The organism is Corynebacterium sp. HMSC071F07 (genome assembly GCF_001810285.1).
Lineage (GTDB): Bacteria > Actinomycetota > Actinomycetes > Mycobacteriales > Mycobacteriaceae > Corynebacterium > Corynebacterium simulans.
Window position 1 is genome coordinate 42,194 of the sequence record NZ_KV800714.1, and the last position, 42,257, is coordinate 84,450.

Sequence of the window (42,257 nt, forward strand, 5' to 3'; positions counted from 1 at the left end):
AAAGACCGTCGAAGAGCTGATGAAGCGCGCAACGCCGGTGAACTCGGCGTCGGAAATCGCGCAGGTGGCAACCGTTTCCTCCCGTGACCCAGAGGTCGGCGAGATGGTCGCTGGCGCCATGGACAAGGTGGGCAAGGACGGTGTCGTAACCGTCGAGGAATCCCAATCCATCGAGTCCTCCGTGGACGTTACCGAGGGCATTTCCTTCGACAAGGGCTACCTTTCTCCGTATTTCGCTACGGAAGAAGAGACCTACAACGCAGTGCTTGACGACGCAGCCATCCTCCTCGTCCGCAACAAGATCTCCTCCCTGCCGGACTTCCTGCCGCTGCTGGAGAAGATTGCTGAGTCGTCGCGTCCTACCTTGATCATCGCGGAAGATGTGGAAGGCGAGCCGCTGCAGGCGCTCGTTGTTAACTCCATCCGCAAGGTGCTCAAGGTTGCCGCCGTGAAGGCCCCGTACTTCGGCGAGCGCCGCAAGGGCTTCATGGATGACCTGGCCGTTGTCACCGGCGCCACCGTTGTGGACCCGGAGGTAGGCATCAACTTGAACGAGGTTGGCCTCGAGGTACTGGGCTCTGCCCGCCGCGTGACGGTTTCCAAGGAAGACACCGTCATCGTTGACGGCGCTGGCGAAGCTAGCGCTGTGGAGGAGCGTCGCGAGCAGCTGCGCCGCGAAATCGAGCGCACCGATTCCACCTGGGATCGCGAGAAGCTCGAGGAGCGTCTGGCGAAGCTGTCCGGCGGCGTTGCCGTCATCCGCGTCGGCGCTGCTACCGAGACTGAGGTTAACGAGCGCAAGCTGCGCGTCGAGGACGCCATCAACGCTGCCCGCGCGGCCGTCGACGAGGGCGTCATCGCAGGCGGCGGTTCCGCACTCGTGCAGATCTCCAAGGAACTGGAAAGGTTTGCCGAGGAGTTCGAGGGCGAGGCTAAGACCGGCGTGCTCTCCGTATCCCGCGCGCTGACCCGCCCGGCTTACTGGATCGCGCAGAACGCTGGCCTGGACGGCTCCGTCATCGTTGACCACGTTTCCGCACTCGAGAATGGCCACGGTTTCAATGCCGCCACCCTGGAGTACGGCAACCTGCTGGAGCAGGGCATCATCGACCCTGTTAAGGTCACCCACTCCGCAGTGGTTAACGCCACCTCCGTTGCTCGCATGGTTCTGACCACCGAGGCATCCGTAGTGGAAAGCCGGCTGAGGAAGAAGCTCCCGCTGCTTCCCACGGCCATCACCACTAATTTTTAGCCGCGAATCACCCCGGGTCTCCCACGTGGAGGCCCGGGGTTTCGTCTTAGGATGGCTAGGTGCACAATCAAGAATTCATCCGCGTTGTCGGCGCGCGCGATAATGATCTCAAAGAGATAAGCGTCGATATCCCTAAGCGGAAACTCACCGTGTTCACCGGTGTCTCTGGTTCTGGCAAGTCCTCTCTCGTATTCGGAACCATCGCTGCAGAATCTCAGCGGCTTATCAACGAGACCTACCCGGGTTTCGTGCAGGGCTTTATGCAATCCCAGGCCCATCCCGACGTCGACGAGCTCAGTGGCCTTACCGCCGCCATTGTGGTGGGGCAGGAGCGGATGGCAGCCAACTCGCGTTCCACTTTCGGTACCGCAACGGATATCACCGGCGCTCTGCGCGTGCTTTTCTCGCGCATTGCCTCTCCGCGCGTGGGCGGCCCGGCGGCGTATTCCTTCAACGTTCCTTCCGCCAGCGGGCAGGGCACTATCGAGGTCAATGGCGTGAAAGAGGTTCGCCGTTTTGAGCGGACCGGTGGAATGTGCCCGACCTGCGAGGGCATGGGCCGCGCCTCGCAAATCGACCTGAAAGAAGTCGTGGACGAGTCCTTGAGCCTAAACGACGGCGCCATCTTGTACCCCGGCATGAAAGTCGGCTCCTGGCTGTGGAAGGCCTACGCAGAGTCAGGGTTGTACCCGGCAGATAAGCCGGTCGAGGATTTCACAGAGGAGCAAAAACACGCGCTGTATTACCTGAGCGACGTCAAGACCAAAATCAACGGCATCAACATGAGCTACCAAGGTCTTGTTGTGCGCTTGCAGGCCTCCGTGCTGTCGAAGGACAAAGATAGCCTCCAAAAACATATGAAGGCCTTCGTGGAACGCGCAGTGGTCTTCGCGGACTGTCCCGACTGCGGCGGCACACGTCTGGCGCAGCATGCCCGCGAATCTTTTATTGCAGGCAAGTCCATCGCCGATGTCTCCGACATGGAGCTTACTGAGCTCGACGAGTGGCTTTCTGCCATCGACGCCCCGTCCGCCGCGCCGCTGCTGGCCTCGATTAGGCGCTCGGTGGCTAATGCGGTGGAAATCGGTTTGGGCTACCTTACCTTGAGTCGTGCCACGGGCACGCTCTCAGGCGGCGAGGCGCAGCGCACCCGAATGGTACGTCACTTGGGCTCCGCGCTTACCGACGCCACCTATGTCTTCGACGAGCCCACCGCCGGCCTGCACCCGCATGATATCGCACGGATGAATAAACTCTTGCTGCAGCTGCGCGATAAGGGAAACACCGTTCTCGTGGTGGAGCATAAACCGGAGACCATCGCTATTGCCGATTACGTCGTCGACTTAGGGCCCCGCGCTGGCAGCCAGGGTGGGGAAGTGGTCTTTACCGGTTCCGTCGATAAACTGCGCGAGGCGGATACCTTAACCGGCCGCCACCTGGCGGACCGCGCCCAGTTCAAGGAAGAAACTCGCACTCCTTCGGGCGCCATCGAAATCCATAACGCCCAGCGCAACAACCTACGCGGCATCGACGTAGACATCCCGCTCGGGGTGCTCAGCGCGATTACCGGCGTGGCCGGTTCCGGTAAGTCCTCGCTTTTGGCGTGCCTGCCAGAAGAAGTCCAAGAACGCATCTTCTTCGTCGACCAAACCCCGATCAAAGGCTCGCGTCGCTCCAACCCCGCGACGTATACCGGCGCGTTGGACTCCATCCGCAAGGCGTTTGCGAAGGCGAACAGTTTTGAAAGCGACGTCGTCAAGCCTGCCCTGTTTTCTGCGAACTCCGAAGGCGCGTGCCCAAATTGCAATGGTGCGGGAGTCATCTACGTGGAATTCGGATTCATGGACGGCGCTGACGTGCCGTGTGAGGTCTGTGAAGGCAGGCGCTTTTCCGAAGACGTGCTGCGTTACGAGCTAGGCGGCAAAAACATCGCCGACGTATTGGAAACGCCAGCTGCTGAGGCTGCGGCTTACTTCGCGGAAAATAAAGTTGCCGCTGCGAAGAAGGTCTGTGAGATCCTGGTCGCCGTGGGGCTGGGATATATCACCTTGGGCCAACCACTCAACACCCTTTCCGGCGGTGAGCGTCAGCGCCTGAAATTGGCCGTCCACATGGCGGATAAGAAGGCGCAGGCTGATGTTTTGGTGTTGGATGAGCCATCGACGGGCTTGCACTTGGCGGACGTCGATAAGCTGCTCGAATTGCTCGACCACCTGGTCGAGGAAGGCAACACCGTGGTGTGCGTGGAACACCACCTAGCTGTGGTCGCACACGCGGACCACATCATTGATTTAGGCCCCGGGGCAGGCTCCGCAGGTGGCGGGTTGGTTGCCGCATGCAGCCCCCGTGAACTCGCCGGCAACGCCTCCTCTGTGACTGGGCGCTACCTCGCTGAATATGTGGCCTAAACGGTGACCGTAGCGCGGGTGCGCAAAGCAGCCACGCGCTCGGATTCGCTCATGCCGCCCCACACGCCGTACGGTTCCGCGGAACTTAGCGCATGCTCGCGGCATAGCTCGAGGACCGGGCAGGACTGACAAATTGCCTTAGCGCGGTTCTCACGCTGGGCGCGAGCGCGGCCACGCTCGCCGTCTGGGTGATAAAACACGTCCGAATTCTCTCCTCGGCATGCACCCTGCAGCTGCCAATCCCAAAAGTCAGCGTTAGGGCCGGGAAGTGAATGGGGCTGAGACATGTTCAAAACTCCTTTAGTAAATACCCTGCGCGCATGAATTCGCGCAATGGAGGAATAAGACGATTTAGAAGTTTCGACGCACGTGGTAAACGAATGGTTACCGGATTGTTTACGCTATATGGATTCTTTACGCGGAGGGCATTTTTAGCGGGTCTGAACTGCACGAACAGCAAAGGTAAACGGTGTATGAACTTTTGGCGCGCCGGGAGTAAAAGGATATAAATCCACCCGAACGGGCTAGGGTGTAAGGGCTAAGGCGAAAACTAAAGCAGCAAACCCCAAGGAAAACCCCAAGGAAAAACAGTGAGCGATACCGATAAAGAGCTAGCGGACCTCGTGCCGCTAGCTGCTGACGGCAACCGTCGCGCACTCCAGAAGATCATGCGGATTATCCACCCGCAGGTGCTGCGCTACTGCCGCGCACGCATCGGCGGCGGGCGCCAACCCACGCCAGAAGACGTCACTCAGGAAATCTGCCTCGCTGTTGCCACATCCATCGACTCCTATGAGGATAAGGGCCGCCCATTCATGGCCTACGTCTATGGCATTGCCTTCAACAAGGTCACCGATGCGCACCGCGCCATGGGTCGAGACCACTCCAACCCCGCCGAGGAAGTCCCGGAAAGCGCGGCCAAAGACGCAAATCCAGAGGAATCTGCGCTGGTCACGGATGGTAGTAACAGAGTGCGGGAGTTGCTCGATACATTAAGTGACAAAGCTCGAGACATAGTCATCTTGCGCGTGTTCGTGGGCCTTACAGCCGAGGAGACTGCGGAAATCGTGGAATCTACACCGGGTGCGGTACGCGTGGCGCAGCATCGAGCATTGGCACAACTGCGCAAGGCTATCGGCGCCTCTGGTCAATAGCGCAAGCGCGTATCTTCTCAAATCTCATATGTCCATATCTCATTCAAGGAAGGGGGGCCATCATGGCGAAGAAGGATGAGCCACAGCTCAATATCTCTGAGCAACTGCAGCCTTTGGTCGACGATGACGCATTCCTGACTAGCCTTTCTCAGGGCCAGGACCCTTCTGCTGGGGAAGACGAGTTGGCGGGCTTGCTTCTCGAGCTGCGTGACGACGTCGAAAAGCAAATGCCGCCAGCTCCGGTTATCGAAGGCGCCGACGAGGAAGCTGAGGTTATCTCTCTGGCCGCGGCCTCCAAGAGGCGTCGTTCGCGGCCTTTCGTCAACGGCCTAATTGGTGCAGCGGCGGCGACCTTGGTCATTGCCGGTACTGGTACTGCCGTCTACAACGCAGGCCCTGGTTCTCCGCTCTACGACGTGCACAAGTCCATGTTTGGCAGCTCGGATGCTTCCTCCGTGGAGCTTGCAGGCACGCTCGAGGAAATGGACCGTCGTTCCGCAAATGGCGACATGGCCGGCACTCGCGAATTGCTTAATGAAGCGCGCCGTATCATCGACGAATCACGCAACTCGCAGCCGGAGCCTACCTCCGCGGAAAAGCCCTCGGCCACGCCGGCTACCAAGCCATTCCCCGCAGCGCGTTCTACGGTAACTGCGACGGAGACCCTGGAAAAGGAAGTCCCAGCATCTAGCCCAGAGCCAGCGCCGGTAACCGTAACGGAATACCAGACCATCACCTCTACGGTTGTGGCTCCGGATACGCCCTCGCAGGAAACTGGCGAGCAGACCGAACCAACTTCAGTCGCCACGGACACCGCTGAGGGCCAAGGCCCTGATGGTTACCTCGGCGAAAACCAGCAGCAGTAAACCAGCAGTATTAAAAAATTCCCTGCCTCACAGCGAGGTAGGGAATTTCTTTTTAACGGGCGTCTAGGCCGTCCATGTAGCCGAGCGCATAATCCCACGGAACATAGCGCGTGGGGTCCGGCTGCGCGCCTGGCTCATGTACCGGGGCGAGTTCGCCGTCCAAAGTGGCGCGCATGTTTGCAGCCATGATGTCCCACTCGTAGAAGTGGTTTTCTTCGCAATCCTCGCACAGAAAGAAGATGCCGTCGATTCCGCGCGGGCCCAGCACGCGTGCGAATTCCTGCACCAAGGCGAGGTCGTGGATGATAGCCAAGCGTTCTTCCTCGGACAAAGGTATGACCTGCTCGTCTTCCTCCAGGAAGGAAGCGGGATCGTTGGGATCGTCTGCGAATGGGTCGCGTGGCATATTGGCGAAGAAGTTCACCTTTGCGAGCCTATAAACTTCTACCCCCTTTAGGCAATTCCTCATAGGGGCTTGCATACCTTTCTTACGGGGCGGCCCGGCTACCATTCGGGGTGCTTTAAGCACTACAGTTGTGGTTACCGCGAAACCATCTTGGCCTTATTTAAGGAGTGTCCTTAACCCATGAGCGATAATCACATTCTCACCGGCGGCGATGACCCAAACAAGGTAGCCCTGTACGGCTTGACTTTTGATGACGTTCTGCTGCTGCCGGCAGAATCCAACATCGTTCCGTCCGAGGTGGATACCTCGGCGCAGTTCACCCGCAACATTCGTCTCGGCGTTCCGCTGGCTTCTGCCGCCATGGATACCGTTACCGAGGCGCGCATGGCAATCGCCATGGCACGCCAGGGCGGTATCGGCGTCCTGCACCGCAACCTGTCCACTGAGGATCAGGCAACCCAGGTGGAAATCGTCAAGCGCTCTGAGTCAGGCATGGTGACGGACCCTGTTACCGCTAGCCCGGATATGACCATCCAGGAAGTCGACGAGCTGTGCGCACGCTTCCGCATTTCTGGCCTGCCGGTCGTCGATGACAAAGGCACCTTGCTGGGCATTTGCACCAACCGCGATATGCGTTTCGAGCCGGACTTCGGCCGCAAAGTCTCCGAGATCATGACCCCTATGCCGCTGGTTGTGGCCAAGGAGGGCGTGGCCAAGGAGGAGGCGCTGGCGCTGCTTTCTTCCAACAAGGTTGAGAAGCTTCCTATCGTCGATGATGACAACAAGCTGGTTGGCCTGATCACGGTCAAGGACTTCGTAAAGACCGAGCAGTTCCCGAACTCCTCCAAGGATTCCTCCGGACGACTGCTGGTGGCAGCGGGTATCGGCACGGGTGAGGAATCCTATGCTCGTGCAGGCGCGCTTGTCGACGCCGGCGTTGACGTCCTCGTCGTCGACTCCGCTCACGCGCACAACAACCGCGTGCTGGAGATGGTTTCCCGTGTACAGAAGGACTTCGGCTCCAAGGTCGACGTCGTAGGCGGCAACCTCGCTACCCGCGAGGCGGCGAAGGCCATGATTGAGGCCGGCGCGGACGCTATCAAGGTCGGCATCGGCCCAGGCTCCATCTGCACCACCCGCGTCGTCGCGGGCGTTGGCGCTCCGCAGATTACGGCCATCATGGAAGCTGCGGCAGTGGCTGGTCCAGCTGGCGTGCCGGTCATTGGCGATGGCGGCATGCAGTACTCCGGCGACGTCGCCAAGGCATTGGCTGCCGGTGCAGATACCGTCATGCTGGGCTCCATGTTTGCAGGCACCACCGAGGCGCCTGGCGATATCGTCGTGGTCCAGGGCAAGCAATACAAGCGCTACCGCGGCATGGGCTCCATGGGCGCTATGCAGGGCCGCGGCCTTACCGGCGAGAAGCGCTCCTACTCCAAGGACCGCTACTTCCAGGCCGACGTTAAGAGCGAGGACAAGCTGGTTCCGGAGGGCGTCGAGGGTCGCGTTCCTTTCCGCGGTGACATCGATGCCATTGTGCACCAGCTCATCGGCGGCTTGCGCGCTTCCATGGGCTACACCGGTTCGGCCACCATCGAGGAGCTGAAGACCAAGCGCTTCGTCCAGATCACCGCGGCGGGCCTGAAGGAATCTCACCCGCACCACCTGCAGCAGATCATCGAAGCTCCGAACTACCGCTAAACGAATCTTTCGAGGAAAGAGAACATGCGCGATTACGTTGAAATCGGTATCGGCCGTGAGGCACGCCGTACTTACGATCTTGATCAGATCTCCTTGGTCCCTACCCGCCGTACCCGTTCTTCTAAAGACGTCGACACCACTTGGAACATCGACGCCTATACCTTCGATACCCCGCTGGTTTCCCACCCAACCGACGCGTTGGCTACGCCCGAGTTCGTCATCGAGATGGGCAAGCAGGGCGGCTTGGGCGTCATCAACGCGGAGGGCCTGTGGGGCCGTCACGCGGACCTAGAGGCAGCCTTGGCGAAGGTCACCGAGAATCCTTTTGACCTTTCCACGCTGCAGGAGCTGCATGCAGCGCCGCTGAATGAGGAGCTGTTGTCAGAGCGCATCGCACAGGTGCGTGACTCCGGCGTGACCGTGGCGGTGCGTGTTTCGCCGCAGCGCGCGCGGGAATTGGCACCGGTGGTCATCAAGGCGGGTGCTGAGATCCTGTTCATCCAGGGCACGTTGATTTCCGCGGAGCACGTGCAGCAGGGCGGGGAGCCGCTGAACTTGAAGGAGTTCATCGGTTCCATCGATACGCCAGTTATCGCTGGCGGCGTGGCTGATTACACCACCGCATTGCACCTGATGCGTGCTGGCGCTGCCGGCATCATCGTGGGCTCTGGTGTTAATACCAACGCCGAGACCGTGGGCATCGATGTGCCGATGGCAACCACCATTGCCGACGTCGCTGCCGCTCGCCGCGACTACCTCGACGAGACCGGCGGCCGCTACGTGCACGTGCTTGCCGACGGCGACATCTACACCTCCGCTGACATCGCCAAGGCGATTGCCTGCGGCGCTGATTCTGTGGTCTTGGGCCCGGTTTTGGCCCGCGCTGCAGAGGCAGGCGGAAAGGGCTACTACTGGCCGTCGACGGCTGGCCACCCGCGTTTCCCACGCGGCGTCATCGAGGCTGCGGACATGGACCTCATCGCGGCAGGATACGCGCCGTTATCGGAGCCGGAGCAGGTTTCGCTCGAGGTCATCTTGCACGGCCCGTCTAATGAGCCACACGGCCAGCTGAATCTGGTCGGTGGGCTCAAGCGTGCGATGGCTAAGTGCGGCTACACGGATCTGAAGTCTTTCCAGAAGGTTGGCCTGGCAGTACGCTAACCGACCTTTGCCCGACTGCGGCGGTGTGCCTTCCTTGGCACCCGTCGCAGTTTCGGTTTTGTGCCGCGCGCAAGCACCATCGTCTGTAGTACCGAGGCCATGATAATCAGCGCGATGGCCGCGTAGAAGAAGCCGTTCATCATGCCCAGCGAGAGTCCGAGCGCGGCTGCGGCGAGCCACTGCTCGCGGTCCCAGGTGCCGCCGTCGTCGAAAAGCTGCACTGCGAGCGCCGCACCGAGCTGCAACGCCTCGGAACCGTAACCGCAGTGGCGGAAGCTTTGCGGTACACGTACTCCGCTATCTCGCAGCAACTCGCGCACTGCGAACGTGACGTCGGGCGGCGTATCCGGCTTACCGAGCAAGGTGAGATTTTGGCAGAATATGCAGGTCGAATGCTTGCGCTTTCCGACGAAGCGGAGTCCCGCGTCCTCGCCTCGACCTCACTCGTGCGCGGAACTATCCGAGTGACGAGTTTTCAGACGGCAACGTCCGCGCCGCTTTAACCACGGCAACGCAGCACGCGCTCGCCCGCGCGCCAGAGCTCGAAGTGTAGCGGCCACCGCTTCCCACAACGAACTGGGGTACCCGTATTTAAAGGCGGTTCAATGGGCTAGACTGTAGCGCGTGACTAACCCAACCACTACTCCGCGTCCAGTCCTCGTTGTGGACTTTGGCGCTCAGTACGCGCAGCTCATCGCACGTCGCGTCCGTGAGGCCAACATCTACTCCGAGGTTGTTCCCAACTCTGCCACCGTGGAAGAAATCAAGGCCAAGAATCCGGTCGCTCTGATTCTCTCCGGCGGCCCGTCTTCTGTTTATGCGGACGGCGCTCCTTCTCTGAAGCCCGAGCTGCTTGAGCTGGGCATCCCGGTCTTCGGCATCTGCTACGGCTTCCAGGCTATGACCCAAGCGCTCGGCGGCAAGGTCGCCTCGACTGGCTCTCGTGAATACGGCCGCACCGACGTCAACGTTTCCGGCGGCGTCCTGCACCAGGGCCTCGAGGCCACACACAAGGTGTGGATGTCCCACGGCGACTCTGTCTCCGAGGCTCCGGAAGGCTTCGAGGTTACTGCCTCCTCGGCGGGTGCGCCGGTGGCGGCTTTTGAGTGCCTTGAAAAGCGCATGGCAGGCGTGCAGTACCACCCAGAGGTACTGCACTCGCCGCACGGCCAGGAAGTGCTTACCCGCTTCCTCACCGAGGTCGCAGGCCTCGAGCAGAACTGGACCGCAGACAACATTGCGGAGCAGCTCATCGCTGATATCCAGAAGCAGGTTGGTCCGGAAGGCCGCACCATCTGCGGCCTGTCCGGCGGAGTGGACTCCGCTGTGGCTGCCGCGTTGGTGCAGCGCGCTATCGGTGACCGTCTGACCTGTGTCTTCGTCGACCATGGCCTGCTGCGCGCGGGTGAGCGTGAGCAGGTGGAGAAGGACTTCGTGGCGTCGACAGGCGCAAAGCTCGTCACCGCAGACGAACGCGAGGCGTTCCTTGCCAAGCTCGCCGGCGTTACCGAGCCGGAGGCCAAGCGTAAGGCAATCGGTGCGGAGTTTATCCGTTCCTTCGAGCGTGCTGTTGCAGGCGTGCTTAACGACGCCCCCGCAGGTTCCTCCGTTGACTTCCTCGTCCAGGGCACGCTGTACCCGGACGTCGTGGAGTCCGGCGGCGGTGACGGTACGGCGAACATCAAGTCCCACCACAACGTGGGCGGCCTGCCTGACGACGTCGAGTTTGAGCTCGTCGAGCCGCTGCGTCTGCTGTTCAAGGACGAGGTGCGTGCCGTGGGCCGCGAGCTGGGCTTGCCCGAGGAAATCGTGGCGCGCCAGCCGTTCCCGGGCCCGGGCCTGGGCATCCGCATCATCGGCGAGGTTACTGAAGAGCGTTTGGAGACCTTGCGCGAGGCAGACCTCATCGCACGTACCGAGTTGACCAATGCTGGCCTAGACGGTGAGATCTGGCAGTGCCCGGTGGTACTGCTTGCCGACGTCCGCTCCGTCGGCGTTCAAGGCGACGGCCGCACCTACGGCCACCCAATCGTGCTGCGTCCGGTGTCTTCTGAGGATGCCATGACCGCAGACTGGACCCGCCTGCCTTATGACGTGTTGGAGAAGATCTCCACCCGTATCACCAACGAGGTCAAGGACGTCAACCGCGTGGTCTTGGATTGCACCTCCAAGCCGCCAGGAACCATCGAGTGGGAATAATCCCGCCCGCCCCGCAGCGCCTCGCCGATCTCGGCGGGGCGCTGTGCGCGTTTTAGAGGAATTCGGCGCGAAACGCCTGCCAGTCGGCCTCGTTCTGGTCGGCATAGGCCCGCGCAAACCGGGCGGCGGAGCGCTCGAAGGCGGTACCTTTACCCAGATAACCCGCGATGGCTAGTCGGTCACCGGTCCGGGCGTGGGCGCGGGCGAGCGTGACGGCGGAGAGCACGGCGACCGCGTTGAGTTCCTCGGCGCTGAGGTCATCGAGATCGATGGAACCCTTGCCATTCCAAAGTTGGCGCACGTAAAAGTGGTGGTCGCCCACCTGCGTCCAGCCGAGCAGGATATCCGCCGTCGCCTGGATGGCGTGCTGGCCCTCGATGACGCGCTGACCATGATGAGCGTACTCGCTTGCCGGGAGATAGGGCGCGAGTGCTGACGGCCGCGCCTCCTTGATTTGCAGCACAAGCGGGTCGTGCTCGCCGTTGCCCTCGAACACCACCATCCACGCACGCAAGCCCACGCTGCCCACGCCCACGACCTTCATCGCTGCATCCTGGTAGCGGTACTGACGCAGCAAGCTGGCTCGCTCTGGTGCGAGCGTGGCGAGATAGGAGCTCAGCGCTTCGCGCACGACGGCATCGGCAAGCTCGCGCTCGGGGCCTTCCACGAGATCACGCAGCGGCACGAGCACCGGCGGATCCGAGATAATGCGGCGTTGCCCGTCGACGACCTCTGTGAGCTTGCCCACCGCACGCTGGCTGTCCTTGGCACGGGCCTTCGCGATGAGCTTGCGCACGCTCTTGACGGACTTCTTGCCCAGTCGTCCACCGAATTCATCGAGTGTCGCCTCCATCTCGAAGCGTGTGTACCACACGTCGAGGTTGCCCATGTCCGCGAAACGAGACATTGCCCGGTGGTAGGCGGCAACGGTGGACTCGACAAGCTCCTCCGGATCAAAGCCTCGCTCGCGCGCGCAAATTTCCACGCTGGTCACCAGTCGCGCAACGTCCCACTCCCAGGGGCCGGGCAACGTCTCATCGAAATCGTTGAGGTCGAAGACCGTGCGCCGATCCGGCGCAGAGAAGAGCCCGAAGTTCGAGATATGCGCGTCTCCGCAGGCCTGGACCGTGATGCCCGAGGTAGCCAACGACGCGAGGTCCGCCGCCATAATCGCCGCTCCGCCGCGGTAGAACGCGAACGCCGACTCCCCCATCCGCGCGTAGCGCAGCGGCAGCAGCTCCGCGACGCGCGCCGGAGCCTGCGCGTGGATGATACCCAAAGGGTCGCGGTCCTCGGCAGGCTGCCACGAGCCGAGGGTACGGCGCGGGGTGTGCTTGCGGGCTGCTTTGCCGGCAGCGCGGCGTTCGGCAGGAGTATGTTGTGGCTTCACGTCGAATCAGCCTAGTCGCGAACGATCGCCTCGTAGAGTTCGCGCGCGGGCGCCGCGGCGTGCGGGCCGGGGGCATCGGCAAGCGGGACGGACACGCGGTTTGGGCGGAGCCTGGACACATGGGTGCTAAACGCCAGCAGCGGGGAGTGGGCGAGGAGCTCGGTGCGCAGTTCATCGCGAAGTGCGCGGTGCCCATCCCGGCAGCCGCAAGCCCGAGCATTTGCGTGAGAATCTCGCCGCCGCCGACATCGTGCTCACCGCTAACGAGGTCGCTGACATCGATGCGGCCCTCGACGCCACCGCCATGTCCGACGTTTTCGGCGGCACGAAAAACTAAAACGGCATGTCGAATGACCCGCCTTTCGGGGCGGGTTGTCGTTTGTGGGGGGTAGTCCACGGTGCAGAGGTATCGCTTGCCGTAGGGCGTGACGTACCAGTAATTGCCCTCGGCATCGTGGGTATACGAATCCCCGTCGGCCTTGCGTCCGTTATGGAACCGGCACAGCGGCACAAGGTTCGCGACGTTCGTGTCGCCGCCCTTGTTCCGCGGGATGAAATGGTCACGCTCGCACAACAGAGCCGGGGTCACACATCCCGGGTGAATACACTGCGGATGCAGCGCGAACGCCATGAGTGTTTGCTTCTCGTTGAAGATCGGCGTCGACTTAAAGCAATCCACCGGCTCACCCCAATCAGTCACCAACGTAACGTAGCCGACCTCCGCCAACTTCTCCTGCACAAGCAAACGAGCCGGGCGCACCGTGCCATCCGTGGCACGAATGAGCTTGCCCTCGGCGAGGTACTCCTCATGCTCGTCGAGACGAATAACTACGTGCGCAGCACGGGCTGGGGCCTGAATTTGTTCTCCGTCGGCGACGAACTGTTTGAACCCGTCGAGCAGGTCGTCGCCGGGCAGCGCGCTGAGCATGTCCATCAGCCACGGGTCTTGGGTGTTAATCACCAAACGGTGCCAGCCGTCTTTGCCATAGGTATGGCGGGCGGACTCCACGCGGGTTTTCGGCTTGGCAAGACTCGCGCCGACCTCATCGAGCTTGGTCTCCGCGGTTCCACACAAGGTGATGCGGGCGGCGTTAGGGTCGTCGCAGCGCGCGGCGAGCACCTCGATGCGGGCGAGCACGCGCAGGCTGTGGCCGGCAGCGCGGGCGGCTTTGCGGGCCTCGGCGATGCCTTTGGGCTTAGTGCGCCAATAGACGGCGGCCAAGGGGTGGATGAACGTGGCGTCGGCGAGCGTCAGGCCGCGGTCGCGGAGTTCAGCCACGGTGAGGCCGGCGGCTTCCTTGAGAGAATCGACGCCGAGAGCAAGGGCATCGAAGATGGAGACGGTCATGCCACGGAGGTTAAGGAGGCGTCGGAAAGCCTGCAACCGATTGTCCAATGTATTTGTCGAACAGGGGTATTCGAACAGGGGTAGACCTAGAGTTGGGCGATGGAGGCGCAGAGCGCGTCGACGTCCTCGTCGCGCGTGGACCAGGACGTGCAGAAACGCACCGCGCGTAGGCCGTCGTGTTCCTCGAAGAACTGGCAGACGTACTTGCTCGAGAGCCCGGCCTCCTGGGCCGGGGTGTTGACCTGCGTGCCGCCCACCATGAAGTACACGGCTGCGGCGGGCGCGAGCACGGAGAGGACGGCGGGATGGGCGGTTTCGTTGTAGTCGTTGCCGAAATGAATTATGCAGCCAGGCTACTCGTAGCGCAGCGCCTCAATCGGGTCGAGTTTTGCCGCTTTGCCGGCGGGGTAGTAGCCGAAGAAGAGCCCGATGGCGAGCGCGAAGAGCAGCGAGACCACAATCGCGCCGAGCGGCGGGAACACGAAGTAGCCCATGAGCGACGAGCCGATCATGCCCGCCACAGAGCCGAGCACCACGCCGATGAGCCCGCCGATGAGACACACGATGATGGCCTCCGTCACGAACTGCAGGCGGATGTCACCCCGCCGCGCGCCGAGCGCCTTGCGCACGCCAATCTCGCGCGTGCGCTCCGTGACGGTAATCAGCATGATGTTCATAACGCCGATGCCGCCGACGAGCAGCGAGATCCCGCCGATTGCCGCAATTGCCGCGGACAACGCCGTGAGCAGCTGGTTGAGGCTCGCGAGGTCCTTGCTGAAGTCGGTGACCTCGACGCGGTATTCCTCGTTGTCGGCGTACATCGAGTCGAAGGCCGCTTGGAGCCGCGCGCCGAGCGCGGCCTTGTCCGTGCCGGGCGCCGCGCGCAGGGACACGGAGGAAAAGGCCTCGCCGGCTAAAGGGGCATCGGAAAGCTGGGCAGCGAGAGTATAGGGCACGAGCGCGTATTCGGCCTCGCCGCCACCGATGAGCGCGCCGGTGTCGGGGGTGTCGTAGACGCCGATGACGGTGAGCTCCAGATCCGTGCCGTCGAGCGGGGCAAAATTCAGTGTCTGGCCCACCGGGTCGGCGTCGCCGAAGAGCTCGGTGGCGGTCGTGGCGGAGAGCATGGTCACGGCACGGTCGGCCGCGATGTCGTCGTCCGTGAGCGCGCGGCCGGTGCGGACGGTGAACTGCGAGGCCGTCACGTAGTCCGGGTTGGTTGGTTTCACCATCACCGCTGAGCTTTCCGATGCCCCCTCCAACTCCAGGTCGCCCGGATACGTGTCGGATTCGCCGATGATGACGCTCTCGACGTCGGGCGCGAGTGCCGTGCGAACCTGCTCGAGCTGTTCGGGGGTGAGGAGGGAATCGGGGTCGTCGACGGAGGATTCGACGTGGTAGTCGGTCTCGCCTTCGTCGGTGCGTTCCTTGACCTGGACCTGGAAGTTATTGGCGCCGACCTTGTCGAGGTCAGAGGTGAACTGGCCCTTGAGCGCGGAGCCGAGGGTGAGGATCGCGATGACGGCGGCAATGCCGATGATGACGCCCAGCAGCGTGAGTAGCGAGCGCATCTTATTGGTGCGCAGCGAGGTGAGCGCCATGCGCAAAGATTCGGTGAGATTCATTTCAGCACCCCGTCCGTCATGGTTACGGTGCGCGAGCACTCGGCGGCAAGCTCCGGGTTGTGGGTAATAAACACGATGGAGGTGCCGCGCTCGCGGTTGAGCTCGTGGAAGAGGTCCATGACGAGGCGGCCGGTCTGGGAGTCAAGGGCACCGGTGGGCTCGTCGGCGAGGATGACCTCCGGGTTGTTGGCGAGCGCGCGGGCGATGGCGACGCGTTGCTTCTGGCCGCCGGAGAGCTCGTTGGGCAGGTGGCTGGCGCGCTCGGACATGCCTACGAGGTCGAGGAGCTCGGCGGCGCGGCGGGCGCGTTCGCGGCGGGGCACGCCGGCGTAGACCATGGGCATCTCCACGTTGGCGAGTGCGGTGATGCGGCCGATGAGGTTGAAGTTCTGGAAGACGAAGCCAAGCTTGTCGGCGCGCAGGCGGGCGAGCGCGTCATCGTCGTAGGTGGAGACGTCCTCACCGCCGAGGAAGTACTCGCCTGCGGTGGGGCGGTCGAGCAGCCCAATGATGTTCATGAGCGTGGATTTGCCGGAGCCGGACTGGCCAATGACGGCGACGAACTCGCCGGGCTCCATCTGAAAGTCGCAGCCGGGCAGGACGGTGATTTCGGCATCGGTGCCTTCGTTAAAGCGCTTGACGATGCCTCGCATGTCGATGAGGCTCATTTCTCTCCGCTCGCTGCGTCGGGCAGGGATGCCTGTTGGCCTACGTCGCCTTCGTGGGCCGCGCCCTGGGTGAGTACGCGGTCGCCGCGGTGGAGGCCAGAGGTGACGGCGGCTTCGAAATCGGTGCGGGTGCCCAATTTCACGTCGCGGCGCTCGATGGTGCCGGAGTCGGAAACGACGAGCACGGCTTTGTCGCCATCGATGAGCGCGCTGAGCGGAACCGTCAGTGCGTCTTTGTCCTCGTGCGTGACGACCTTGACCTTTGCCGTGGAACCTAGACGCAGGCCCGCGCGGTTGCCGTCCACGCGGACTTCGATGGGGAACTCGGCTTTCCCCGAACCCGCGCCGGTGCCGCTCGCCGCCGGTGCGGAGGCCCCAGAGCCGGCGGCCTCGGCGGGCGCGGCGGGGGCGGCGGGGGCGGCGGAGACGGGCGAGATGAAGGACACGGTGCCCGTGTATTCCTTATGCGGCTGGCTGGGGGAGGTGAACGTGACGTGGTCGCCGACCTCGATATCCGCGATGTCGGCTTCCTTGACCGTTGCCTTGACGAGGAGGGACGAGTCATCCGCGATCGCGAGCAGTGGCCCCTCGGCGGGGCGGCCTTGCTGCGCGGTGACGGACGTGATCACTCCATTAAGCGGAGAAAATAGCTGAGAACCAGAGATGTCGAACTCGAGTTTCGCATTGGCTTCCTCGGCGGCGACGCGTGCGCCCGCGGCGGACTTGAGGGCGTGGTTGACGGCCTGGGACTGCGCGTCGATTTGCTGTTGGGCGCTGAGCTCGGCGGCGCGCTGGGCGAGCTGGGCATCGGAAAGCTGGGCGTAGGCAGCGTTGGCGGCGCGCTGTTTGGCACCGACCTCGCGGTCCACGGCCTCGAGCGCGCGGGCGTAGGACTCCTCGGCGCGGTCAACCTGGTTCTGGGCGTCGCTGACCGCGTCATCCGCCTCGGTCGAGGCGAGCAGCGACGTGGCCATGGTGGCGCTGTCTGCGGTGGCCTCGCCAGCAGCACCGAGCGAGGCGAGCGCGGCCTGGAGCGATGCGTTATTCGCGGTGCGCAGCCCAGCGCGGGCCGTGTCTACCGCGGCGGCGGCTTCGGCGACGGAAGGATCTGCGGCGGCGCGGGACTCGGCGACGGCCTGCTGCGCGTCGTCGAAGCTGTGCTGCGCGGTGTCCACGGAGGCGCGGGCGGCATTGACCTCGCCGTTGAGGCCTTGATCCAACGCGTCCTGGAGCTGGTTGAGCTGGAGCTGCGCGTCCTCGACCTGATTGAACGCGCCGACTTCTTCCGCGGCCTGAGCGGCACGCTGACTTTGGAGCTCGCGTTCGGTAGCAGAGGTGTCGAAGGAGGCGAGGCGCTGGTTGGCCGTGACGCGCTGGCCGACCTTCGCGTCGAGCGTGACGATGGGCCCGGTCTGCGTCGTGGCGAGCGAGACCTCGCGGGCGGGTGCGATCGAGCCCGTGGCGGGCACGGACTGCGTGATGTCCTTCGCCGCGACGGTCGTGACATCGGCGGCGGTGAGCACCACGCCGTCGGGGCCGAAGGTGAGGTAGTAGGCGCCGCCACCGCCCACGGTGAGGACGGCGAGGGCGGCGGTCGTGATAGCGATAGTCTTCTTTTTCATTATTCGTGAATAGTAGTAGTGCCAATTCCGTTATCAATAATTAATGTCAGCTTAGCGCCTGGATCTGTGCGTGGAACGCAGTTGCTCTCACCAATGCCGGCGTCGCATTCGATCGCGATGGGCAGGTTGTCCGGCAGGTAGACTTCCGTGGCACCAATTCCGTTGTCGACGGTCACGGTGCGCGGGGAGTCGAGCTCCAGCTCACGCAGGTCGAGCGTGAGCTTGCCGATGCCATTGTCGTAGAGGTCCTGCAGCTCCGCGCCATCGTGCGGGGTAAACCGTACGTCGCTGGAGGTCTCGTCCTCGCTGGTCATGGTCATGGTGAGCACGAAGCCGAGGCCGGCGATGACGGCGGCGGAAATCGCGATGGCCGCAATGACGCCTTCGCGGTGCTTCTTCTTTGGCTCAGGCTGCTTGTAGGGCGCTGGGTCGGGCAGATGCCAGGCCTCGGGCACCGTGCCCAGGGGATCCCAGGACGGTGGGGTCGTGCGCCCCGGCGGAAACGGGTAGCCTTCGACGGGGGTGAAGGCGGACATATCGGGGCCCGGGGTGGTATCGGGGATCGGCGACGCGAGGACGCCGGCGGGCGGGATGGGTTGGCGTTGGTGCAGTCCGTACCAGGCTACGGCGGCGAGGATGAAGATGACGACGGTGGAGAGGGTTTGCTTCTCGCCGAACAGCGGGCCGAAGCCGGCCGTGGCGGCGAAGAGAATGATGAGCCCGATGGCGAGGCTGGATTCGGACTTTGGGCCGTCGGCCTTGCCAAAGAGGTCCTGGACGGGTGCGGTGGCCTTGCCGTAGAGCGGCATGCACATCCATGCCAGGGCGTAGAGCGCGATGCCGCCGCCGAGGACGAGCGCGGTAACAACGAAAGCCACGCGGACGAGGACCGGGTCGATTTGGTAACGCACGCCGATGCCTTCGCAGACACCGGCAATCATGGCATTGCCGCCCTGGTTTCTCGGGATGCGGGGCGGGCGCGTGTCCCACATCTGGTTGAGAGTCGCGGTGTTCATACCTATATCGTGACGCACCGCGAGGTACGCCACCATCGGGGAACGCCCTGATTTTTGAACTTCAGGGTTTACCCCGATCCGCGCGGGGTGCAGCCGTGCGAAGATTAAGCGCATGAGTTCTCCCTATGCTTCGCGCGCGACTCAGCCCGCGTTCCCGACTTTGGCACGTCCCCAGGACGGCCGCGTCGTGGCGGGCGTGGGCGCGGGGGTCGCGGCGCACCTGGGCGTTGACGTGTTGTTCGTGCGTCTGGCCTTGACCGCGTTGTGCGCCTTGGGCGGCCTCGGCGCGTTCCTCTACGCCGGGGTATGGGTTGCGACCAAGCCTGCCGATGCCCCCGCGCCCGCCTCCCGCTTCGACTTCCGGGCTAACTGGTTGCTTGTCTTCATTGCCGTGGCGGCGGTCGTCAGCGCGCTGGCCAGCGGAGCCAACATGCTGCTGCCGCTGGTCATCGTCGGCGCGGGCGCGCTCGTGACGTGGCAAGCCTATGACCGCGGGCTCGAGAACGTATCGAGCAAGCTGAGTATTGCTGCGGGTAGTGTGCTCGTCTTGTCCGGCGTGGTCATTACCATCGCGCGGTGGGACGGCGGCGCGGACTTTATTCCGGCGTTGGCGGCGGTCGCGCTGACCGTTGTCGGCCTCGGCGCCCTCGTGGTGCCGCTCGTGCTCAAGCTGTGGCGCCAGGTGGCGGATGAGGGCGCGGAGAAGGCGGCATCGGAAGCCCAGGCGATCATGGCGGCGCGCCTACATGACTCGGTGCTGCAGACCTTGGCGCTCATTCAAAAACGCGCGGAGGATCCGGCGGAGGTCGCGCGGCTCGCGCGATCGCAGGAACGCGAGCTGCGTGCCTGGCTATTTGACGCCCCCTCGGCGGCGCCGGCGACGGTCTTTGGCGCGCTGGCCGCGGCGTGTGGCGAGGTCGAAGACCTGTTCCCGGTGCGGATTGCGCCGGTGACGGTGGGCGAAGATATCGAGCTTACCGAGCCCACGAAGCTAGCGGTGCAGGCGGCGCGGGAAGCGATGGTCAACGCCAGTAAGCACGCGGGCGTCGATACGGTGGACGTGTATGCGGAAAACTTAGCCGGCGAGCTGTCCATTTTTGTGCGCGACCGTGGCGCGGGCTTTGACCCGAACGCGGTGACCGGGGACCGGCACGGAATCCGGGACTCTATCCGCGGGCGCATGGAACGCGCCGGGGGCACCGCGCGGGTGAACTCGCGTCCGGGAGAGGGCACCGAGGTGGAGCTCACGGTAGCTTTGTAGCCATGGTTTCCGTTTTCCTCGTCGATGATCATTCTGTCTTCCGCGCCGGCGTGCGTGCGGAGTTGGCCGACGCAGGGGATATCGAGGTCGTGGGCGACGTGGGCACGGTCGCCGAGGCGGTCGCGGGGATTGAGTCGGCGCACCCGGACGTGGTGCTGCTTGACGTGCATATGCCGGACGGCGGCGGGTTGGCCGTGCTGCGTGGCGCCCCGGGCCCGGTGTACCTGGCGCTGAGTGTCTCGGACGCGGCGGAAGACGTCATCGCGCTCATCCGTGCCGGCGCTCGGGGCTACGTGACGAAGAATATTTCAGGCCCGGAGCTGGCCGCGGCCGTGCGCCGCGTGCATGAGGGCGACGCGTATTTCTCGCCGCGGTTGGCGGGTTTCGTGCTCGATGCGTTCGCATCGGGTGCGCCTGCCGAGTCGAAGCCCGGTGCGCCGGACGAATCCGTGGACCCGGCGGTCGACGCGCTAACACGGCGCGAGCTCGAGGTGCTGCAGCTGCTCGCGCGCGGTTACACGTATCGCGAAATCGGCGAGCGTCTCTTTATCTCGGTGAAGACGGTGGAGACGCACGCGTCGAATATCTTGCGCAAGACGCAGCAGTCGAATCGTCATCAGTTGACTCGCTGGGCGGCTAGCCATGATCTGGATTAAGTTTTTGCATGCGTCTATCTCTCCCTATTGCTTGCGTGACCCTATCCCTTAGCCTTGTTGCGTGCTCTGCTGCGGGTTCAAAAGATGAGCCGCTCTTTGATCCAAACGCTGCGTCTGACTCCAAGGAACCGGAGTTCAACATGGTTGATTTGTGGAGCGGCGAGGCCGATAAGGACACCGTGGAAGGTGCTGAAGGATGCGCGGATCCTTTCTTTGACCTAGGCGATACCTATGCTGGCTATTACCTGATGCAGCGCAAGGTGGGGCTGGATAGCCCGCGCGGGCATTCCCTCGGAATGGGAGATGATCTGGGGCTGGTGGATAACCAGTTCGACCCGTGCGCGCCGATGAGTTACGCAGTCGTGTCTATCGACGACCGTGTCGGCCGCTACAACAGCGAGGGCAAGTCCGAGCCTTCCCAGGATCAAGGCGAGGCGGTGCTCTTCTTCGCGGGTGAGGATTTGGCTAAAGACTCCGTTATTAAGATTGCCCCGCGCGTCGAGGACGTCGACATCGAGGGCACCGAGGCCACGGTGACCTACGCGGAGGGCCAGAAGGTCTCTTACTCCCTAGATGGTGACAAACTGGTCGTGGGCGATGGCCTGGAGAAGCTGCAATCTGATTATGACGGCTACGACGATGCCTACCTGGATTTCGAGCGCGCATTGCCAGGCAGCGATGGCGGGCGCCCGGTGGGGCTGGGCAACGTGAATGTGAAGCCGTGGGATGAAAACCGCGATGAGTTGGTGCGAGATCAAAGGCCTTTCCGCATTCCTGCCCGCGAGTCAGATTATGTATGCCGCTGGGAGAACTTTTCTCTGGTTTGCGCGGCAGAGGAGGGAACGCCTTTTCCTTCTGAGGCGGACTTTGACTTGACCTCGCCGTCGGATAAAGCCGAGCGGGCGGCCAGCATCCAGCTGACCATGCCTTTCGGTGTTTTCCCGAAGGATGTCGACGATAGTTTCTTCCACGCGGACGAAGCGCTCCAGGATGAGCAGGTTACGGCGGTTGGCACGATGCTTTTTGATACCCGCGGCGATGGCATCACGCTTTTCGACGGCCACGTCGGCATGCGCTTTACCCCCGACGGGCCAAAGAAGGTGCCGGTTGAGCATAGCCTAACCAGGAAATACTGGCCGGACCCGACGGAGCTCGATAGCTTTAACGAAGCTGGCTAGGCATAAGCTAGTTTGCGGGTGCCGTCGACGTGGGGGAATACGAAAAAGGCGGCGCCGGAAATCAGCAGCCAGGTCACGGCCACGCCCCAGACGGGAAGTGCGAAAAGAGGGGCGAGCATGACGGTGAGCCATAGCAGCGTCAGGGGGATGAGCTGGCTGATATTCGGCAGCATCGTCACGTTCTTTTTGTCCGCGTAGGCCCGCAGTTGCGTGCGGTAGGGGTGCAGAAAAACGAGGGTGAAGGCCGCAATGAGAAAAAGCAGGCCAACCCCGATGGCGATGCCGAAGTGGACATCGCTGACCAACACAGCCACGGCGGCGCCGATGAGGAGGGAAGCGCCCAATCGTACCCAGTGTGGGGTGGGGATTGGGGTCTCGAGGTGGCGGATATCGCTGGCATGGGCAGTCATGCCGGTTAACGCTATCACTGCAATTGCAAGAGCGTGGGGGAAGGGCCATAATGGAGGCATGAATCAAACAAGTGTTCGCATGGCGGAGGTGGCCGCGGGGCAGAGTCGCGCGGACCAGATTGCCGCTTTGCGGGCGCAGATGCACAAGCTGGAAGCGCCTCGAACCGCCCCGGCAGTGCAGCCAGATGAGGAAGTGGTGGAGGTGCCTTCTTCCCTGGCCAGGCTGCTTCCTGGTGGGGGTCTCGCGCGGCGCAGTGCGGTGTATTGCGGGGAGTGTCCTGCGCTTATCGTCGAGCTTGTTTGTCATATTAGCGCACAGGGCGGACACGTCGGCGTCGTTGGCTGGCCGGAACTGTCTCTCGCACAAGTGGCCGAGTCCGGGGATTTGCGCCGCGTGATTGTCGTCCCGGATCCCGGCGCTGAGCCGTGGGCGGTGACGGGAGTGTTGGCGGAAGGCCTCGATGTCGTTATTCACCGCGGGGTTGGGGAAGTCACGCCGTCGAAAGCGCGGCCCGTTCTGGCGAAGATCCGCGGCGGGCAGGCGGCCGTGGTGACGGTGGGCGTGCGCCTGCCGGGAACCACCACGGAAATCGAAGCGGAAGTCACCAGCTTCCGCGGGCTGGGGCGCGGAAGTGGGCGCATTAACGGCGTGGATATTGCAGTAAACGTGGAGTCCAAGGGCGTGCGAGCGCGGCGCGGCACGGTGACGTGCGGACAGCGGCGTCGGCTGGAGGCGGTATGAGGGTCGCGGCGCTGTGGTTTCCAGATTGGCCGGTCCAGGCGCTGCGGATGCAGGAGGCGGTGCGGGTAGGTGCAGCGCGGGGAGGCACAACGCGGGAGCGGGCTACAGCTATCGTGGCGCAGCACAAGGTCGTTGTATGCGATGGCCTCGCGCGCCGAGCCGGCGTGCGCCGCGGGATGCGCTTGCGCCAGGCGCAGGCGGTGCTGCCAGAGCTGCGCGTCGAGGAGCTTAACGCGGATCGTGATGGCGCTGCCTTCGCCGAGATTGCCACCGGCTTGGATGCGGTGGCTTCCTCCATCGAGGTGCTGCGTCCGGGCCTGGTCATCGTGGATGCTGCTGCGGCGGGGCGTTTCCACGGCGGTGAGGACACGGCGGTGCACATGCTTGTCGACGCCGCCTCCCGCGCCGGCCTCGACGCCACCGTCGGGGGAGCAGACGAAATCGCCACGGCGCTCATCGCTGCCCGCCACAATGGCCTGGGCGCGGTGGTGCCGGAGGGCGCTTCGCGGGAGTTTTTGGCGGGCCAGCCCTTAAGCGTGCTGGCCGCAGAGGTGTCTTTGGGCTGTGCGAAAGAAGTAGTAGAACAGCTGCGGCAGCTGGGGATTAGCAACCTTGGTGAGCTGGCGGCGTTGCCGGCTAGGCAAGTAATGACGCGCTTTGGGCAGGCAGGCAGGCGTTGTCATGACATAGCTAATGCCGTCCCGGATAGGCGGGTGGCGCCGGAGCTTGCGCGGCCGGATTTGGTGGTGGAGGTCAGCTATGAAGAACCCTTAGAGCGAGTGGACGCCGCGGCCTTTGCAGCGCGCCAGTTGGCGGCGCAGCTGCACAGCGTGCTCGCGGAGGCAGGGCAGACGTGCGTGCGTTTGCGGGTCGTCGCGGAGTTTCTAGGCGGCGCGGTGCTGGAGCGCGTGTGGCGTACCCAGGAGGCCCTGGATGAAAGCGCAACGGCCGATCGCGTCCGCTGGCAGCTGGATGGCTGGCTGAGCTCGGCGCGGGCGGGCGCGGAAGGCGGCGTCGTCAGGCTGGCGTTGGAACCGGTAGAAACCGCGGCGCCGGAGGGCGAGGGCCTGTGGGGGCAGACGAAGAGCAATGACAAAGCCAAGCGGGTCATCGCGCGCGTGCAATCGCAGCTGGGCGTGGATCGAGTACTGCAGCCGCGGGAGGCCGGCGGGCGTGGGGTGGCAGAGCGCATCGAGTACGTCCCCTACGGCGAGCAGCGCGACCCCGCTCCGCAGGGCAGCTGGCCAGGCCGAATTCCCTCGCCGCTGCCGGCAAGTTTGGCGCACCCTGCCTCGCGCATCCGGCTTCTCGACGATTCCTCCCGCGACGTCTACGTCACCGCCGAAGCGCTATTGAGCGCGGCGCCAGTGGCGTTGAGCTGGGGTAACAAGCGCTATCAGGTCATCGGCTGGGCTGGGCCATGGCCGGTGGATACTGCGTGGGGGGGAGAGGAAGCTCAAAGGCTCGCACGCTTGCAAGTGGTAGGCCAAGGCACGCAGAATCAGCGGGCCTGGCTGCTGGTCTGGGCGGCCGGGCGGTGGAGCGTGGAGGCGTCCTATTGCTAGGTGGCAGCGAGGAAATCGATGACCAGGCGGGTGGGGTCTTCCAGGACCTGCACGGAATATGGGGGGCGTTCCTTTAGGCCAACCACGAACTGGGAGCGGCCTTCGAATGTACCGGAGCTTTTGACCTCGGTGATAAAACCGCCTGCGCCGGGGGTGGAGCCGAGATTGGGATCGGCCATGTCTTTTTCGAAGGGATAAACGGTGCCGTCGATGTTGACGTTGAGAGCCGTGGCGCCTTCATAGTCGATGGCGTTGCCGGAACCCTGCTGCAGAGGCTTGTCTGTGTAGTCGATGAACCAGCCGGGGCTGCCTTCCCCAGTGAATTCGAAGACGACGCGTTCGAAGCCATCGTGATTGCCAACGCGAACATCGGTGACAACCAGCTGGGAAGGCACCGCGGGGCGTTCTGTCTTGCGGCTGAGATTGGTGACGCCAAGCGGGGTTACACCGGCTGGAGCAGAGGTCGTGGGGGCGCCTTCGACAGAGGACGTAGTAGATACCGCCTCTGTGAACGCGAGACTGGATTTATCCTCTGTGTCGCTAGCGCAACTTACCAAAGCTACAGATCCGAGAGTAAGGACAGCGAGAGCAGGCACGAGGGAGGACAATTTCGGCATGAAAACAGACTATTGCCTAGCCACCGACTCTGTATAGCCAAGGCAGGATTCTTAACCACATTGTTGTCATCATTTTCATTTTGATGGCAGGTAAGCTGTGGCACATGACTTTTTGCTCCGACGTACAGGTTGAGCCGCTTCCGGGCACTGCCAAGAAAGAAAGCGTATTTGTGCTCTTCGAGTGGCCAAACGGCTGGTCGCGCGATGTCTTAGACGGCGGGACCTTCGGCCCGGAACTCACTGCTGAACTTAAATCCAAGCTCAAAGGCGTGGCAGGGCTGCAGCTTATCCGCAAGCCCGGCAAGGAAGGCCGCAGCATTAACGGCAAGCATCGCTGCTACGTGGTCTGGGCCGAGCGCGGAGTTTATATGGAGCATCTCCTAGACGGCCCGGAAGGCATCTTGGGGTTGGATTTTGCGGTGCCGGAAGACGGCGTTCTTTCCCGCCCGCTTGTGCTGATTTGTACCCACGGGCGTCGGGACGTGTGCTGTGCGGTCAAGGGGCGCCCTCTTGCGGCGGAGCTGGCTGCAAGTTTCCCGGAGGAGGTATGGGAGACCTCGCACACGAAGGGGCATCGTTTCGCTCCGTCGATTCTTTTGATGCCGTGGGGTTATTCCTTTGGCAGGCTTAACGTTGAGGCGGCACGTGAGATGCTGCTGGCGGCGCGTCGCGGGGAGTATTTCTACCCGGGCAATCGCGGCAGCGGGCTCTATGATCCGCGCGGGCAGGTGGCGGAACTGGCAGTCGCGCGGGAGCTGCTCGAGGCGGGGGAGGCCTTGCGCTATGGGCAGTTGCACGCGCTTGAAGATACCGTGCACCACGACGACGGCCGCACCTGGCGGGTAGAGCTGGAACAAAAAGAGGTCTCCGGGGTCATCTCCTCGTGTGGAGACTGCCCGAAGACCTCAAAGGCGTGGCACGCAGTGGGTGTGCACGCGGGGGATGTTAACGGCGCATAATTTTGGCCGAGAGCCAGTTGCCGAAGAACTGTGCGGCTTGCACCAGCACGATGATAATCAGGGTGGCCACCACGGTGACCTCCCACTCGAAGGCGCGGTAGCCGTAGACGATGGCAAAGTCGCCCAAGCCGCCGCCACCGACGTAGCCGGCCATCGCGGACATATCTACGATGCCGATGAACAGGAAGGTATAGCCCAGAACCAGCGGGCCAAGGGCCTCCGGCACGATGACCGAGGTGATGATCTTCCAAGGGGAAGCGCCCATCGCGCGGGCTGCTTCAATGACGCCGGGGTCGATGGCGACCAGGTTCTGCTCCACGATGCGGGCCACGGCGAAAGTGGCTGCGATGACCATGACGAAGGTCGCAGGTTCGCGGCCGATAGATCCGCCGAGGACCGCCACGGTTAGCGGCTGTGCGAAGGCCAGCAGGATGATGAACGGGATGGGGCGGATGAAGTTCACCAGGATATTGATGATGAAGTAGACAACCTTGTTCTGCAGGATTCCACCTGGACGGGTGGTGTAGAGCAAGACGCCTAAAACGAGGCCGAGCAGGCCTGCGACCACCAGGGTCGTCGCGACCATGATGAGGGTGTCTTGGATGGCCTCGATGAGGGTATCGCCCAAGCGATCCCAATCAGCGGCAGCTTGGTAGGTCACGTTCATCGGGAAATCTCCTCAATCTCGGTGGTGCGTTGCAGGGTGCGGTAGAACTCCTCGATGGCGGCGGCATTACCGTTCAAGCGCACGGTGAGCTTGCCGAAGGAATGCTTCTGCAGAGTCGTGATACCGCCGTGGACCACTGCGATAGACACGCCCTTTTCCGCCAAGCGTGCCGATGCGGTGAAAAAGCCGGAGTTCTCGGTCAGGTTGATGGTGAAAAGGCGGCCCTCGTGGGCGAGGAGGTCGTCTGCTTCTACCAGGTCTGGGGTGTTGCGCAGGGAAGTGGCAACGAACTTGGAAGCGACCTCCGTGCGCGGGTTGGAAAAGACCTCGTAGACGCTGCCGGCCTCGATGACTCGGCCGGCTTCCATGACGGCGACCTTATCCGCGATGGAACGAACCACGTCCATCTCGTGGGTAATCACGACGATGGTGATGCCAAGGTCGCGGTTGACCTTGCGCAGCAGATCCAGCACCTCGTGCGTGGTGGTGGGATCGAGTGCGGAGGTGGCTTCGTCAGCCAGCAACAGCGAAGGGTTGGTCGCCAGCGCGCGAGCGATGCCCACGCGCTGCTTCTGACCGCCGGAGAGCTGCTCCGGGTAATTCGAGCCCTTATCGCCAAGGCCCACGAACTGCAGGAGCTCCTCCACGCGCTTCTTGCGTTCTTCCTTCGGCATACCGGCTAGGCGCAGCGGGTATTCGATGTTGCCTGCCGCGGTGCGCGAGGTCATCAAATTAAACTGCTGGAAAATCATGCCGATGTTGCGGCGGATACCACGCAGCTTGGACTCCGGCATGCCGACGATGTCGGTGCCATCCAGTAGGAGCCGGCCCGAGGTGGGCTTATCCAAGCCGTTGATCATGCGCACCAGCGTGGACTTCCCCGCGCCGGAAAAGCCGATGATGCCGACGATTTCACCGGGCTCGACGGTCAGCGAGACGTCGTCAAGCGCCTTGGTTTCGGTCTTGTTATTTTTAAAGACCTTGGTGATGTTGCGGAACTCAATGCGGGTGCCGTGCTTGGCACCGGGATTATCTGTCACGTGAGGCGTTTCCTTCATATTGTTGTGACTGGCTAAAACCTTCTAAGACCTTACTCGGCGGAGGAAGTCTCCAAGCGATCCAGGATTTCCTGGAGTTCATCTTGCGGACGATCCACGAAGATGGTGGTGCCGCCCGTGGTCTCCTGCACTGCCTTTTTGACCTCTGGTGAAAGGTACAGCTGCGCTAAGCGCTTGACCTTATCGTTGTCCTTATCTTTTTCTTGTACTGCCCAGACGTTGATGTATGGGTCGAACATGACGGTGGGATCGGCGCTGGGAGCTTCGGGGTCGTCGTAAAGCACTGCCTCAGCAGGGTTGATGCCCGCGCGCTTGAAGAAGGAATTGGTGATGATGGCAGGGGCGCCTTCGCCGTATGCCGACGGAGTCTGGGAAGCATCGACCGGGGTTACCTTGACTTTTGACTTGGCCTCGTCGATGTCGGCCGGATCCGGGGTTAGCTTGCCTTTTTCCTTCAAAGTCACCAGATCGTTGGCGGCCAGCAGGTTGATGGCGCGGCCCTGGTTGGTGGCGTCATTCGGGATGGCGACTTCCTGGCCCTCGATGCCCTTTATATCCTTGTGGCCCTTCCAAAACAGCGGCATCGGGTAGACCTGCGTGGAGGCCACCGGAACGAGGTTGGTGCCGTTGCCCGCGTTGTATTCCGCCAGGAACTTCAGGTGCTGAAACTTGTTGGTGTCCGTGCTGCCTTCCGCCAGGGACTGGTTCGGGGTGGCATAGTCGGTGAAGCTTTTCATCTCGATCTCGATGCCTTCCTTGGCGGCGAGATCTTTCAATACGTCCCACTCCGGAAGCTCGGCATCGGTGGTGCCGATGATGATTGGATCCTCTGCGGTGCCGGCAGCAAACTCGGAGGACTTGGAAGAACAACCCGCAAGGCCCGTGGCTGCAACAATGCTTGCCGCAGCCAGCGCAGCAATCTTTTTCAGCTGCACGGCGCTAGCTCTGCTCTGTCACGCGGTCGAGGATCTTCTTCAGCTCCTCCGGAGACTTTTGAACCGGAACGGAAGTGCCCTTGGAATCCTCTGCGACGGCGTCCTGGACGGCCTGGGAGTGCCAAATTTCGGCGACCTTCTTAATCTCCTCGTTGTTGGCGTCTTCTGCGCGAACGACGAAGGCGTTGATATAAGGCTCTGCCTCCTTGGAGTTCGGGTCATCCTGGAACACGGCGGTGGTGGGGTCGATGCCGGCGCGGTCGAGGAAGGAGTTGTTGATGATGGCTGGCTTGCCTTCGCCGTAGGCGGCGGGGGTTTGCGCGGCGTCGACAGGCACGACCTTGACCTTGGACTTTGCCTCGTCAATATCCGGCAGACCTGGGGTGATGAGGCCTTCCTTCTTCAACGTAACCAGCTTGGCCTGTACGAGGACGTTGATGGCGCGTCCCTGGTTGGTGGTGTCATTCGGGATGGCGACTTCCTGGCCCTCGATGCCGTCGAGGGAGTCGTGACCCTGCCAGAACAATGCCAACGGCACGATTTCGGTGGCGACGATCGGAACGAGGTCGGTGCCGTTGCCCTTGTTGAACTCCGCCAAGAACTTCAGGTGCTGGAAGTTATTGGTATCCAGTTCGCCCTGGTCAAGAGCCTGGTTCGGGGTGTTGTAGTCCGAGAAGTTCTGCACCTCGATATCAAGGCCCTGTGCCTCAGCTTCGTCCTCGAAGGCGGACCATGCCTTCTTAGCGGCGTCGGTAGTGCCGACGACGATCTTGCCGTCGGAATCGCCAGAGGAGCAAGCAGCCAGGCTGGTGGCTGCGATGACGGCTGCGGAGGAAGCAGCGAGAACGCGGCGAATACGCATGATATGAGGTGTCCCTTCGAGTGAAATAACGTTTGTTGCAAGAAACCTAGCAATGATTGAACCGCTTTGTCTATATCGCTTTGGGTGAGACTGAAAAATTGACTAGAACATAGTTTCGATCATATCTTTTCCCCATGAGGTTCAATGGTGGGGCGGCGCTGTCTTGGTCGCGGGTGGAGCGGATTCTTTCCGGCCGTCCTGCCGCAACGCCCGTTTCGGTGGAGCACTTGGGGGAGCGGGGCGAGGGTCTCGAGCGCGGGGTCTCGGCCGTGCCTTTCGCGGAGCTGCATGCGGTTTCTTCCTATAGTTTTTTGGGCGGCGCCTCGGAGCCGGAGGAGCTGGTGGCGCGCGCGATGCAGCTGGGGCTAGAGGGGCTTGCGCTGGTGGATAAGGACGGTTTTTATGGCCTGATGAAATTTGCCGAAGCCGCCGCTAAGGCGGGGCTGCCGGCGGTGTTTGGGGCGGAGCTTTCGCTTGTCGACGGCCCTCTTGTCGTCCTCGCCCGCACCCCCGAGGGGTACCGCCGGCTATCGCGATTGATTGCCCAAGCGCGCATGGATGCAGGTGTGAAGGGCGAGGTGGCTTACCCGCCGTTGGAAGTAATTGCGGAGCGTTTGCAAGATTATTGCCTGTTCCTTCTGGACTGGCAATGGTTGGACAAAATCGATCATGTGCTCGAAAGAATAAAAATAGACAGCATAGTACTTGAATATTCCTGCACGATGTCTCCTGAGGACGCAGATCGCCACGCTGAACTGGATAAATGCAATAATCTGCGCGCCATCGCCACTGCCTTACCCGCTGCCGCCACACGGCAGGAAGCGCGCCTAGCCGCGGCAAAGCGTGCGCTTAGCCAAAGAAAATCTCTGGACCAGGCAGAACCCGATGTGCCCCCGATGGGTGCCGGCTGGCTGCGCTCAGGCGAGCAGATGGCGCAGCTCTTTCCGGAGCGGCCGGAGCTCATCCCTGAGACTGTCAAAGTATTAAAGGAGTGCAGTTTCACCTGGGATGCGCTCGCGCCGAACCTGCCTGACTTCGAGGTGCCTGAAGGCCATACCGAGATGTCTTGGCTGACGCACCTGACCTGGCAGCGAGCAGAAGAGCGCTATGCCTCGCGCCCGGCTGCGATTCGCTCGCGGGCGTGGAAGCAGATCGAGTACGAGCTAGGCGTTATCGAGCAGCTGACCTTTCCAGGGTATTTCCTCATCGTGTGTGACCTCGTGGATTTTTGCCGTCGCTCCAACATCCTCTGCCAGGGTCGCGGCTCGGCGGCGAACTCCGCGGTGTGTTTTGCCTTAGGCATCACTAACGCCGAGCCGATTTCCGCGGGGCTGCTTTTTGAGCGCTTCCTTTCGCCAGACCGCGATGGCCCACCGGACATCGATATCGACATCGAATCCGGCCGCCGCGAGGAGGTCATTCAATACGTCTATGACAAGCATGGCCGCGAGCGCGCAGCGCAGGTGGCCAACGTTATTACGTATCGCCGCAAGGGCGCTGTTCGCGATGCAGCGCGTGCCTTGGGCTTTCCCCAAGGCAGCGCCGATTCCTGGTCGAAGGGGCTTTCGGAGCCGCCGGAGGGCGTCGTTAAGCTGGCGGAGCAATTCCTCGGCCAACCGCGCCACCTGGGCATTCACTCTGGCGGCATGGTGTTGTGTGACCGTCCTATTGCGGACGTGGTGCCGATGGAATGGGCGCGGATGGAAAAGCGTTCGGTGCTGCAGTGGGATAAGGATGACTGCGCGGCGGCCGGATTGGTGAAGTTCGATCTGCTGGGCCTTGGCATGCTGGAGGCGCTGCACCACATGCAGGACTTGGTGGAGGAGACCACCGGGTACAAGGTGAATCTGTGGGAGCTCGACCTAGCGGAAAAAGAGGTCTATGACATGCTCTGCCGCGCCGATGCGGTGGGGGTATTCCAGGTGGAATCGCGCGCGCAGCTGTCCACGCTGCCGCGCTTGCGCCCGCAGAAGTTTTTCGACCTGGTGGTGGAGGTTGCGCTCATCCGTCCCGGCCCGATTCAGGGCGGTTCGGTGCATCCTTATCTGCGCCGCCGCGACGGTAAGGAGGCTGTGACCTATGACCACCCGGTGCTGGAGAAGTCTCTGGGCAAGACGCTGGGCATTCCGCTGTTTCAGGAGCAGCTGATGCAGATTGCCGTCGACGCCGCAGGCTTTTCCGGAGCGGAGGCCGATGACCTGCGGCGTGCGATGGGCTCGAAGCGCTCGCCTGCACGGATGGCCGCGCTCAAGCAGCGTTTTTATGATGGGCTCGCGCAGACGAATGGCATCGAGGGCGAGGTTGCGGACAAACTGTGGAACAAGATCGTGGCCTTTGCAGCCTATGGCTTCCCAGAGTCGCACTCGCAGTCTTTTGCCTCGTTGGTCTACTTCTCGGCGTGGATGAAGTATCACTATCCGGCGCAGTTTTGCGTGGGTCTGCTGCGGGCGCAGCCGATGGGCTTTTATTCGCCGCAATCGCTCATTCAGGATGCGCGGCGGCACGGCGTGGAAGTTCTTCCGCTGGACGTGAACGCTTCGGGGTGCCAGGCGCGTGCGGTGGTCCAAGACGGCGGCGAGGTGGCGATCCGGCTGGGCCTTAACCTCATCAAGGGGTTGGGGGAGAAGGCCGCGCAGCGTATCGAGGATGCATGCGCGCAGACGCCGTTTCAAGACATCGCGGATCTGTCTAGGCGGGCGGAGCTTAGCGTGGAACATGTGGAGGCTTTGGCCAGTGCCGGTGCGCTGGAGACCTTTGGGCTAAGCCGGCGTCAGGCGCTGTGGCAGGCGGGGGTGGCGGCCACGGAAAAGGCGGGCATGCTTGCAGGGCTTTCGGCTATTTCTGCGCCGAGCCTGCCTGGCATGAGCGCTTTCGAGCTGATGGCTTCCGACGTCGCCAGTACTGGCGTTACCCACGACAAACAGCCGATGGAGCTCGTGCGCGCCGCGCTTAACGACGCCCATGTCTGCACCGCCGCACAGCTGCGGCAGGTTCCAGACGGTACACGGGTGCGGATTGCGGGCATCGTGACGCATAGGCAGCGTCCGCAGACTGCCGCCGGCGTCATCTTTTTGGGCTTGGAGGATGAGACCGGCTTGATGAACGTGATGGTCTCACCGGGGCTGTGGCAGCTCAACAAGACCGTGGCCAGGACGTCTAAAGCGCTGGTTATTCGTGGCATCGTGCAAAATGCCACGGGCGCGGTCAATGTGGTGGCAGACAAGCTGGAGCCGCTTGCCATGGGTGAGTGGCTCTCCCGCGGCTCGCGGGATTTCCGTTAGGCCGGGGCGAGAAATCCCCCCGTATTCAGGTAAAGCCGCATAACATTCACCCCGCGCTGGCAGCGGGCCTGCTTTTCTTCCTGCTCTACCTGGCCTTTTCTAAGTAGCGAGCCTATCCCTTATGACTACGAATCCGGCGAGTACATCTCCAAGCAGGAAGCACGCGACCTAGGCCACGCGGACATCCAGGAAGTTGTCGACGGCTGGGAGCAGGATACTTAAAAAGGGGTCTAGGAAGCTACGAGTTCGGCACGATCATCGGTGTCCATGCCAAGGGCGATCGTGCCGAGCAGAGTCAGCGATGCCCCGAACATCAATACGCCGGCAAGCATGCCTAGGCAGCGCACGATTTCCGGCCATGGAACGTCTTGTCCAACTAGGTCGAGCAACGGCAGACAGAGCATCAGCACCATTAAACTGCCGAGGGCAAAATACGCGTACTTGAAGACGTTGCTGCGCGCGCGATCGATGCGGCTGCGCTGATATTCGTCTGCGAAGGCTGGGTCCATATTGTCTTTTCCGATTAGAACTTGAAGGCGCCCCAGGCAGATAACGAGCCAGGCAAGGCCGCCGACCCACAAGAACATCGCAATGACGTTGGAGAAGGGATTGACTGCTATAGCGGCGAGTGCAATGAACAGTCCGACGAAGCTGGAATAGAAGTACTTGGTGCGGATAGGCATGATTAATCCCCAGAAATTAGTTCGTCGCGGTTGAATTTGCCTGCCAGAGACTTGGCCACGGTGAATGGAACCCACAGCATTTGCAGCATGATCAGCTTGAAGAACAAGCTGGCCACGAAGATTCCGTCCATGGAATCAAGAAAGCGGGTTCCAAGAGCAATAGCGCCGCAGGCCACGAACATGAACATGGAAGAAAACAAGGCGAGCTTAAGTCCATCTTCGCGGGCCTCTATATGAAGTTGCAGCATGTACTCGTCGAGTTCGATAGTGGGTAGGTCGGCGGAGTCGATAGTCTTGCGTAGCTTGGACACGCCGAAGCCGGTTACACAGCTACCCAAGCAGGCCAGCATGAAGGACGTGAAATCGTCCCAGAACTGCAGCGGGATGGATAAGACGATGATTGCAAGCCCGACGTCGGCGAGGCGTATGAGGCGGTTGCGATTTGTGACGCGAGCTTTAGCAGCTGTGGTTGCCATGAGCAGTTAGTCCTTTCGATAGATCTCGGTGGATAGCGGCTGGAATTCGGTGCGGGAGAAGACGGCTTCGACAGGGAGGCCGAATACTTCGCAGATGCTGAATGCGAGGTCGAGGCTGGGAGAGTGATCGCCACGCTCAAGGGCGCCGATGCTTTGGGGGTTGACCCCGACGGCGTCGGCAAGCTGGGCGCGCGACATGTCCCTCTCGACTCGGAGCAACCGAACCCTATTGAAAATTGGGGAAGACGGCTTTTTCTTTGGGGACATAAACCAAAGTGTTGCATAAACCCAACACTTTGTAAAGAAATCTGAGGCTTTGTTAGCATAGGCGGCATGCGCTCCGCCCTTCCTCCAGACATGCATCCGGTCTCCCGGAAGCTGACCACAGCTCGCTATATTCACCACCTGAGCTGGTCGGCAGGCTTTGCTATCGCTTTCGCGGTTGCGGGATACTTCGCCAGCTCATTTTGGTACTGGTTCGCCGGAGCCTGGGGAGTGTGGTTCGTTTACTTGCTCTGGCTTATCCCCGCGCAGGTGGCGAATATGGGGTGGAAGGAGACTGACGATGAGCTGGTGATTACCCGCGGCAAGCTGTGGTACCGCCTGACCATTGTTCCGTTCGGCCGCATCCAGTTCGTGGACGTCTCCGCCGGCCCCATCGAGCGGTCCTTGGGGCTGAAAAGGGTGAAGATTCACACGGCGTCGACAAGCTCAGATGCGAAAATTGCAGGCCTTTTAGCCGCTGACGCCGATGCATTGCGCGAGCGCCTCGCCGTGAAGGCGCGCGAGAGGATGAGCGGACTGTGAACGGACGGCACCGGCTGGGCAAGGACCGCGCCCCAGTTGATAGGGAAGGCTATCGCCGTGTGCACCGGCTGACGCCGCTGCTGCGCTTTTGGTCGGTTATCTTCGCGTTTCTGGCCATTTGCGTGCTCAACTTCAACTTGGAGATGCTCTCCGACATCGCGGCCTACCTGCGCGGCGGGCACTGGAGTGACATTGGCCTTGGAACGCTCGCGGGGCTCGGCGGCTTCGTCGTGGTCTGCCTGGGCATTTGGTATGTCTCCGCCATCTGGTGGCGCAAGCTGGGCTATAAGCTCGGCCCCGATGAGGTGGCGCTGCGCCACGGCGTGATTTCCACGTCTTTTCGCTCCGCACGCTATGACCGCATTCAGGCTGTCGACGTGGTGGAGTCCGTCATCGCGCGGTTATTTGGTCTGGCTGCAGTGCGCGTGGAAACAGCCGGCGGCACGGCCTCTGTCATTGAGATTTCCTTTCTGCGCAGGCAAGAGGCCATGGCGTTGCGCGAGGAGCTTCTGACCCACGTGCATAGCCGTTCGGCGGTGTCGGAGGATGCCGGTTCCGAGGCGGTCGGGCAGGTAGCTCCGGCGGAAGAGCAGGGCTGGCAGCTGATTCCAGAAATCCCCGTTGGTCGCACGCTGGCGGCGGAGGCGCTGCGTTTGCCCACGCTGATTGCGGTTGTAGTCATGGCGATTTTCCTCGCTTTGCCGGATTTCCGCGCCGCCACGGTGCCCATCGTGGTGGGCTTTGTGCCCAATATTTGGAATCTCATCGATACCTCGTGGCGCTTCCAATCCCGCTACGACGGCCACGATGAGGTACTCAACATCTCCTACGGCTTGGCTGACCGCCGCCGCCAGACGATCCGGCGTTCGCGCATTCATGCGGTGCGGGTTACCCAGCCGCTGCTGTGGCGCATGTTTGGCTGGTACGAGGTGCAGGTTTCCGTGGCCGGGTACGGCGCGGTGGGCGGCGGCAAGCAGTCGGGCTCCACGCGCATCTTGCCGGTGGGCACGCGGGAGCAGGCGCTGCGCGTACTAGAGCTGGTCTCCGATCTTGATGCCGCGCAGATCGAGTATTACGCCCAGCCAGAGGGGCACACCCACCCCACCTATGTGTCGCCGCGTAAGGCCTGGTTGGCCTCGCCGGTGGATGTGCGCCAGCAGGCGGTCACGTTGGTGGGCGAGGACGTCGCCGTTGTGCATTCAGGAAGACTGTCGCGTCGGGTGATGGTCGTGGGCACTCCGCATATCCAGGAACTGACGGTCCAAGCCGGCCCGCTCAATCAGCTGCTGGGCGTGCAAAACATCCGCTTCGATCTGGTTAAGGGTCCCGTTGGAATGGCGGGAAAGCAGCTTGCGCTTGCCGACGCCGCCGAGCTTCTCACCCGCCTGCGGCAACGCCAACTGCCTTCGATGGAGCACGAGGCTACGATGCCGGCGCCGGGCGAGGCCGGCGCAGACTAAGCAAGACTGGACCGCGCTTTCGTCCGGGGTTGGCGGAGGCTGTGCCGCAGTGGGCTGCAGCAGTACAGGAACCGCATCCGCTGGTGGGGCAGGAGTTGAGCGTTTCGGCGTTTAGCTCCCCGGTGGAGAGCAGGTGTGAAATCACAAGATTGACCGTGCCGATTTTAAGGCCCGTTACGTGCGCGATTCCGGCGCGGGTGGTGGTGCCGGAGGAAATCGCGTCCTTTACCTGAGCAATGGGCGAGGTCATAGCAGCCTCAAGAGCTGGAAGGCGACCACGGCCAAGGCCCAAGCGGTAAATAGTTGCACCGCGAAACCGAAGAGTGTCCAGCGCCAGCCAATCTCCCGTTTCTGGGCAGCCAGCGTTGCCACGCACGGGGTATAGGCGAGCAGGAAGAGCATATACGCCCACACTGCAGCGTTCGTATTTCCGTCGGAGGCTGTGGCGAAGTCGGCGCGCACCTTCTCGCTTAAGGGGCTCGATGCCTGTTCTTCGGGTGCGGCGTCGGTGACGTCGTCTACTGCGTAGGTCTGCGACCACGTGGAAATCAGTGCTTCCTTGGCCACAAACCCCGTCACTAGCGGGCCCGCGAGCGACCAAGAATCAAAGCCCGCCGGGGCAAAGGCCGGAGCGATGCTGCGCGAGATAGCGCCATAAGCTGAATCCTCAGGAGCTGGCGACTTGTAGTCAGACAGGGAAACCCCATCAGCGCCTACGGGAATCGCCATGAGCAGCCAGATGACCACCACCGTGGAGACGATGATGCCGCCGGCAGTCTGCAGAAATCCCTTCAGCCTCGTCCACATCACCGACATGGCGAGGCGGAAGGTGGGAAGTTGGTACGTCGGAAGATCGATGACCAGCGGGTCCTGCGGCACAGCCCGCCACAACGTGCCGCGCAGCACCAATCCCACCAGAATAAGCAGAGCGATGGAGATGACGTACATACAAAAAACGACGCTGCCGGCATGACCCGGGAAGAAGGTCTCCGCCAGCATCACGAAGACCACCAACCGGGCAGAGCAGGAGGTAAACGGGATAAGCAGCGAGGTCATGATGCGATGCCGCGGCGAACCCAGCACGCGGGTCGCAGCAATGGCAGGAACGTTGCAGCCAAAGCCTACAACTATAGGTAAAAATGCCTTGCCTGGCAGGCCGATGGCGCGCATGAAACGGTCCGTAACCACTGCCGCGCGGGCCATATAGCCAGAATCCTCCAGCACGGCCAGGCACAAAAACATCAGCGCCATCAGGGGTGCAAAGGTGAGGACCATGCCGACGCCGCCAATAAGGCCGTCGACAAGCAAGCCCTCTACCAGCGGATGCTGAAGGCCGATTGCCTCCAGCAGGTGGCGTGCTGCGTCAGAGATGGGCCCTGAGACGAGCGCCTCCAAGCCGTCTTGCAGAGGAGCGGCCACCGTGGTGGTTATCTGAAAGACTAGCCACATCACCGCGAGGAAAAGCAACGGGCCCGCTACCGGGTGCAGCGCTATCGCATCTAGGCGCTGCGAACGCGTGACCGGCTGGGACTGCGTGTGCACCGCTGCTTTGGTGGCGGCGTCGAGATCCGCAAAGCGGGCGTCGATGCTGGCGTCTTCGCGCAGGACCTGTGGCTCCTTAGTGAGGGAAACCTGCACCGTCTCACGCAGGCGCTCCAATCCTTCCCGCCGGCGGCCATCCACACAGACCACCGGGATTCCCGTGGCCCTCGCGAGCGCATCGGCATCCACCTGTAAGCCCTGGTCTTGTGCCACGTCCAGCTTGGTCAGCGCGATGCTGAGCCGGTAGGGAAGCTCTGCGAGCTGAAACGCCAAGTTGAGCCCGCGCGCAACCGCAGTCGCGTCGACCACGACGATGACGTGATCGGGGCGCTCGGCAGGGGCGGCGTCGTAAAGCATGGTGCGCGTGAGCGCCTCATCCGGGCTGAGCGGATCCAAAGAATAGCTGCCGGGGAAGTCAATGAGATCGGCAACCTCGGCCGGGCAACACGAATGCGCAATATTCCATGCGCCGCGGCTGACCTCCACGGTCGTGCCCGGCCAGTTGCCGGTCTGCACCTTCGAACCGGTTAGCGCATTAAAAAGCGTAGACTTGCCGGAGTTCGGAGCACCCACCATGGCGATGATGGCAGCGCCCGCGGGAGCCAGCGCCCCGCCCGGATTTCCATGGCAGCTGGGCGTTACAGCACTCATCACTAAACCCCGATTGATTGCAGCGTCTGGCGGTCAATGGCGTAGCGGCAGGAGCCAACCGCGACGATGCGCGCGCCACCTGCCACATGCGCGCCGACGGTTAGGCATGCTCCCGGGCGGATGCCCAGCTCGCCCAAGCGGCGGGCCATGGCCGGATTATGCACGCAATCCAGGCATTCGGGGCGCAGGGTAACAGTAGAACCGACCGGCAGGGAGTAGGCCGAGTTGTGGGAGGTCGACTCGCCTGAGCGTACGTGCAAAGGCAACATGACTAGGCATCCTTTCAAATTCGGTTATAAAGTTACCCTAACCGAATGATGGTTTACCTAATCGTTGTGACAATTGTCCTAGACAGCGCCCTTAAACCCCAGCTGGCGCCAAGCCTCATACACGGCTGTCGACGCCGCGTTAGACAGGTTCATCGAACGGCGCGCCGGGACCATCGGGATGCGCACCTGCTCGGTGATACGTGGGTGATTAAGATGCTCTGGCGGCAAGCCGGTGGGCTCGGTGCCAAAGAGTAGGACATCGCCTTCTTGGAACTCGACGTCCGTGAACCACTTATCGGTATGCGTGCTAAAAGCAAACACGCGCGCGCCGGGCAGTGCATCCATGCAGGCGTCGAAGTCCTTGTGGATGTGCAGGTCAGCAAGGTCGTGGTAGTCCAGGCCGGCGCGCTTTAGGTGCTTGTCATCGAAGTTGAATCCGAGCGGTTCGATGAGATGCAGGGACGCTCCAGTGACGGCGGCGGTGCGGATTGCGTTGCCGGTATTGGTGGGGATCACGGGATTATCAAAGACGATGTGCAGCTGGCTCATGGGCATAAGTCTAGGATGGAGCGCATGAGCGCAACCAAACTAGATGGCAAGTTGTACCGTGACGAGATCTTTGCGGATCTGAAAACCCGCGTCGAGGCCCTCAAGGAAAAGGGCATCCAGCCTGGCCTGGCCACCGTGCTGGTGGGCGATGACCCGGGCTCGCACTCCTACGTGAAGATGAAACACCGCGACTGCGAACAGCTGGGAATCAACTCCATCCGCAAGGACCTTCCGGCGGATATTAGCCAGGAGGAGCTGGAAAAGGTCATCGACGAGCTAAACGAAGACGACGGCTGCACCGGCTACATCGTGCAGCTGCCGCTGCCTAAGCACCTGGATGAAAACAAGATCCTGGCCAAGATTGATCCGGAAAAAGACGCCGATGGCCTGCACCCGGTCAACCTGGGCAAGCTGGTTTTGAACGAGGATGCCCCGCTGCCGTGCACCCCGAATGGTTGCATTCACCTGCTGCGTCGCTTTGGCGTGGAGCTGGATGGAGCGAAGGTCGTCGTCATCGGCCGTGGTGTGACTGTTGGCCGTCCGATCGGCTTGATGCTTACCCGCCGCAGTGAAAATTCCACCGTTACGCTCTGCCACACCGGTACCAAGGACTTGGCTGCCGAGACGCGCGCTGCCGACGTCATCATCGCAGCGGCCGGCAAGGCACATATGCTCAACGCAGACATGATCAAGGAAGGCGCCGCGGTTCTCGACGTCGGAGTTTCCCGCGTTGATGGCAAGTTGGCTGGCGACGTCGCACCAGACGTCTGGGACAAGGCCGGCTTCGTCTCGCCGAACCCGGGCGGTGTCGGCCCGCTGACCCGCGCATTCCTGGTGTCTAACATCGTGGAGCGCGCAGAAAAGTTAGCGGGCCAGCAGTAGATGGCCCCGGAGCTAAACCTCGATAACCCGCACGACGCCAACCTGCGGCCCTCCCGCCTACCCGCGTCCGTGCAGTGGGCGGCCGTGGGGCTATTTTGTGCCGCCGTTGCGCTTTCTGCGGTTTTCGCGATTTCCGAGCACTGGCGCCGCGCCACGGTAGTCCTTGGTGCAGGCCTGCTTTGGCTTTCGTTGGTGCGGCTTAGCTGTGACTCGAAAATCGTCGGCATCCTCGCGGTCCGATCGCGCCGTTTTGATGCGTGCTTTAGCGGCGTTATTGGTGCCGTGATGGTGTTTTTGTCGGTTTCAGTCGATGCGTTGGGGTCTTAGATGTAGTACTCGCTGCCGCTAAACGCCGTTTCCAACTCCAGTCCGTCAGGTGCCGAGAGCGTAAGGAAGTTACGCAAGATTCGGTCCATCTGGCGGGCTTCGGCCAAGAAAGCATCGTGGCCGACGGGGGAGACGATTTTCGCCATGGCCAGCAGGTTGCCAATGTTGCGCGAGATATGTTCCTGCTGGTGATACGGGTAGAGGATGTCCGTGTCCACGCCGACTACCATCGTGGGAACAGTCGATGTTGCTAGCGCTTTGTTGAGGCCGCCGCGGTCGCGGCCGACGTCGTGGCGGTTGAGCGCCTCCGTCAGCGTTACATAGGAGCCGGCGTCGAAGCGGCGGGCGAGTTTTTCTCCCTGATAGTCCAAGTAGGAGTTGACCGCGAAACGCTGGTTCCCCGCGCGGTAAGGCCCGAGCGGATCCTCGCCGCGTTGTGCCTGGACGCCGAAGCGCTCGTCGATTTCCTGTTCGCCGCGGTAGGTGAGGTGGGCAATCCGGCGCGCGGCGGCGAGCCCTTCGCGAGGCGTTTTGCCGCTTGCGTAGTAATCCCCGCCGTGCCAGAACGGGTCGCGCTCAATGGCAGAAATCTGTGCGGATTGAATGCCAATCTGCCAGCCCGAAGCCCGCGCTGATACCGCAATGACGCAGGCCGCGGTTATGGATTCCGGGTACAGCAGCGTCCACTCCAGTGTGCGCGCCCCGCCCATGGAGCCACCGATGATGGCATGGACCTGGGTGATTCCGAGGACTTCTAGGAATTGCCTTTCCGCTCTCACCAAATCTCGAATCGATAGCGCGGGGAAGCGCGAACCCCAGGCACGGCCGTCGTCGGGATGCGCGCTGGCGGGCCCAGTGGAACCAGCACAGCCGCCCAGCGCATTGGTGGCGATCACGCACCATTTCCGCGTATCCAAAGCCTTGCCTGGGCCCAGCAGGTCGGCCCACCAGTCGGCCACGTTGGAATCGCCGGTCACCGCATGCTCGATGAGCAGCACGTTATTCTTGCCGTGCGGGTCACCGGCGAATTCGCCCCACCGTTGATACGCGATACGCACCTCGGGAATTTCAGCGCCTGCTTCAGTACGCAGCTTGCCGACGCCGACTTCTTCGAGCTCACCTTCACAAGCCAAGTTGGGCACAGTCATGGCGACTTCTTGATTAGATGGCCGCGAAGCCGCGCTCGAGGTCAGCGATGATGTCGTTGATTGCTTCGATACCAACGGAGAGGCGAATCGTGGCTTGGGTGATGCCAGCTACTCGCAGCCCCTCCTCGTTGGATTGCGAGTGGGTGGTGGTAGCCGGATGCACCACAAGCGAGCGGGTATCACCGATGTTGGCCAGATTGGAATGCAGCTTGAGGGAATCGATGAACTTCCAGGCGGTTTCTGTGGCCGCTGCGGGTTCGCCTGACTCGGTGGCCACTTCGAAAGAAAGTACCGAACCGGTGTATTGGTAGCCGAGCCTTTCCTTGGTGGTCTTATACGGGCTCGAGTCGAGGCCGGCGTAATTGACCTTGGCCGCCTTCGGATGCGCCTCGAGGAATTCCGCAACTGCCTGGGCATTTTCGTTGTGGCGCTGCACGCGCAGCTCCAAAGTTTCCA

At 62.3% G+C, this 42,257-nt stretch carries 42 protein-coding genes and 1 pseudogene; 20 read left to right on the forward strand and 23 right to left on the reverse strand.

From position 1 onward, the window contains the following. Both groEL and HMPREF2724_RS08685 read left to right on the forward strand, forming a co-directional pair. A pseudogene (groEL, locus tag HMPREF2724_RS08680) lies at positions 1 to 1,245 on the forward strand (chaperonin GroEL); the annotation flags it as partial. A gap of 66 nt (positions 1,246 to 1,311) precedes the next feature. Beyond that, positions 1,312 to 3,660 carry an ATP-binding cassette domain-containing protein gene (locus HMPREF2724_RS08685; protein WP_070588236.1) on the forward strand — a complete coding sequence of 783 codons (2,349 nt, stop codon included), beginning with the start codon at positions 1,312 to 1,314 and terminating at the stop codon, positions 3,658 to 3,660. On the opposite strand, the gene HMPREF2724_RS08690 is transcribed toward HMPREF2724_RS08685, so the two are convergent. Further along, entirely contained in the window at positions 3,657 to 3,947 is a 291-nt protein-coding gene (locus HMPREF2724_RS08690; RefSeq protein WP_061920616.1) for a WhiB family transcriptional regulator, read from the reverse strand. The two genes, HMPREF2724_RS08685 and HMPREF2724_RS08690, sit on opposite strands and share 4 nt — an antisense overlap. Positions 3,948 to 4,250: 303 nt before the next feature. Between HMPREF2724_RS08690 and HMPREF2724_RS08695 the strand changes: the two genes are divergently transcribed. Both HMPREF2724_RS08695 and HMPREF2724_RS08700 read left to right on the forward strand, forming a co-directional pair. Beyond that, the gene (locus tag HMPREF2724_RS08695) at positions 4,251 to 4,814 is read left to right on the forward strand and encodes a sigma-70 family RNA polymerase sigma factor (RefSeq protein ID WP_070432350.1); all 564 of its coding nucleotides are present in this window, start codon (positions 4,251 to 4,253) and stop codon (positions 4,812 to 4,814) included. 62 nt (positions 4,815 to 4,876) lie between these two features. After that, complete coding sequence (locus tag HMPREF2724_RS08700) at positions 4,877 to 5,680, forward strand: hypothetical protein (RefSeq protein ID WP_210385628.1); 804 nt, start codon at positions 4,877 to 4,879, stop codon at positions 5,678 to 5,680. Between the two features lie 52 nt (positions 5,681 to 5,732). On the opposite strand, the gene HMPREF2724_RS08705 is transcribed toward HMPREF2724_RS08700, so the two are convergent. Then, positions 5,733 to 6,104: a DUF5319 domain-containing protein gene (locus HMPREF2724_RS08705; protein WP_070432349.1), complete on the reverse strand. Its 372-nt coding sequence runs from the start codon at positions 6,102 to 6,104 to the stop codon at positions 5,733 to 5,735. Positions 6,105 to 6,266: 162 nt separating this feature from the next. On the opposite strand from HMPREF2724_RS08705, the gene guaB reads away from it, so the two are divergent. Both guaB and HMPREF2724_RS08715 read left to right on the forward strand, forming a co-directional pair. Continuing rightward, the gene (gene guaB / locus HMPREF2724_RS08710) at positions 6,267 to 7,787 is read left to right on the forward strand and encodes an IMP dehydrogenase (protein ID WP_062042188.1); all 1,521 of its coding nucleotides are present in this window, start codon (positions 6,267 to 6,269) and stop codon (positions 7,785 to 7,787) included. A gap of 24 nt (positions 7,788 to 7,811) precedes the next feature. Then, positions 7,812 to 8,948 carry a GuaB3 family IMP dehydrogenase-related protein gene (locus HMPREF2724_RS08715; protein ID WP_070432348.1) on the forward strand — a complete coding sequence of 379 codons (1,137 nt, stop codon included), beginning with the start codon at positions 7,812 to 7,814 and terminating at the stop codon, positions 8,946 to 8,948. Here the strand turns inward: HMPREF2724_RS08715 and HMPREF2724_RS13510 are convergent. Then, positions 8,945 to 9,310 (reverse strand): hypothetical protein, encoded by a 366-nt coding sequence (locus HMPREF2724_RS13510; RefSeq protein ID WP_062042182.1) that lies wholly within the window; start codon positions 9,308 to 9,310, stop codon positions 8,945 to 8,947. The genes HMPREF2724_RS08715 and HMPREF2724_RS13510 overlap by 4 nt on opposite strands. Positions 9,311 to 9,572: 262 nt before the next feature. Here HMPREF2724_RS13510 and guaA point away from each other — a divergent pair, with 262 nt between their 5' ends. Beyond that, positions 9,573 to 11,147: a glutamine-hydrolyzing GMP synthase gene (guaA, locus tag HMPREF2724_RS08725; RefSeq protein ID WP_070588237.1), complete on the forward strand. Its 1,575-nt coding sequence runs from the start codon at positions 9,573 to 9,575 to the stop codon at positions 11,145 to 11,147. A 52-nt stretch (positions 11,148 to 11,199) separates the two neighbouring features. On the opposite strand, the gene HMPREF2724_RS08730 is transcribed toward guaA, so the two are convergent. After that, positions 11,200 to 12,537: a DUF2252 domain-containing protein gene (locus HMPREF2724_RS08730; RefSeq protein WP_070432347.1), complete on the reverse strand. Its 1,338-nt coding sequence runs from the start codon at positions 12,535 to 12,537 to the stop codon at positions 11,200 to 11,202. A gap of 808 nt (positions 12,538 to 13,345) precedes the next feature. Between HMPREF2724_RS08730 and HMPREF2724_RS08735 the strand changes: the two genes are divergently transcribed. Further along, a complete protein-coding gene (locus HMPREF2724_RS08735; RefSeq protein WP_168164881.1) occupies positions 13,346 to 13,969 on the forward strand; it encodes a hypothetical protein in 624 nt (207 codons plus the stop codon). Between the two features lie 2 nt (positions 13,970 to 13,971). On the opposite strand, the gene HMPREF2724_RS13000 is transcribed toward HMPREF2724_RS08735, so the two are convergent. The 4 genes from HMPREF2724_RS13000 to HMPREF2724_RS08755 all read right to left on the reverse strand — a co-directional run bounded on the left by HMPREF2724_RS13000 (position 13,972) and on the right by HMPREF2724_RS08755 (position 17,398). Continuing rightward, on the reverse strand, positions 13,972 to 14,175 hold the full coding sequence (locus HMPREF2724_RS13000; protein WP_061920637.1) for a hypothetical protein: 204 nt from the start codon (positions 14,173 to 14,175) through the stop codon (positions 13,972 to 13,974). A gap of 63 nt (positions 14,176 to 14,238) precedes the next feature. Further along, the gene (locus HMPREF2724_RS08745) at positions 14,239 to 15,510 is read right to left on the reverse strand and encodes an ABC transporter permease (protein WP_061920638.1); all 1,272 of its coding nucleotides are present in this window, start codon (positions 15,508 to 15,510) and stop codon (positions 14,239 to 14,241) included. Then, positions 15,507 to 16,178: an ABC transporter ATP-binding protein gene (locus tag HMPREF2724_RS08750; protein WP_061920640.1), complete on the reverse strand. Its 672-nt coding sequence runs from the start codon at positions 16,176 to 16,178 to the stop codon at positions 15,507 to 15,509. Before HMPREF2724_RS08750 ends, HMPREF2724_RS08745 begins: the two co-directional genes overlap by 4 nt. Beyond that, positions 16,175 to 17,398, reverse strand: a complete 1,224-nt coding sequence (locus HMPREF2724_RS08755; protein ID WP_246818239.1) for an efflux RND transporter periplasmic adaptor subunit — start codon at positions 17,396 to 17,398, stop codon at positions 16,175 to 16,177. The genes HMPREF2724_RS08750 and HMPREF2724_RS08755 overlap by 4 nt, the downstream gene beginning before the upstream one ends. Here HMPREF2724_RS08755 and HMPREF2724_RS13255 point away from each other — a divergent pair. After that, complete coding sequence (locus HMPREF2724_RS13255; protein WP_246817772.1) at positions 17,390 to 17,809, forward strand: hypothetical protein; 420 nt, start codon at positions 17,390 to 17,392, stop codon at positions 17,807 to 17,809. The genes HMPREF2724_RS08755 and HMPREF2724_RS13255 overlap by 9 nt on opposite strands. On the opposite strand, the gene HMPREF2724_RS08760 is transcribed toward HMPREF2724_RS13255, so the two are convergent. Further along, positions 17,800 to 18,816, reverse strand: a complete 1,017-nt coding sequence (locus HMPREF2724_RS08760; RefSeq protein WP_061920643.1) for a PspC domain-containing protein — start codon at positions 18,814 to 18,816, stop codon at positions 17,800 to 17,802. The two genes, HMPREF2724_RS13255 and HMPREF2724_RS08760, sit on opposite strands and share 10 nt — an antisense overlap. Positions 18,817 to 18,928: 112 nt before the next feature. Here HMPREF2724_RS08760 and HMPREF2724_RS08765 point away from each other — a divergent pair, with 112 nt between their 5' ends. Genes HMPREF2724_RS08765 through HMPREF2724_RS08775 form a run of 3 tightly spaced genes read left to right on the forward strand, consistent with a single transcriptional unit; the run spans position 18,929 to position 21,911 of the window. Further along, positions 18,929 to 20,077: an ATP-binding protein gene (locus HMPREF2724_RS08765; protein ID WP_062035807.1), complete on the forward strand. Its 1,149-nt coding sequence runs from the start codon at positions 18,929 to 18,931 to the stop codon at positions 20,075 to 20,077. Positions 20,078 to 20,079: 2 nt separating this feature from the next. Further along, the gene (locus HMPREF2724_RS08770) at positions 20,080 to 20,733 is read left to right on the forward strand and encodes a response regulator transcription factor (RefSeq protein WP_062042154.1); all 654 of its coding nucleotides are present in this window, start codon (positions 20,080 to 20,082) and stop codon (positions 20,731 to 20,733) included. Positions 20,734 to 20,768: 35 nt separating this feature from the next. Further along, complete coding sequence (locus HMPREF2724_RS08775; protein WP_141744831.1) at positions 20,769 to 21,911, forward strand: hypothetical protein; 1,143 nt, start codon at positions 20,769 to 20,771, stop codon at positions 21,909 to 21,911. Here the strand turns inward: HMPREF2724_RS08775 and HMPREF2724_RS08780 are convergent. Then, positions 21,908 to 22,321, reverse strand: a complete 414-nt coding sequence (locus HMPREF2724_RS08780; RefSeq protein ID WP_070432682.1) for a hypothetical protein — start codon at positions 22,319 to 22,321, stop codon at positions 21,908 to 21,910. The genes HMPREF2724_RS08775 and HMPREF2724_RS08780 overlap by 4 nt on opposite strands. Positions 22,322 to 22,379: 58 nt before the next feature. Between HMPREF2724_RS08780 and HMPREF2724_RS08785 the strand changes: the two genes are divergently transcribed. Together HMPREF2724_RS08785 and HMPREF2724_RS08790 are read left to right on the forward strand one after the other, a co-directional pair. After that, positions 22,380 to 23,063 (forward strand): hypothetical protein, encoded by a 684-nt coding sequence (locus HMPREF2724_RS08785; protein WP_246817677.1) that lies wholly within the window; start codon positions 22,380 to 22,382, stop codon positions 23,061 to 23,063. After that, on the forward strand, positions 23,060 to 24,628 hold the full coding sequence (locus HMPREF2724_RS08790; RefSeq protein ID WP_070588240.1) for a DNA polymerase Y family protein: 1,569 nt from the start codon (positions 23,060 to 23,062) through the stop codon (positions 24,626 to 24,628). The genes HMPREF2724_RS08785 and HMPREF2724_RS08790 overlap by 4 nt, the downstream gene beginning before the upstream one ends. On the opposite strand, the gene HMPREF2724_RS08795 is transcribed toward HMPREF2724_RS08790, so the two are convergent. Then, positions 24,625 to 25,245 carry an AMIN-like domain-containing (lipo)protein gene (locus tag HMPREF2724_RS08795; RefSeq protein ID WP_070588241.1) on the reverse strand — a complete coding sequence of 207 codons (621 nt, stop codon included), beginning with the start codon at positions 25,243 to 25,245 and terminating at the stop codon, positions 24,625 to 24,627. The two genes, HMPREF2724_RS08790 and HMPREF2724_RS08795, sit on opposite strands and share 4 nt — an antisense overlap. Positions 25,246 to 25,349: 104 nt before the next feature. Here HMPREF2724_RS08795 and HMPREF2724_RS08800 point away from each other — a divergent pair, with 104 nt between their 5' ends. Then, a complete protein-coding gene (locus HMPREF2724_RS08800; RefSeq protein WP_070432701.1) occupies positions 25,350 to 26,204 on the forward strand; it encodes a sucrase ferredoxin in 855 nt (284 codons plus the stop codon). Here HMPREF2724_RS08800 and HMPREF2724_RS08805 read toward each other — a convergent pair. Genes HMPREF2724_RS08805 through HMPREF2724_RS08820 form a run of 4 tightly spaced genes read right to left on the reverse strand, consistent with a single transcriptional unit; the run spans position 26,191 to position 29,726 of the window. Further along, complete coding sequence (locus tag HMPREF2724_RS08805; RefSeq protein WP_061920659.1) at positions 26,191 to 26,871, reverse strand: methionine ABC transporter permease; 681 nt, start codon at positions 26,869 to 26,871, stop codon at positions 26,191 to 26,193. The genes HMPREF2724_RS08800 and HMPREF2724_RS08805 overlap by 14 nt on opposite strands. Next, positions 26,868 to 27,929: a methionine ABC transporter ATP-binding protein gene (locus tag HMPREF2724_RS08810; protein WP_201057414.1), complete on the reverse strand. Its 1,062-nt coding sequence runs from the start codon at positions 27,927 to 27,929 to the stop codon at positions 26,868 to 26,870. The genes HMPREF2724_RS08805 and HMPREF2724_RS08810 overlap by 4 nt, the downstream gene beginning before the upstream one ends. A 32-nt stretch (positions 27,930 to 27,961) precedes the next feature. Next, positions 27,962 to 28,864: a MetQ/NlpA family ABC transporter substrate-binding protein gene (locus HMPREF2724_RS08815; RefSeq protein WP_070588242.1), complete on the reverse strand. Its 903-nt coding sequence runs from the start codon at positions 28,862 to 28,864 to the stop codon at positions 27,962 to 27,964. 4 nt (positions 28,865 to 28,868) lie between these two features. Then, positions 28,869 to 29,726: a MetQ/NlpA family ABC transporter substrate-binding protein gene (locus HMPREF2724_RS08820; RefSeq protein ID WP_062035797.1), complete on the reverse strand. Its 858-nt coding sequence runs from the start codon at positions 29,724 to 29,726 to the stop codon at positions 28,869 to 28,871. Between the two features lie 134 nt (positions 29,727 to 29,860). Between HMPREF2724_RS08820 and HMPREF2724_RS08825 the strand changes: the two genes are divergently transcribed. Next, positions 29,861 to 33,007: an error-prone DNA polymerase gene (locus tag HMPREF2724_RS08825; RefSeq protein ID WP_070588244.1), complete on the forward strand. Its 3,147-nt coding sequence runs from the start codon at positions 29,861 to 29,863 to the stop codon at positions 33,005 to 33,007. A gap of 230 nt (positions 33,008 to 33,237) precedes the next feature. Here the strand turns inward: HMPREF2724_RS08825 and HMPREF2724_RS08830 are convergent, their stop codons facing one another. From HMPREF2724_RS08830 to HMPREF2724_RS08840, 3 genes are read right to left on the reverse strand one after another with little or no spacing between them, the layout of a single operon-like run. Continuing rightward, complete coding sequence (locus HMPREF2724_RS08830; protein ID WP_061920668.1) at positions 33,238 to 33,690, reverse strand: hypothetical protein; 453 nt, start codon at positions 33,688 to 33,690, stop codon at positions 33,238 to 33,240. A gap of 2 nt (positions 33,691 to 33,692) precedes the next feature. Beyond that, positions 33,693 to 34,166, reverse strand: coding sequence for a hypothetical protein (locus HMPREF2724_RS08835; protein ID WP_061920670.1), 474 nt, complete (start codon positions 34,164 to 34,166; stop codon positions 33,693 to 33,695). A 6-nt stretch (positions 34,167 to 34,172) separates the two neighbouring features. Beyond that, entirely contained in the window at positions 34,173 to 34,433 is a 261-nt protein-coding gene (locus HMPREF2724_RS08840; RefSeq protein WP_061920672.1) for a helix-turn-helix transcriptional regulator, read from the reverse strand. A gap of 90 nt (positions 34,434 to 34,523) precedes the next feature. Here HMPREF2724_RS08840 and HMPREF2724_RS08845 point away from each other — a divergent pair, with 90 nt between their 5' ends. Both HMPREF2724_RS08845 and HMPREF2724_RS08850 read left to right on the forward strand, forming a co-directional pair. Further along, positions 34,524 to 34,973 (forward strand): PH domain-containing protein, encoded by a 450-nt coding sequence (locus HMPREF2724_RS08845; RefSeq protein WP_070432689.1) that lies wholly within the window; start codon positions 34,524 to 34,526, stop codon positions 34,971 to 34,973. Beyond that, positions 34,970 to 36,433: a PH domain-containing protein gene (locus tag HMPREF2724_RS08850; RefSeq protein WP_082787632.1), complete on the forward strand. Its 1,464-nt coding sequence runs from the start codon at positions 34,970 to 34,972 to the stop codon at positions 36,431 to 36,433. Before HMPREF2724_RS08845 ends, HMPREF2724_RS08850 begins: the two co-directional genes overlap by 4 nt. A 246-nt stretch (positions 36,434 to 36,679) precedes the next feature. Here the strand turns inward: HMPREF2724_RS08850 and feoB are convergent, their stop codons facing one another. The 3 genes from feoB to HMPREF2724_RS08865 all read right to left on the reverse strand — a co-directional run bounded on the left by feoB (position 36,680) and on the right by HMPREF2724_RS08865 (position 39,444). After that, on the reverse strand, positions 36,680 to 38,626 hold the full coding sequence (gene feoB / locus HMPREF2724_RS08855; RefSeq protein ID WP_061920675.1) for a ferrous iron transport protein B: 1,947 nt from the start codon (positions 38,624 to 38,626) through the stop codon (positions 36,680 to 36,682). Between the two features lie 2 nt (positions 38,627 to 38,628). Next, the gene (locus HMPREF2724_RS08860) at positions 38,629 to 38,895 is read right to left on the reverse strand and encodes a FeoA family protein (RefSeq protein ID WP_061920677.1); all 267 of its coding nucleotides are present in this window, start codon (positions 38,893 to 38,895) and stop codon (positions 38,629 to 38,631) included. Between the two features lie 78 nt (positions 38,896 to 38,973). Then, positions 38,974 to 39,444, reverse strand: coding sequence for a tRNA (cytidine(34)-2'-O)-methyltransferase (locus HMPREF2724_RS08865; RefSeq protein ID WP_061920678.1), 471 nt, complete (start codon positions 39,442 to 39,444; stop codon positions 38,974 to 38,976). Positions 39,445 to 39,468: 24 nt separating this feature from the next. Here HMPREF2724_RS08865 and HMPREF2724_RS08870 point away from each other — a divergent pair, with 24 nt between their 5' ends. Both HMPREF2724_RS08870 and HMPREF2724_RS08875 read left to right on the forward strand, forming a co-directional pair. After that, positions 39,469 to 40,326, forward strand: coding sequence for a bifunctional methylenetetrahydrofolate dehydrogenase/methenyltetrahydrofolate cyclohydrolase (locus HMPREF2724_RS08870; RefSeq protein WP_061920681.1), 858 nt, complete (start codon positions 39,469 to 39,471; stop codon positions 40,324 to 40,326). Continuing rightward, positions 40,327 to 40,653 carry a DUF3017 domain-containing protein gene (locus tag HMPREF2724_RS08875; RefSeq protein WP_061920683.1) on the forward strand — a complete coding sequence of 109 codons (327 nt, stop codon included), beginning with the start codon at positions 40,327 to 40,329 and terminating at the stop codon, positions 40,651 to 40,653. Here HMPREF2724_RS08875 and HMPREF2724_RS08880 read toward each other — a convergent pair. Both HMPREF2724_RS08880 and HMPREF2724_RS08885 read right to left on the reverse strand, forming a co-directional pair. Beyond that, entirely contained in the window at positions 40,650 to 41,801 is a 1,152-nt protein-coding gene (locus HMPREF2724_RS08880; protein WP_061920685.1) for a homoserine O-acetyltransferase MetX, read from the reverse strand. The two genes, HMPREF2724_RS08875 and HMPREF2724_RS08880, sit on opposite strands and share 4 nt — an antisense overlap. A gap of 13 nt (positions 41,802 to 41,814) precedes the next feature. After that, positions 41,815 to 42,257: PLP-dependent transferase (locus HMPREF2724_RS08885; protein ID WP_210386696.1), on the reverse strand; the 443-nt coding region annotated here is incomplete at its 5' end.

Coding starts and splice junctions, on each gene's coding strand:
- HMPREF2724_RS08690 (WP_061920616.1), bottom strand. CDS start 3,947: ATGTCTCAGCCCCATTCACTTCCCGGCCCTAACGCTGACTTTTGGGAT.
- HMPREF2724_RS08700 (WP_210385628.1), top strand. CDS start 4,877: ATGGCGAAGAAGGATGAGCCACAGCTCAATATCTCTGAGCAACTGCAG.
- guaB (WP_062042188.1), top strand. CDS start 6,267: ATGAGCGATAATCACATTCTCACCGGCGGCGATGACCCAAACAAGGTA.
- HMPREF2724_RS08715 (WP_070432348.1), top strand. CDS start 7,812: ATGCGCGATTACGTTGAAATCGGTATCGGCCGTGAGGCACGCCGTACT.
- HMPREF2724_RS08735 (WP_168164881.1), top strand. CDS start 13,346: ATGCTCGTCGAGACGAATAACTACGTGCGCAGCACGGGCTGGGGCCTG.
- HMPREF2724_RS08745 (WP_061920638.1), bottom strand. CDS start 15,510: ATGAATCTCACCGAATCTTTGCGCATGGCGCTCACCTCGCTGCGCACC.
- HMPREF2724_RS08750 (WP_061920640.1), bottom strand. CDS start 16,178: ATGAGCCTCATCGACATGCGAGGCATCGTCAAGCGCTTTAACGAAGGC.
- HMPREF2724_RS08760 (WP_061920643.1), bottom strand. CDS start 18,816: ATGAACACCGCGACTCTCAACCAGATGTGGGACACGCGCCCGCCCCGC.
- HMPREF2724_RS08765 (WP_062035807.1), top strand. CDS start 18,929: ATGAGTTCTCCCTATGCTTCGCGCGCGACTCAGCCCGCGTTCCCGACT.
- HMPREF2724_RS08770 (WP_062042154.1), top strand. CDS start 20,080: ATGGTTTCCGTTTTCCTCGTCGATGATCATTCTGTCTTCCGCGCCGGC.
- HMPREF2724_RS08780 (WP_070432682.1), bottom strand. CDS start 22,321: ATGACTGCCCATGCCAGCGATATCCGCCACCTCGAGACCCCAATCCCC.
- HMPREF2724_RS08785 (WP_246817677.1), top strand. CDS start 22,380: ATGAATCAAACAAGTGTTCGCATGGCGGAGGTGGCCGCGGGGCAGAGT.
- HMPREF2724_RS08790 (WP_070588240.1), top strand. CDS start 23,060: ATGAGGGTCGCGGCGCTGTGGTTTCCAGATTGGCCGGTCCAGGCGCTG.
- HMPREF2724_RS08795 (WP_070588241.1), bottom strand. CDS start 25,245: ATGCCGAAATTGTCCTCCCTCGTGCCTGCTCTCGCTGTCCTTACTCTC.
- HMPREF2724_RS08800 (WP_070432701.1), top strand. CDS start 25,350: ATGACTTTTTGCTCCGACGTACAGGTTGAGCCGCTTCCGGGCACTGCC.
- HMPREF2724_RS08805 (WP_061920659.1), bottom strand. CDS start 26,871: ATGAACGTGACCTACCAAGCTGCCGCTGATTGGGATCGCTTGGGCGAT.
- HMPREF2724_RS08810 (WP_201057414.1), bottom strand. CDS start 27,929: ATGAAGGAAACGCCTCACGTGACAGATAATCCCGGTGCCAAGCACGGC.
- HMPREF2724_RS08820 (WP_062035797.1), bottom strand. CDS start 29,726: ATGCGTATTCGCCGCGTTCTCGCTGCTTCCTCCGCAGCCGTCATCGCA.
- HMPREF2724_RS08825 (WP_070588244.1), top strand. CDS start 29,861: ATGAGGTTCAATGGTGGGGCGGCGCTGTCTTGGTCGCGGGTGGAGCGG.
- HMPREF2724_RS08830 (WP_061920668.1), bottom strand. CDS start 33,690: ATGCCTATCCGCACCAAGTACTTCTATTCCAGCTTCGTCGGACTGTTC.
- HMPREF2724_RS08835 (WP_061920670.1), bottom strand. CDS start 34,166: ATGGCAACCACAGCTGCTAAAGCTCGCGTCACAAATCGCAACCGCCTC.
- HMPREF2724_RS08840 (WP_061920672.1), bottom strand. CDS start 34,433: ATGTCCCCAAAGAAAAAGCCGTCTTCCCCAATTTTCAATAGGGTTCGG.
- HMPREF2724_RS08845 (WP_070432689.1), top strand. CDS start 34,524: ATGCATCCGGTCTCCCGGAAGCTGACCACAGCTCGCTATATTCACCAC.
- feoB (WP_061920675.1), bottom strand. CDS start 38,626: ATGAGTGCTGTAACGCCCAGCTGCCATGGAAATCCGGGCGGGGCGCTG.
- HMPREF2724_RS08860 (WP_061920677.1), bottom strand. CDS start 38,895: ATGTTGCCTTTGCACGTACGCTCAGGCGAGTCGACCTCCCACAACTCG.
- HMPREF2724_RS08865 (WP_061920678.1), bottom strand. CDS start 39,444: ATGAGCCAGCTGCACATCGTCTTTGATAATCCCGTGATCCCCACCAAT.
- HMPREF2724_RS08870 (WP_061920681.1), top strand. CDS start 39,469: ATGAGCGCAACCAAACTAGATGGCAAGTTGTACCGTGACGAGATCTTT.
- HMPREF2724_RS08875 (WP_061920683.1), top strand. CDS start 40,327: ATGGCCCCGGAGCTAAACCTCGATAACCCGCACGACGCCAACCTGCGG.
- HMPREF2724_RS08880 (WP_061920685.1), bottom strand. CDS start 41,801: ATGACTGTGCCCAACTTGGCTTGTGAAGGTGAGCTCGAAGAAGTCGGC.